The following is a 54170-nucleotide window of genomic DNA, read 5'->3' as shown; positions in this document are numbered from 1 at the left end:
CTATTCTTCTCTTCTCTGTCGTCACGCTGTGACGTCACTGTTACGTCTCGTGACGTCGTTGCGTCACCCGTCACATCAAGTTCGAGTTGGCGCTTTCGATCGCGCCATGCTCGCGTGCGCTCAGCCGGAGTCTTCGCGCTGCTGGAACCCTTTACCTGACGGGCTTTTCCAACAGTATTGTGTTCGCTGAAATTCGGGAAAAGTATTCCATCATCTGAAATTTGGAGCCATCCGACGGTTTGCATTGCCTCACCAAAACCGTGAACGCCCGCCATTTCATCAACGTCGAGAAGCGAAATTCCAGCAACGAAACCATCGGTCTGTGACGCGTCGTTGACGGCAGACCATACGGAAAGTAACGACGCCACCGTCACGCGCGTCACAACCGTGACGTCACATATTTCGTAGACAGTGACGTCACACGTCACCTTGTTTGTGCCACGCAGCCACCAATTAATAAATGTGCGGCTCTCAGCAAGCAGGCGCGACATGCGAATCACTTTCGGATTCGTCAGGAGCCCGCTGCGCATCTTGATCCAGTCGGCCATGGCCTCTTACCTCAGTGCTTGCTGCTGTTCCATACGAGCGATTTGCTGCGGCGAGCGTTTGTGGATCTCGTCGCACATGCGCACGTAAGCGCGCCGGCGCTCTTCACCCGTCAGTGCCGTAACGATCGCTTGGGCGTACTCGGCAATCCTTGCCTCGCGAGCGGCGTCGATCTCTTCCTGTGTCCCGTTCATACTTTCAGGCCCCGAATGTGTTGCAAGGCACAAACTCTGCTGACGAGTCGGAGTTACCGACGGGTGAGCAAAAAAAATTCAAGTCGTCGCTGCGTTCGTGCTCGCGCAGATGCAGCGGCGATGCATGCGCCTTCGCCTGGCGCGCGATGAAATACGCGCGGAGGTAATTGGCGGCGTCGCGCAGGTCGGGTGTCATGACACCGCCCGCAACAACGTCGGGTTCAATTCCGCAAGCGCCTGCAGTTGCTTGAGTGCGGCCTGCTGCGTCTGTGTGCACTGCTGAATCACATCGACGAGACGCTTGGCCTGCTTCTCGGAATCGACAGGCCGCGGCGCTTCATATCCAGCATCGACAGCGAGGAATGACATCGCGCCGTGGAAGCCTTTCTCTCGTCCGAGCTTGAGAATGAACATGACCTGGTCGGGCCCGAGCTTCTCGTCTCGGCCCTCGTTGAGGCAGGCAAGCAGAAGCCGATGAGCACCATCAGGTGTCTTATCCGGCCAGATCTTCGAGGCCACTACCTTCGCGCCCCCGCAGGCCTTCACGCACGCGTCAAGCGCGTCGTTGATCGATTCGTAGAACAGGGCCGGCTGGTCCATGTATGTAGCGTCCAAATAATTTGTAGCCGTTTGGAATGACGCGCCGCAGCGAAAAAAAGACCATGCGTCTCACGGCATGGTCGCGGTGTCACGCGGAGGTCTGCCCGGCAGGCTGCGTCGATCGCACGTATGCCCAGTCGACGCGGTCGTTCAGTTCTTCGCACCGGACGGCGCCGTCCAACATGCGTTCGATCTTTGGACAGTGCTCGGGCGGAACACGTCCGGCCAGCTTCCATTGCTGGATGACCGTATAGCTCGACAACTCGAGACGCCGCGCCATCTCGGCCATCGATCCAAAGTGCTCAACTGCTCGCGAAATGGCGGTGTTCATCGAACTTCCTTGACGGGGAAACAGTGATTGGACTTTATACAAGAAAGTCTGGTGTTACAAGAAATTCCGGCGATGACACCAGTTTCTCTGGCACCTATATTCCCGGTATGGATATTCATGACCGGATCAAACAGAAGCGTCTCGAGAAAGGGATGTCGATGCAGGAACTGGCAACCGCCTGCGGCTTGAAGGGCTATCAGGCGGTCCAGCAATGGGAGAAATCAGACGGAACGGCTCCGACGAGAACTCGGATGCCACGAGTAGCTGAAGCTCTGGGCGTTTCCCAAGAATGGCTTCAGTTTGGCGTTGAAACGACAGACGATCCGATCTGGCCGTTATCCAAGTGGGTTTCGCGCGCAAGGTTTGACGCGTTACCCCCTGACGAAAAGGCTCGTGCCGGTCGTCTCGTATTGGACACCGTCGAGACATGGGAAAAACAGAATCGCTCAGAGCTCAAGAAGGTTGGCTAAGGGGACCGCGATCCGCAACGATTCTTCAATTTCCTAAAAAACGGGGATCCGATTTTCCAAGCGGGTCATGAGACCAAAAAATTCGGGCGCCCTCTAGGGCGTCCAAGCAGGATCGATCCAAAATGCGTCGAGCCTTGTCTATAGCTGCGACACAAGTCGCACTCTGCTTTGCCCATCCTTGTTACGCCGACGATTCATACGACGTCTTTGTGCATGCCGCCTACTGTTTGGGTTTTGAATACACGGCTGCTGCATACTACCGAAATTTTGCGTCTGGAATCCCAGCGGATTCTGATATCGCCAACACGCTTAAGACCACCGTCGACGACGCTACCGAAAAGGCATCGCGCCTTCGCGCATATGTGATTCCACGCGCGCTTGCTTCGGAGGAAGGAACGCTTGCCGCATCCGCAGCCCAGCAACGAGGAATCAGAGATGCTCGGCGCGCCGGGATCGGCAGCGAAGGCGACGCTGATCCAGCCCTGCAAGAGTGCCAAGCGAAATGCCTCTCCGCTATGCAGAGGCCATTGACGCCACAGGATAGTCAGTGTGCTATCGATTGCGCGCCGGACCTGTATTCGCACCTACGCTCTTGCGCCGACTTATCGTGGTTACCGTTCTAGCGGATATCGCGCCTAGTAATTGACCTCCCGCAGCTGCGGGATTTTTTTTGCTCGTCCTCACAAGTTTTTCTTGCATACACAAGAAAAGATTGTATCCTTCTCTCAACGGTCACCGACCCGCGAGAGACACGGTCTCTCACAACCTGGAGAGACACGATGTCCGAAGAACAACAGTCGATCACGTCATACAAGGCCTTCAATGCCGATCTGACGTGCCGCGACTTCCAATACAAGGAAGGCGAGACGTTCGAGCACAAGGGCCGCGTCGAGGCCTGTGAAGGCGGCTTCCACGCCTGCGAATATCCGCTCGATGTCCTGCGCTATTACTCGCCGAACACAAGCCGCTTCTTCACGGTCGAGCAGTCCGGCACGCTCAGCCGTCATAGCGACGATACGAAGGTCGCGTGCTCGCGCATCAAGCTCGGCGTCGAATTGAATCTCGCGGGCCTGATCAAGGCGTCGGTCGAATACACGCTGGCTCGCTGCAAGCCGGTTGATCTGAACTCGCCGGCATTCTCGAAAGACGCGAATGGTTTGGCAGTAGAGAGCGGCAACAGCGGTGCTGCCACGGCTTCGGGCAACAGCGGTGCTGCCACGGCTTCGGGCGACAGCGGTGCTGCCACGGCTTCGGGCGACAGCGGTGCTGCCACGGCTTCGGGCTACAGAGGTGCTGCCACGGCTTCGGGCGACAGAGGTGCTGCCACGGCTTCGGGCGACAGCGGTGCTGCCACGGCTTCGGGCGACAGCGGTGCTGCCACGGCTTCGGGCTACAGCGGTGCTGCCACGGCTTCGGGCTACAGCGGTGCTGCCACGGCTTCGGGCTACAGAGGTGCTGCCACGGCTTCGGGCGACAGAGGTGCTGCCACGGCTTCGGGCGACAGCGGTGCTGCCACGGCTTCGGGCTACAGCGGTGCTGCCACGGCTTCGGGCGACAGAGGTGCTGCCACGGCTTCGGGCGACAGCGGTGCTGCCACGGCTTCGGGCTACAGCGGTGCTGCCACGGCTTCGGGCGACAGAGGTGCTGCCACGGCTTCGGGCGACAGCGGTGCTGCCACGGCTTCGGGCGACAGCGGTGCTGCCACGGCTTCGGGCTACAGCGGTGCTGCCACGGCTTCGGGCGACAGCGGTGCTGCCACGGCTTCGGGCTACAGCGGTGCTGCCACGGCGAACGGCAAGCACTCCGTCGCGATGGCCTCCGGTTTCTACGGCAGCGCCAAGGGTATCGACGGCGCAGCCCTCTTCCTGGTCTATCGCGACTCGAATGGTTCGAGCGACAAGTACGGACAGATCCTGCATGCCAAGGCCGTGATCGTCGGCCGCGATGGCGTGAAGGCCGATACGTTTTACACGCTCAACGCATCGGGCGAACTCGTCGAGGCCTGACATGTCCCGCACCTACCTCAACCCGAACCGCCTGCGCGCGTCGATGCCATCGGTCGATAGCGCCGGTAAGACGTGCGGCCAATGCGAGTACTTCGACCGTCATTACGGCGATTGCTTGAACAGCAATTCGGACCGTTTCCAGACGACGGGCGAGCGTGCGGCATGTAGCGCGTTCTATCCCGACACGACCGCCAATGATCACTGCGTGCATCGCCAAGCGCGCGAGATCGCTTACTTCAGCCGAGGCGAGAAATGATGCTCGAGCGCACAGGCGATGTCGCAGTCGTTCATCCGCTGCACGGCGTCGACGACTTTGGCGACGAATTCTTCGTTGGCGCGTTTGAGCCGCATAGCGTGCTTGCCGTCAACGTGTACGCGATCGGGGTCGCACGCTGGCGCTATCTCGATTGCATTCAAGACGAGGTGACCGCATGAATGCGCCCCGCTACATCATCGAAGGAACATGGAGCGGATACACATCGACTCAGCGCCGTGTGTGCCATCGCACCGTGCACAAGGGCGCGGAAAAGAGCCTTCGCGCTTGGGCCGAGAAAACCTACGCAATCGCCTACTCGGACGGCACGTCGCTGATTATCAAGGTGCGCGATTGCGAGCCTCGTGAACACGTCGAAGAAATTCGTGGGTATGGCGAACTGATCCGCGACTGCGCGCATCACGACGTTTCCAGTGTCGACGCTCTGTGCGCCATCGAAGACGAAATCAAGCAGCGGAGGGTCGCATGAAGCCCATCAAATTCCGCGACGCGCACGTTGACGTGCATATCAGCGCCGAGGCTCAGGAACTGGCCGCTAGCGTGATCGACGTGAATCTGACGTGCGTCGATACGCATGTCGAGTTGACCGACGAAGACCGCGCCGAATCCGAGCGCTTGATGCTCGACGCGAAGCTCAACGAGCGCATCCGTGAGGCACGTGCACTCAACGCGCAGCGCGGCATTACGGGGCCGCGGGTGCAGATCGGCGCAGCTTATTTGCCCGATGCCGTGCGTCGGACCTACGCGTACGTGCGGGGGTATTGATCATGGCCTACGGATGTGAAGAGGGCGAACGCTGCGGGCGCGATGGTTGTGAGGGCGTCATCGAATTCACGAAGCCTGAGAACTGCAGTTGCCATATATCGCCACCCTGTCACGCATGCACGTCAACGTACTTGCATTGTCCTGAATGCGATTGGGAAGCCGAGCGGCACGTGCTCAACGACTACTTGGTCACCACGAACAAGGCGACCGGCGTCTATGAGCACTGGAAACCCCGTCCGCTGGACCCGACGCGCATTGACTATCGGAATCACCCGCACTCCAGTTGCTCGATGATCAAGGAAGGCGTCTATCCAGAGGGAACGACGATCGATGAAGTACGCAAAGTCGTAGACGGAACGTTCGGCGGTCGCTTCGAATACTTCCGCGACGGCAAGTTCAAATTCATCGCCTACACGGATTGACCATGACCCCCTCCGCCATCGCTCTCGCCGTCGAGTCCCGCGACGACCGCATGCTTGCTCTGCGCGACCGAGAGGATGCAGCGCGCGAAGCGTGGATCGAGACGCGCGCCGACGCGATCTACGAGTCGATCTACGACGAATGGATCGCGGACGGCTCGACGCCCGAGCAGATCGAAGTGTTCGCGGTGGCGAAGGCGAAGCGCGAGGCAGCGAGCGGTGCGTGGCTGATTTGCGAAGAAGACGTTCCCTATTGAGACAACCATGAATGCTGAACTTCATTCCCCTGCATGGCTCGATCACTCGTTGACGATCGAGCAATACCACGCGATTAAGGATGCAGTGTCGAAGTCCGGGCTCGACGATATCGCTCGCTCGCCGGCTCTTTATCACGCGCTGCACCTCGACCCGAATCGCCCAGCACCGCGCGACAAAGCCGGTCAACTCGAAGGCAATCTTGCGCACTGCGCGATCCTCGAGCCGAACGAATTTGACGATCGTTACATCGTGGGTCCGGCGCTGAATCGCAATACGAAGGCATGGAAAGAGTTTGTCGAGGCCAATGCCGACAAGACCGCGATCCAGCCTGACCAGTACGAAGCAGCGATGCGCCAAGCTGAATCTGTGCGCCGCATTGCCGATGTCGCCGAAGCGCTCGCGAGCGGCAAGCCCGAGGTTTCAGCGTTCTGGACCGATCCGGAAACAGGCGTCGCATGCCGTTGCCGTCCCGACTTCGTGCACACGATTGATGCGGGCTCAATCCTGCTCGACGTGAAGACCTATGGCGACGCCAGCAGCGGCGAGTTCTCCCGCCAAGCCGCGCGCAAGCGTTACCACGTACAGGACGCGTTCTATTCCGATGGTTACGAGATTGCATCCGGCGCGCCCGTGCTTGGCTTCATCTTCGTGGCCGTCGAAACCGAATGGCCCTACGCCGCCAATGCCGTGATGCTCGACGAACCGTCGCGAGCCGCAGGGCGCCGTTTGTATCAGCGCGACCTGCGCACCTATGCCGAATGCCATCGCAGCGGCGTGTGGCCCGGTTTCAGCAACGCCATCGATCTCATTTCGCTCCCGCAGTGGGCCATTCAGGAATCACAACAATGAACGAACTCGTCGCATCCCCTTTTGCTGGCACCCGTAACGCAGTCGCCGACACGGCTGGCGCTCGTCAGGATCAGAGCCGCGAGCTTGCCGAGACGCAGGTCAAGTACCTGATGGCTCAGCAGTTTCCGCGCGATGAGATCGCGAATACGGACAAGATCCTGAATGCCTTCACGCGGCCGACGCTTGCTGAGCAGTCGCAGTATCAGTTCTCGCGCGGCGGCAGCGACATCAGCGGCCCTAGCATCCGTGCAGCCGAGGCGATGGCTCAGCACTGGGGAAATATCGAACAGGGCTTTCGCGAGCGCTCCCGCGGCGTCGACGGTAAGGGCGTTCCGTTCTCCGAAGTCGAAGCCTTCTGCGTGGACCTCGAAAGCCGCACGAGTAAGCGCCTGCAGTTCATCGTCAAGCACTGGCGCGATACGCGGCAAGGCGGTTACCAGATCAAGGAAGAGCGCGACATCTATGAGTTGATCGCGAATCAGGCTCAGCGCCGCGTGCGCGCCTGCATCCTCGCATTGATTCCGGGCGATGTGATTGACGCGGCCATGCAGCAAGCGGAAGTTACGCTTAAGGCTAAGGCCGATACCAGCCCCGAAGCAATCCAGAAGATCGTCGCCGCATTTGAACCTTTCGGTGTCACGAAAGAGCACATCGAAAAACGCATCCAACGCCGCCTGGACGCGATTCAGCCGGCACAGGTCGTCAGTCTCAAGCGCATCTACGCGAGTCTGCGTGATGGCATGAGCTCCCCTTCCGAATGGTTCGATATGGATGAGGCTGCGCAAGCCGGAGCGACCACGACACTCAAGGACATCACTGAGAAAGCCGCGGCGAAGAAGGCATCGAACAAGAAGGCGCAGACCCAAACTGAGTTCGATCAGACGCCGCAGCAGAATCCCAACGTCGAAGCGATGATCGGTCGCATTAATTCGTGCACCGATACCGACGTGCTCGACATCGTGGCCGACGAAATTCGCGACTACGAAGGCGATGACCTCAAGCGCCTCGAGGATGCCTATCGCGCGCGCCGGGCCGAGTTGGAGGCGCAATGAACGAACTCTTTCGCCTCGTGCATCTGATCCGTCACATGGACCTCGAACCGATCGACCGCGAGATGCTGCGTCCGGTATTCGCGGCCCATGACGGCGGCGAGATTTGCCACGTGCCGGCGATGGTCGAAAAGGTCATCCGCAAATACGCCGGCCGCACGAACGGAGCCTGATATGCGCCACGTCTCTACGAAAGTCATGGTCGAGCGCCTGAGCGGCCTTATAAACACGAACGATCTGAGCGCATGGGAACAGGGATTCGTGATGAAGCTCAAGCGTATCGCCGACGCTGGACACATTACGTCGCTGAGCGACAAGCAGGTCGAAGCGCTCGACGAACTCCACGCCAAGCATTTTTCCTCGTAAGGAGCCGCACATGAAGCAGTTCGAAATGGATCGTCAGTTGATCAAGATCGTCGCAGTCACGCCTGTTTCCGAGTTCAAGGGTGACAAGCGTGACCACGGCGTGAGCGTCACATTCGAGCGCAACTTCGATAACACCATCCTCGCCGAATTCGACAAGGATCTGCCGGGCGCCCTCTACAAACCCGAAGACGGTAAGCCAAAGGTCGGCGAAGAAGGCCAAGGCGAATTCACGATGCCGCTCGATGGCGTGAAGCTCACCGCGCGTAAGTGCCTGGCAATCCAGATGCCGATGAAGCTGCGCAAAGAGCTTGCTGGCTGGACGGTCGTTTATCACCGCGGCGCGACTCCGCAATCGGATATCAAAGCGGCCGACGTGAAGTTCACCGATTTCGTGCTCGTCGACGCGTGCGAAGGTGGCACGACGCCGCTGCGTTTCAAGGGCTATCAGAAGCTGCCGCCCGAACTGCAGGGATTCGTGGACCACATGGCGCAGACCGAAGTCGAATGCACGTTCGTTGGGCCCGTCGAGACGCAGGAAAACCTCGACCTCAAGGGCAAGAAAGAGCCGAAGAAGACGCGCGCCGATAAGCAATCGGACGATCCCTTTGCCGGCTCCGATCTCGCGCAAGACGACACGAAGATCGATGCATAACGTCCGCACAGACGGGCCGCAGGAGACCACATGAACACGACCCACGCGATGGCCTATATGGCGATCGGAGCCCTACTCGCGATCCTCTCGATTATCTGGGCGATTCGCGGTGTAGGCCACGTACCGAAGCGCGAAGACGAGCACGCGAGTTCGTACGACCACATGTGATGCCACCCAATAACACCTGAGAGGTTGAGATGAGCATGCCAGTGGCCGTGCTGTTTGCGCGTATGGACAGCGTCTACAAAACGTTCTCGAATTGCGACGTGTGGGACATCGATCGCGATGCGCGCAATTGGCCTGGCGGAACCCCGTTGGTAGCCCATCCTCCCTGCCGTGCTTGGGGTCGCTTGTCGCATATGGCAAAGCCGCGTGAAGACGAACCCGCGCTTGGTTTGTTCGCTGTCGATCAGATCAGAACCTTTGGCGGCGTGCTCGAACATCCGGCGCATTCCAGGCTTTGGAACGCGAAGCATATGCCCATGCCCGGCGCACGCGATGAGTTTGGGGGGTGGACGCTTCCGATCCATCAATACTGGTTTGGCCATCGTGCTCAAAAGGCTACATGGCTTTACATCGTTGGATGCGAGCCGGCCGATACCCCCCTCATGCCGATCGTGCTCGGGAAAGCTGAATACGTCGTGGGAACTAGTGGCCGCCGCAAAGATGGGACACGCAGTGGCCGCCAAAAAGAAATCACGAAATCGGAACGCGAACACACGCCTATCGAGCTCGCTAAATGGCTCGTCGATCTCGCATCTCGTTGCCACGTTCAAATCATCGCCTAAGGACCCACCATGACCGACCAAATCACTACCGCCGACCTGCGCGAAAGATTCTCCGCATATTGGCATCGCAGGGTCGTTGATATCCTCGACGAAGACCGTCGATATGCTGAAGGTGCCAAATGGAACGCTGATATGGCTGCCTTCGACGCCCTCGCCGAAAAGGCCGAAGCCCATGACGCCCTCGTACGCGAGCGGGATGAAGCGATGCGCGATGCTGCCCGCTATCGGCAGGTGCGGCAACATGCATATCTGTTCGCCGTTTCGAACCCGTCGCCGGAGAAAATGGATGCACTCGCTGATGAGGCGATTGCAGGAATGGCCGCTATTGCCGCTCCCGCGCAGCATCCGATTGAAGCCGAATTGATGCCAGAGACGGCCGCGCTCGTTGATCGATTCGCGGATGCGATGCGTGCGAAGCTTGTGAAAGCACAGCGCAAGCATGGATTTAATATCGAATGGATGGACCCCGCGAACGAAGCGTTTATCGTTGCGGATTTCCATCGCCACATTGCGAAAGGCGATCCGCTAGATGTTGCGAACTATTGCGCGTTCATGTGGCACCACGAATGGTCTACGGCTCCCGCGCAGCAGGCGAGCGAGCGCGTTAGTGATGAAGACCTCCGCGCAGCAAATCGCTGTACCAAGATTTTCGACAAGCGCTATCGCGAATTGACTGGCCGCGACTTTGGCGAAGCCCCCGCGCAATCGGGAGCGCCTGTTCCGATGACCCAAGCTGAACTCGACGCACAGCCTGACTGGATCAAAAACGCGCGGCCACCGGAGGCGTCATGAGACTCGGTGACCTGCTCAAACAGCGGCGCGAAGCGCTGGGCCTGACGCTCGACGAAGTGGCTGATGCGTCGGGTTGCTCGAAGTCCTACGTGTGGGAAGTCGAAAACCATCGTGGCTACAAGATGAGCCTCATCATGGCTTCGCGCCTCTCGATCGCACTCGGCTTGCAAGTCAATCTGATGGCATCGGCCGCTCTTGAATCAGAGAAAGCCGCCAGCGAGGTAACCCAATGAGCACGCAATACAAGCTAGTGCCGATCGAGCCGACCGAAGACATGATCGATGCAGGTTGCGACTGTGAGCCCGCCACGCGCTGGAATACGAACGGCGAGAAGATGCGAGATCAATATCAAGCCATGCTCAACGCCGCCCCCGATGCTCCCGCAAGCGGGCTGAGCGACGAGCAGATTCTTGAACTGAGTGCGCGATTCATTCCACCGGTCACGCGGCCGCGCGTTCGAGACTTGGCGATCATCGATTTTGCGCGCGCCCTGCTCGCCGCTCCGCAAGCGCAGGCAGAGGCGCGGGATGCTGCGCGGTATCGGTGGCTGCGGGATATCAGCGAACCGGGCATCTGCGCGTTCTATCTGTCCGTAGGCCAAGCGTTCCACGGTGTCCGCTTCAAGCGCGAAACAGTCGATGAGGCGATCGATGCCCAGATCGCCCGCAATAGCACCGGAGAGGGATCGTGAAGGTCACTATTGACGATAACGTGACCGTTCTGCCGGTGACGCCTCGGCCGAACCTCGTCGACGAGCGCGTTTTCACAATGGTTCCGGGCATGACATGCTGGCACCGTCGATACCTAGTTGATGACAAGAAAGCCGAGGTCGAGTGCGCCGACTGTCACGAGAAGCTGAACCCCATGTGGGTGCTTCAGCAGTTGGCTTTCGCCGAGAACCGATATCACGAACTGCATGCACGTTACCACGACGAGCTCAAGCGGCTAGGCGAACGCTCGCGAACCAAGTGCGAGCATTGCGGGCAGATGACGAGGATCAGCAAATCATGACCAGCCAGCGCGAGAAGTTGAAGCCGTGTCCTTTCTGCGAGGGTGCACCAAACGATCCTCAGATCGAGCAGACGCAGGCCGACAAATGGAATGCATACATCGAGTGCACTCGGTGCGAAGTGTCGGTCAGCGGTCAGTTTGGCGAGAGTTCGCCTGCATTGGCGCTTGCGAATATCGAGGCGCTTTGGAACAGACGCCCCTGATGACCTCACGCCCGCGTGACTTCGACATGCATCACTTGCTTGACCACGGCATACGCGGTGATCTCGGGTCGAAGCGTGACACGCATGACCCAGCACTCGACGGCGTGGTCGGCGAGATTGTTGGTCAACTGCAGCACGATCTTGGCACCGCGCACGAGATGCGCGATTGGCTCGTCGCATTCGAAAGAGCATGCGCCTTCGGCTTTGCGGCCGTCCGCGTCGACCACGTTGAAAATATATTCGTAGCGCATTGCAGCACAAGTCCGGAAGCGTTGTAAGAATCGGAGAGTACCCTATGCAGCTCAATTTTCGCCCTGTCGTGTGGGTCACTGTCGAGAAGGCATCCGAGCTTACCGGCCGCTCTGTCGATTCCTTTAACCACCTTGTGCACGACGGACGTCTGATCGAGGGAACACATTGGAAGTGGTCCCCGGATAACCGTCGTCACATCAACCTTGAGGCCTACGACGAATGGGTCGCAACAAGCCAATCGAAGGGGTCTACGCGCGGGAGGCGTCCATCCTCATCAGCTTCCAGTGGAACGGCGGCAAAGAAGGACAACGCAACCGACAGTTTCGCGAGCGCATCGCACTTGCCCCGACCGCTCCCAATCTGAGAGCTGCTGAGAGAACGCGCGAGGATATCGTGTCTGCAATCCGCTTCGGCAAATTCACGGTCAAGGACTTTGCGCGCATCTTTCCTGATTCGCCCTGGCTCAAGCGTCACGGCAAGCCTGCAGGAGACACATTCAAGGCGGTCAGGGAAGCATGGTCGAAGGTAGCGGAATCTCAGCTCGAGCCCACGACGTTCAAGGAATATTCGCGTGCGCTAGAGCGCTATTTCTCGATCTGGGATGACCGCGAGATCGCGGGCATCAGTTTCGAGGAGATGAGCGCCTATATCGCTGGACTCGGCATCAAGAGCCCCAAGACGTTCAACAACATCATGACGCCTCTGCGCCGGGTCTATGCATATGCCAGGCAGGCCAAGAAGGTAACGGACGATATCACCGAGGGAATCGACAGCCGAAGGATCCAGGTGGCCGCCCCGGACCCCTTGAGCCACGAGGAGATCGAAGCTGTCCTTGCCTTCATCGCGCGGGAGTACGACGAGCGCTGGCTGAACTACTTCGAGTTTGCATTTTTCACCGGCTTGCGACCGTCTGAACAAATCGCCTTGCGCTGGCCGTCAGTCGATTTCCGAAGCCAGAAGGTGCGCATTGAAGCGGCGCGCGTTCGTGCAATCGACAAGGGTACAAAGACGCACCGCGTGCGGGACATCGACGTTCAGACACGCGCGTCTGATGCGCTCACTCGCCAGAAGAAACACACATTCATGGATACCGAGTCGGGGTTCGTGTTTCACAACCCGAACAGCGGCGACAGGTTATTCAACACCGACGCACCACTCATCGTATGGCACTCGGTACTGCGTCGACTCGGCATTCGTGATCGCGATGCGCGGCAGACTCGACATTCGTTCGCGACGCTTTGCCTGCACGCCGGCATGAATCCGGCTTATGTCGCAAAGCAAATGGGCAATAGCCCGAAGATGTTTTTCGAGGTCTATTCGACCTGGATCGAAGGGGAAGCAAGCCAACGCGAAAAGGCCAAGATGGATGCCCTTCTATCGCGTGAAAGTCGGAAGCACGGATCGTGATGAACTTTGTGATAAATCACGCGAAATAGCACATCAGAACAGCATTCTTGGGGCCGTTTTAAAGGAGCAAACTAGCATGAACTGGCTTCAAAGCAGGTTCGATTCCTGTCGGCGGGACCAGCAAACCGAGGGTCCTTGAGAAGTCTTTCGTAGCGGGCGCCCTGTCGCTGTGCCATTTACGCTTCGCATTCAAGCGCCGCCCTTCGCTCCCTCATTTCCGCCTTCTGACCCGCACGGCCTGATACGGCTTCCCGGGCAGGTGCACGCCGAACGCGGCTTCGGGCTCGCCTCCTCGTAACTCTCCGCCGCGCTGACGCAGCGCAGGTGATACCGGCAACGGCGCTTTTTCCAGCGGCGTGATCGTCATCTCCCACGTATCGATCAAATCGATCTCGTAGTCGCCGTCTTCCATCGGTAAGCCGATCGCCCATTCTTTCGGCTGATGCTCGCCGAAATAAATCAGCCGGTAATCGCCATCGCGAGCGCCCGATACGCGTGACCACTCCCAGCGCCCTTCTTCCGCAAGTGGGGTCAGTCCGTTGACGACGTCTTCTTCGATAAGCTCGCGCAGAAAGCCGATCCGCTTCCAGCTCTCGCCACGCAGCACGCCACCCTTCCCCCACCAGAGTTCGTCGTCCGGGTGCATATACGTCTCACCATGTCCTGCGTAGCCGCCGCGTGTGACCGTAATCCAGAAGCGATGCACGACCTCTTGCGCGGAGATATTGCCCCACGGACGCGGGATATCGCCTTCATATTCGAGTTCGTCATTGACGAGCGGCTTGCCCCACTCGCGTCGCCATTGATCGGTGCGTTTGACGTCCCAGTCCTGCACGCAGACGTGTGACACCCACGGCTTGCGATGGTCGAACTTCATGCTGACCTCGCCGTTATGGATCGACATCAAATGCCGGTTCGGATCGTGCTCTTCAATAATGTGGAAATACCGATCCCATTGCGCGACCGGTTTTACGTCGAGCAGAAAATCGTATTCATTGGCCAGTGACCACCATACGTTGCGATAGGCATTCAGCCGCGCAACCAGATACTTGAGATACCGCGCGTCGTCTTCATACGACCGATCGCAATAGCCCCAGCGATCGTACGGATGAAACACAATGACATCCGCTTCGATCCCCATCGACATCAGCGCAGCGACCTGCTTCTCGAACTGTCGAAATGCCTCGACGTTCGGGCGCGCGAAGTCGGGATTACCATCGGCGTCCGTCTCATACACCAGGTACAGGGGCTCGTTTTCGTTGTAGATGTAGTGCTTCGGAAACACGCCCATGCGCATCTTGTTGAATCGCGCGTGCTTGAGGGTCTCGAGCGTTTGTGCCTGCAGCGCTTCGGGCTGGTGGGTCCACGCATAACACGTTGTCCCGAACGGAAAATACGGCGTGCCATCGGCATAGGCGAAATGATGGTGATTGCGCACGCGCACGGGCCCATGGCTCTCAGGCGCAGCGGCATCGCAAAACAGCGAGCCGGTTTTTCCGTCGAGTTCCCGTACATTCGAATGGGTCGTGTAATGCCACTCACCCTCGGTATCCGGCATGAATCGCACACGATAAACGCCATCACCGTCGTAAAAGCCAGTCGCGCGGACCTGACGATTGCCGTATTCGAACGTCGCATTCACATCGACGTCCACAAATGGATTGCCCGTGCGCGGACCATTCAGCGACAACTCGAACATGTCCCATTTGCGGACAACCAGGGTTTCGTTTTTCATGGAGAGTTCCATCTGAGGACGTCGCCCGAAACGGGCGACGTTGAATCGAAGAGGTCTGATCTGCGCGACGAGGAACGACGAACCACGACGAAGGACCTATTCCTTTACCGCACCCATCGTCAATCCGCTCACGAAATAGCGCTGGAAAATCAAATACACGAGCGTGGCGGGCAACACCGTCATCACGATTGCGGCGTTGAGCGGACCATATGCACTCGCGAATTGCCCTTGAAAGGCCATCAGGCCAAGCGGCAATGTCCATTTGCCACTGTCTTGCAGCAGCACGAGGGCCATGGCGAATTCATTCCACGTTGCAACGAAATCCAGAATGAACAAGGCAGCCAGCGCCGGAAGCGAGACGGGCAAGAAAATCCGCCAGAAAATGGTCACATGCGATGCGCCGTCAATCAGCGCCGCCTCGCTGAGTTCAGACGGTACTTCGCGAAAATAGCCACGCAAAATAAAGATCTGATACGGCACGCCAAAGGCGATATACGGCAGGATCACGCCGACATAAGTATTCGTGAGTCCAAGCTGATTGACGAGACCGAACAACGGCGCGAGCAACACTTGAAACGGCACCATCGTCCCGAGCAGGAACAGCAGGAAAATGAATTTGCGGCCGCCGACCTTGACCTGCGCAATCGCATAGGCCGCCATCGCGGAAAACAAGATGCCGAGCGGCACCTTGATCACGCTGATGATCAGACTGTTGAACAAGGTCGTACCGAAGTTGCCGGTCTTCCATGCTGCCGCGTAGTTATGCCAGGCCCATGAAGTCGGTGGCATGAACGCGCCGCTGCCATAAATCTCCGCATCCGATTTCAGCGACGTAAAGACGATAAAAATAAACGGCATCACCCAGATGGCGGCGACCAGAATCAGCGCGATCCACAATCCCGTCAGCACCCAGTCGCGCGGCGGTTTCGGAGCGCGTTGCTTGCGCTTGTGAGCGGCCGGATCGGCTTGCAATACAGCACTCATCGCGATACTCCTTCATGACGTTGAGTCCAGCGCAGATACGGAATAACGACAAGCGCCGTCATAAAGAGCAACACCACCGCGATCGCACTGCCCCGTCCAAAATCGTGCAGCTGAAGCGATTGCCAGAAGGCCCAGAACGCCAGCAATTGCGTCGCCTGAGCAGGGCCGCCGTGCGTCATGCCATAGACGATATCGAAGGTCTTGAATGAATTGATGATGGTCAGAATCAGCACCACCGTAATGGACGTGCGCATCGCAGGCAGCGTCACATTCAAAAAAATCTGAAACCGGTTTGCGCCATCGATACGGGCGGCTTCGATCAATGTTTGCGAAACGCCCTGCAATCCCGCAAGGAACAGCACCATGCTGACGCCGGCGTTTTGCCAGACATAGGCGACGAACACCGAATACAAGGCGACATTGCGATCACCCAGCCAATCGTGAACCAGCCCGTCGAGATGGAGTGACGTCAACGTCGAAGTAACAATGCCGAAATACGGGTCGTACATCCAGCGCCACATCGTCGCGACAGCAATCGAAGCGATCACGGCGGGCAGATACAACACTGCGCGTAAAGTATTTCGGCCGCGAATCTTTTGATTGAGCGCCAGCGCAAAACCAAATCCGAACACCGGCGGTATCAGCACCGACAGAATGGTCCAGATAATCGTATTTCTGAACGCGCCCCAGAACACGGGGTCTTCACTGAAGATGGCCCGGTAGTTGTCGAGCCCGACAAACTGCTTGTCGGGTGACAACCCGTCCCATCGCATGACGCTCAAATGAAAGACATCGAGCGTCGGCACCACGGCAAACATCACGTAGATCAACAGCGCAGGCGCCAGCAATATCAAGGCTTGCGATCGCGGTTCGCGAATGCGTTCTCGCCAGTTTGCGCGCGGCTGCGATGAACTCGCATGTGTCGGAGCAGCGCCGTCCTGGGCGATCGCATGTGAATCGTCATGCGATGCGACTGCCTTATCGACGCGATGGGTGTGGGATGACATCGAACACTTCCCCAAAGGTGGTGCTTGCGTGAATCGCACGATCGAACCTGTGCGATTCACGCGTGCTACATGCAGACGCGTGTCAGGACATCAATACGCTGCCACTCACGTGCTGCGCCAAACCTTCACGTTGCTTAATGCTTGCGATTGGCAATAAACGTCTGCATGCCCTTTGCCGCATCGGCAGGCTGCATCGCGTCCGATGCGACCTGATTGATGATGCGCCAGTATTCCGTCGTCACATCGAGCGGAAACGCCTGATCGCCATTCGCGTAGGTGTCTTTCGAATCCGCAAAGATCTGTCGCCACTGCTTATCGAGGTCAACCGAATCCGACTTGTAGTCGACCGTCTTGACGACGGAAATCGAACTGAACTTGCCCAGATACTTCTGCTGCTCTTCGGGCGACGTAATGAAGTTCAGGAAATCTTCGGCGGCTTCCTTGTTCGGGCTCTTCGACGAAACGTAAAAGTATTCGCTGAAGAAATACAGGCGCTGCGTGCCTGTAGGGAACAGGAACAGTCCGAAGTTCGAGATATCGGTGTGCGACTTGATCATGCCCACGAACCAGTCGCCTTCAAGCGCCATCGCGGTACGTCCCGCGTAAAACAGCCCTTGCGCCTGATCGTCGGCCAGCCCCATAAAGGGCTTGAGCATATAGTTGTCGGCCCACTTCTTGAGCTCGACAAAGCTCGCAGTCGCGCACGGTTCGGTGGCCCAACTCGCCTTCATGCTCGTGAGTTCATCGTGCTTGGCAGCACCACACTTGGCCTCGAGGATTTCATCCATCAGGCGCATCAGGTGCCAGTTCACACTGCCGCCGAATACGATGGCCGGGATGTGCGCGGCCTTGAGCTTCTCCGCATCGGCAACCAGCTCGTCGTAGCTCTTCGGCGGCTGGGCGATACCCGCTTTCGCGAACAGGGCCTTGTTGTAGTACAGGCCTTCACCGTGAATCACGAAAGGCACGCCATGCCGGCCGCCCGGATAGCGCTTCGAATCGGACAGCGCGGGTGTCGAAAAACGGTCGTCCCATTTGTACTTCGCATAGGCCTGATCGAGCGGTGCGCTCGCGCCCGCAATCGCGAACTCGCCACCGAGTCCGAGCCCGCCCCACATGTAGTAGAGATCAGGACCCTGTCCCGACTGCATCGCCACGCGCAGCGCCGTCTTGTGTTCGTCAATGCCGCGCGTTTCCCATTTGACGTCGACATCCGGATGCTTGGCCGTGTAGTCGGAAATCATCCCCTGAAAGGCTGCGCGGCCGTCATCGCTCCAGGGAATCGTCCACACCTTGAGAGTCGTCTTCGCCTGCGCGACAGAACCTGCACACAGCAGTGCCACTGCGGCCAGCGTACTCGCCCAACGCGCGGCCTTACCCAGATGCTTCATGTCGTCCTCCAAATCATTGTTGTTGGCCGCGGTTCACACGCGGGCATGGACGGGCGGTCAGCACTGAAGGGCTTCCGCGCTCTCATAATGTGGACTCATTACATCATCACCTCATGATACCAGTCAAGGCGCACGAAGATCAGTGAAATCCCGGAAATGACAGAGGTACGGATAAAGCCGGAACCAGGTTGCCCGATCCCAATCAGGAAGCGGACAAGGCGTACGCAACGAGCACGACTTGTCCGATCGCGTTCAGGTCTGCCCTGCGCGGCGATACAACTCGTTGGCGCGACTTAAATGCTGATGCATGGCCTCGGCTGCGCCGTTGCCATCACGCTTGGCAATGGCGTCGACAATGCGTTGATGTTCGCTGAGTGTGAGCTCCTCGACACCCGGCGCACGGACCAGCGGGCGGTAATACTCGCTCGCCCAGCGAAACAGCGATTCGACAATGGCAGGGAAAATCGGGTTACCGCTAATCAACGCGATCTCGCGATGAAATGCCATATCGCGTTCAATGAATTTCTCGAGGTCGACCATCGACGCGCGTTGCTGGGCCACGCGCAACTGAAGGTTCGCTACATCTTCGTCGGTCGCCCGCTCGGCGGCCAATCGCGCCAGGCCCGTTTCGAGAAAGACGCGCGCCTCTTTCAGATGGCCCAGCATATCGGGCTGGGTCCGCAGCAAATGCATGGCGCCGCCAGCGACCTGGGCGATCAGCCGTTCGGCAGTCGGCACCACCACGCGCGCACGTTCGCCGTGGGCAATCTCGACGATGCCGGAACGCTCGAGCGCCTGCAGCGCTTCGCGGATCGCGGGCCGCCCCACGCCGTATTGCTCCATCAACTCCCGTTCGGACGGCAATTGAGCACCCGGCGCAATCTCCCCGCTGCGGATGCGGTCCATGAGCCGGTCGAGTACCTCCTGGTACAACTTCCGGCGCGGAATGGTCTCAGCCATGAATCAACCTGATTGGTGTCGTTTGGTCTGATGACAGTACCACGGACTTTCAGCCTGATGGAAGTGTTCAGCCTGAGGAAAGCGTGACACGGGCGTGGACCTTTGGGCCCATCATCGTGCGCCAAACCTCAGGGAACCCTGCAGTGCCTGTCGCCCTCGCTGCCCCCGATTCCGTCGATCCCCACCGCTCGCTCGCCTTGTTACGCGCTTTGAGTCGCTTGTCCTTGCCGCCCTGGCTGCCCTTGCTGCCCCTTTGGCCCGTCGCGCACCTCACGAAAGAACTCCGCCCCGCCGATTTGCCCGCCCTTGAGCACGATCTGAAGGCCGTCGCGGCGCGCGTCCTCTGACCACGCCCGGCATACAGGCGCACCGGGCGCCATCGCTGCAGCCACGCTGAGCGCAGTCACACCCAGCGCACTCGCGACTTCGCCCGAGCTGTCGCCCCCCGCCACGACGACGCGATCGAGCGAGACACGATCGAGTATGCGCTGCATGACAGCCGCGAGTGCCTGCCCGATGGCCCGCGCCGCATCGCCCCGACTGATACCCGCTGCGCGCGCACTGTCGTCGAACCGCATCACGCTCGGATCATCCGGCCCTTCGGCGCTGAACACCACGGCACTTTGCCCGCGGCTCAGCGCATTGACCGCTGCACTCGCTGTGCGCTCGATTTCGCGTTCGCGCGTGGCTGTCGCAAGGACGCATTCGATAGCGAGCCGCTCGGTATGAAACCCCGCCTCGCGCGCGTGGCGAATCTGTCCGGCCGTCACCGGTGAACAACTGCCGCTGACCACCGCGATCTGTCCGACAGGTTCGGCCTCGGGAAGCGTCACCGTGTCAGGTACCCATCCACGCGCTCGCCAATACGCGCCGAGCGCATATTGAAGGCCCGACGACGATGCGGTGAACAGCCTGTCCCCACGGCGTTCCCAAATGGCCTCGCCGGCGGCCTCAAGTGTTTCTGCATCGAGCACGTCGAGCAGTACGATCGGCGTGTCGTTTCCGGCCAGCGAATCGATGTGCTCGATGCCGCGTGCGCTGCGAAGGCTCAGCATGTCGACAAGCTCGATGCGTCGCGCGGTTTGCTCGCGCAGATGCAGTCGAAGATCGGCCTCATGCATCGGCGTCACAGGATGCCGGGACATCGTCGGATGCCGATCGAGCCGGTAACCCACGCCATCGACGGCAGCAAACAGATTCCCGAACATCTGATACCGGCGCAGACGCGGCGCACCGACCACCATCGGCGACCAGCGGCCGCCGACCGTTTCGATGCCAATGTCGATGGCACGTCCGATCGAACCCACTTGCGGTGACGAATCGAAGGTCGAACAGATCTTGTACTGCACGATCGGTGCTCCGAGCGCCACCAGACTCGCGAACGCCTCGGGCAAGGCCTGTGACATCCACTCCGGGCTGCGTCCTCGCGACGAACCTGCGATCCCGACGCAGCGCACATCAGGGAAACGCGCGAGCAGCTCGGGCGTCGGTGGCTCCAGACACAACAGCGTCGGGATGCCGGCCGCGGTCATTGACTCCATCGCGTCCGTCGAACCGGTGAAGTCGTCGCCGTAGTACGCAAGCAGCACGCCCGGTGGCAACGCCGTCGACGTCATTGCCAGAACTCCAGCGCCGTGCGCAACGATGGCACGCGCTCGGCGTGATCGGCGATCGGCTTCGCGTCCAGTGCGGCCACCCACGCCTCGCGCAGGGCTTCGACACCCGCGCTCACACCGCCGGGATGCGCGAAGATGCCGCCGCCCGCCGTATGGATCAGATCGGCCGTGCCGATCGCGCGATACGTATCCGCCGCCTGGAGCCCCGTTTGCCCGGAGCTGAACACAGGCATGGCGCGCATCGGATGATCATTCGAAATCGGCTGGAGCACGGCACGAGCGGCTTCGATCACACTGTCGTCGCTCTCGCTGAACTTGTTGCGCAGGCCATTCACGTGAAGATGATCGGCACCGAGCAGACGCCAGATCATCTGCCACGGCGCATAGTCCCACCCGAGCTCGGGGCAGCGCGACAAATAGCCCCAACCTGCGCGATGCCCGTGAATCGGCAAGCTCGCATGACGGCGCAGCTCCTGCAAACCCACGATACCGATTGAATTCAGCACCGCCATCACGCACGTGCCACCCTCCCGCAGAACGAGGTCATGACGACGCTTCATCTCGTCAAGGCTGCCCGTCAGATTGAACGCGACCATCGCCTTCTTGCCGGTCCGTTCCGCCGCTTCGTTGACCACACGCATGACGGCGCGCACGCGTTCGTCGAACGGGCAATGAGGACCGTCTGCCTGAAGCTCGTCGTCCTTGATGAAGTCGATACCGCCGGCGACCAGCTCTTCGACCTGCTCGGCCGTCTGCTCCGGCGAGAGTCCGACGCTGGGTTTGATGATCGTGCCGATCAATGGGCCACGATGCACGTCGCTCAGGCGACGCGTGCCTTCGATACCGAACGCGGGCCCCGGATACGCGGCCAGAAATGACGGCGGCAAACGCAGGCCCGTGATACGCAACCCCGACACCTGTCTCAACTCGAAGAGATTGCCGGCGATCGTCGACATGAGGTTCGGCACCGACGGCCCCATATTCTCGATCGGCCACGACAGCTCGAGTTCGCACCGCGTGTAGCGGTGCGCGCGCATGCCACCGGGGAGGCTCGGTGCATCGACTTGCCCGAGCACGTTCAATCGCTCCACGCGCGCGCCCGACCGCGCCTTGAGTTCAGGCGTCTCGTTGGGCAACGCGACAAACGTGCCGCTCGATTGCTCCCCCGCGATCACTTCAGCGGCGCGGGCCGGGTCATCGCCTGTCTCGAGCCAGTACGTCGCATGAATCCGTTCGCTCACAACCGTATTCCTCTTGGTAACAGATAAGGGATGTGGGCGACTCGGGCCCCGCCTCCATTCAGGTGATCCGGCGAATGCTTTCCGAGATCTCGCCGCGATCGAACACATGAATCCAGTCGTCGCGCATGAGACGAGGCTTGCCGAATTGAATGGCCTTGTTGCACGCATCCGAGAACGCACCCGGGATTTCGTTGAAAATCACGGCGCTCAGGATGTTCATGTGTCCGAGCAGGAAGTCGCGCGCGGCGTCCTTGGGCACACCACGCTTGACGGTCTCGTCCATCGCCTCGCGCATGACCTGCAACAACGTCGCGCAGACCGTTTCCGAGAGCCCCGGTTCGAGCAGCGCCATTTGTTCGACCGTCAGCCGATGCGAACGCAGGATCGGGGCATAGATGACCTTCGCAATGTCTTCGCCGAGATCGAACGCCGACTCCGGACCTTGCATCAATGCGCTGGTAATCGACTGCTTGGCGAACGCGCCGCCGAAGAAGTCGCGACGTGCGCGCGGATCATCATCATTGTTGAAAATGATCGGATGGCAGGGGTGCGCCACGAAGTACACGAGGTCCGGCCGCTCGGGCAGATGCCCGGCAAACGGCGCTGCCGCGTCGAGCGTCATCACCATCGTGCCGGCCTTCATCTTCGGCGAGATGTCGTGGCTGAGCTTGCCGATCAGCGTGTCCGGCACCGCAAGAATCACGACATCCGCGCCTTCGAGCGCATCATCGATCGACACGCACTCGATCTGGAGTTCGTCCTTGAGACGCTTGCGTCCCCCCTCGCTGACTTCGACGTGAGCCACGCGATAGTCGGACTTCAGCAAGTTGCTCGTCAGTCGGAACCCCATCTTTCCGCCCGCCCCGAACAAAGCGATCTTCTCTTTCATGCTCTCGTCTCCAAAGTGCGTCCGCTCGAATCAAACTGGTATGATGAGTAGACCATAACGCGTTATCGGCATACCATTCGGGTTATTACTAACCCGAAGCCATCGATCGCTTAGAAGGACATCGCCAGGCACGCATACGGCCTGAGCAAGCGCTCACGCTCGTCGAGCCGATCGTCGGACGGGGTGACCGTGTCATTGCGAAAGTCCGCCAGCGTGGTTTCGTCGAGCACCCACATGCGGGCGGCGCTTTGCAACGCCGAGAACCGGAATGCCTGCGTCTCGGGCGTGAGATTCGCCACCATCACGACGCGCTGTCCCGTGGGCGCTTGCCCTGCGAATGCCGCGATCTCGCCGGGACGGCTCGACCTCGCATCGATACGCGCGCCGCCGCCGAGCGAGGCGAGCGTCCTGATCACCGCGGCAATCGGGTATGGGCGCCCGTGTGCGTCGATAAAGCCACGCGCGCCGGTCAACCCGCCAACGGTCAACGCCGCCAATTCGGCTTCGGCAACCGCAGCGAGGTAGCCAACAAGCCAGGCCGCGCCGAACAAGCCCCGTTGCCGAGGATCGTCGTCCGCCATCGCGATGCGCTGTCGATGCGGATTGGGCATCGTGCGCGATCCATAGGGGTTCTGGCGCATGCCGATCGACAGCGGACCGATCGAATAAGGCCGATCGCCGATCAGCGCACGGCACGAGCGTGTGATGTGAGTGATCGCTTCGAGCGTTTGCATGACGCTCGTGTCGTCAGCGGCATGCACGATCGGACAGGTCGCGTGCACCACCTCATCGACCTGCCCGACGGGAGGACGCTTCCGATTGAACTCGGTGAAATAGCTCAGCATGCCGCCACTCAGGCGAAGCGCCGGAAAAGCACGGCGCGCACTGAGATAGACCTCGACGAGATCCGGACATGGCGGGCTTACGCTGCCCGGCGGATTGGACTGACGGTGGACCGACGGGCTGATCATCAGGCCTGCGATCGCAAGGCCGCTTTGGTCGAGCTCACGCTTGAGCACCGCAATCTCGTCAGCCGGGCTGTCGACACCGGGCAACGCATATTCGAGCGTGGCGCTGGCATCGATGTGCCGCATCAACTCAGCGTAGCGCGTGAGCACGCTGACGCCATGCCCGGCGAGCGGGTCGTAGTGCAGCGAAATCCGCTTCGGCGCAGTCGCGCGCAACGCCGCAAGGTGCTGGAACGTCGCGTCGAGTTCGTCGGGCGCGATGAGGATGCCGAGTTCGGGCAACGCGCCAGAACGATCACCCAGCGTGATATCCGCCGCCTGACGCTGGCCCTCCACTTCTTTGGCTGCCCCTACGGTCTCGTCGTGCGGCATTTCGTCGCGCACCGATATCCGTACAGCCTGCGAGAACGACTGCCCGGCTTCGAGCACAAACGGCCAGGGCAATTCGAGCGGCCGCGAATAGGTCTTGAACGAGGCATCGGACCAGTTGCGCTGATCCTCCATTTCGAACGTGTCGCCTTCGAGCGCGCAGCGCAACCACTGATGCCCGAGCAAGCGATGCTCGATGACACGAATGTCCTTGAACGGTTGCCACGGATCGATGGCATCCGGAAAGCGCCCCGGCGCGATCCGCCCGTCGCCGTGCTCGACAATGGCCTCGACGCCGGCGACCCCGTCGATGGGGTGCAGCACGCAGAATCCGCTGCGTGCCGTCAGGAAATCCGTCCGCGTGATGCAATCCGCCGTACACGAGATGCCTGTGTGTGCGTCGCCATCGAAGCGAATCCGGTATTCGAGTTGCTGGCCGTCGGGATTTGCGCACGTCGCCGTGTAGTGCACACGAAACGCATCACCTGTTTCAACGACGTCGAACGCGTCGATGCGCGGCGAACAGGTGCCCCAGTCACGGTCGCGAACCAGAAACGCGATCGAACGAATCACTTCGCGACCCTCACAGCGAATATCGCGCAAGGCGCCGTCGATCAGCAAAGCGGACCAGCGCCCCGCCTCGAGTCTGCGTGCTTCAGGGACAGGTTCTGCTGTCCCGTAATAAAGCTCGGCCAGGGCAAGGTCACGATTCATGCTGAAGCCCGATCCGCCATCTGAGGCGCGTGTGGCGCCGATCCGCTATCGAGGTGCGACCACAAGCTGTCCGGAACGATCGTCTTGCGTTCCTTCGCCGATAGATACACGGCCTCGACAAGCGCCAGGGTCTTCAGATTGTCGCGACCGGACGTTGCGGGCTCGCGCCCCGCGCGAAGACAATCGAGCCAGTGCGATTCGATGCGCAACACGCTGTCCTGAATCGCTTCCCACGGCGATTGCGCCCAATGCAGCGCGGGCGGTGCACACACGCGTTCGTGCGTGCCAAGCGCGTTATGGATCTGCACGCGATAGTCCGCGAACAAACGCAGCGTGCCCTCGGAGCCATCCACCTCGACCAGCGTTTGCGGAAACAATTCGTGCGGCAGCCGCGACGCATAGCTGCAATCGACGACACTCGAGACACCGGCCGTATGAGACATCAGCACGGTCGCGACATCCTCGCCGTTGATCGACGGGTTGACGCGTGCAATCGTCGCACTCAGTGTGTCGACATCGCCGAAAAGATATCGCGCGATATCGAGCACATGGATCCCGAGATCTTCGACGATAAAACGCCGCCCTTGAGCGAGGTACGGTTGCCCGCTGAACACATCGAACGCAGACCGAAACGAAACACGCCCCCAGAACGGACGTCCGATCTCGCCGGCGCTCAGCGCATCACCAACGGCTCTAATCGCCGACTGCCAGCGGAAATTCTCATGGACCATCAACGCGACATTTGCACGCTCGCACGCCGCGACCATCGCATGCGCATCCTCGAGTGTCGACGCAAAAGGCTTCTGGCAAATCACCGAAACGCCATGCGACGCCGCCAGTTCAACAAGCGGCCGATGGCTGGCCACGGTGGTCGCGATATCGACGAAATCGAGCGCTTCGTCTTTGAGCATCTGCGCAGCGTCGGTGTAGCGCTTTGCGACGCCGAAGGCCTGCGCGGCGTCATTGAGGCGCGTGACGTCTGCATCGCAAAGCGCAACGATCTCGACGCCATCAAGGTCGCGCCACGCGTTCAAATGATTGCGCGCAAAAAAACCGCAGCCAATCAGCGCACCTCTCACCACGCCCGTCTTTCCACCCTTCGCCTGCGCCGTCATTGCACCAGCCTCCACGCCTGTCTCCTTGCGTTTCGTGAATCGAGCCTGCTCGTTACTGCTGAATGTTGCTGAATGTTGCTGAGTGTTGCTGAATGTGCGACGCGATTGCGTATGGGGAGCGGTGCTTGCGCCCGGTCCGATGTGCGTCGCCTGCACACGCCTGTTATCGACGCCTGTTACTCACGCCGGTTTCTCACGCCGGTTTCTCGGCCTGCTTCTCAAGCGCAAATCGTTGCTGCATCCGTCGCTGAACCTGATCGACCACCACCGCTGCAATGATGACGACGCCTTTGATCACCGTCTGCCAGAAGGAACTGACCCCCATCATGACGAGCCCGTCCGACAGAATGCCAATCACGAACGCACCGATGATCGTGCCGCCGATCTTGCCCCGGCCTCCGGACATCGACGTTCCGCCCAGCACGGCCGCCGCAATCGCGTTGAGTTCGAACGTTTCACCCGTCATCGGATGCGAAGCGACAAGCTCGGACGAAATAATGAGCCCGACAATCGCCGCACAGAAGCCCGAGAACATATACACAAACATCTTGATGCGGTTCACGCGCACACCCGACAGCTGGGCCGCACGCTCGTTGCACCCCACTGCGTAGATCTGCCGCCCTAGCGGCGTTCGCGCCGCGAGATAGGCGGCCCCGACTCCGACGAGCACGAGAAGCCACACGGTCAACGGCACACCGAGCCACATGGCCGAGCCGAGAACCGGAAATCCGGTCGTGCCGTACGAGGCATTGCCGATCAGGTTCGGGAACGTCGAACCACTCGACGACAGCAACGCAGCGCCACGAGCGATATAGAGCGTGCCAAGCGTGGCAATAAAAGGCGCGACGTTCAGCCGGGTGATCAGCAGCCCGTTGATCGCGCCAATCACGATGCCCGAGATCAACGCGACGACGATCACGAGCGGCACACTCAGATACAACGTATAGCCGCCCAGCGGGATCCCGTTCAGAATCAATCCACCCGCGACCATCCCCGACAGGCCCACGATCGAGCCCACGGACAGATCGATCCCGCCCGACACGATGACGAAGGTCATGCCGATGGCGAGAAACGCGTTGAGCGCCACGTGCCTCGACATGATCAGCAGATTCTCGAGACTCAGGAAGTTATGCGCGGCGAACGAGAAGTAGATCGCGACGGCGAACAACGCGATAAACGTGCGCAGCTTGAGCAAGAGCAGCAGCGGCGCTTCACCGACGGCCGCAACCGACGCCGGACGCTTGATAGCCAGACTCATGGACAACGCCTCCCGTGGCGTGCAAACGTAAAGTCAGTGAAGTCATACGCATTCATGCATGAACCTCCGGCGTGGAGATCGTGTCCGACTGCGTGGTATGCCCGGACCGCGTGACAGCGTGTCCGATGACGGAGGCCGCGACGATTGCACTGTCCGTCGCCGCGGCGCCTTCGAATTCAGCCGTCACCCGGCCGTTGGACATCACAAGGATCCGGTCCGAAAGCGCCTTGACCTCGGCGAGATCCGACGTGACAAACAGGATGCCGATGCCCTGACTCGCGAGGTCGCGCATGACCTTGAACACGTCGGCTTTCGCGCCGACATCGATGCCGCGGCTCGGCTCGTCGAGCAGCAGGACCTTGGGTGATGTCATCAGGCCACGCGCGATAACGACCTTTTGCTGATTCCCGCCGCTGAGCGAACTCACGGGCAGACGCCAGTCCGCGACCTTGATCGCGAGCTCACGGATATAGCGCGTGATCGACGACTGTTCGTCGCGCATCCGGATATCGAATCCGTGCGCAAGCGCCTGCAGGCTCGACAAGGTGATATTGCTGCCGATCGACAGCGATTCGAGTAGTCCGTCGGCCTTGCGGTCTTCCGGAATCAAGGCCAGGCCAAGCGCGACCCGCTGCGCGATCGACTTGCCGGCAAGCGGCGTGCCGCCGAGCGTGACGGTGCCGCTTGCGTGCCGATGGCATCCGAGCAGGCACTCGAACAACTCCGAACGGCCCGCGCCCATCAGACCGTAGATGCCGACGATTTCTCCGGCCCGCAAGGTCATCGACACGTGATCGACGAGATAGCCGGCGCCCTTGCGTGGCAAAGACACCGAATCGACGACCAGCACCGGGTCGCCGAGCGTGTGATCGACTGGCCGCGAAAAGTCCTTGGTCTCGCGCCCGACCATTTGACGCACGATCCACGGCACGTCGATGTCTTTCATACGCTGCTGACCCGTGATGTGTCCGTCGCGCAGCACGGTGATGTAGTCACCGATCCGCACGAGCTCTTCGAGCCGGTGCGAGATATAGACGATCCCTACGCCATGCGCCTTGAGCTCGGCGATCACGCGGAACAGCACTTCGACCTCGGCGGCGCTGAGCGCCGAAGTCGGTTCATCGAGGATCAGGATCTTCGCGTCCTGCGCGAGTGCCTTCGCAATTTCAACGATCTGTTGCTGACCGATGCGCAGATCTTCGACGAGCGTGTCGGGCGACACGTTGAGCTCGAGTCGCTCGAGCAGCGCGCGCACGCGTTCACGCTGCGTCGGGGCGTCGATATCGATGCCGCCGCGCGTGATTTCGTGCGCCATGAACACGTTTTCCGCGATCGACAGATTCGGAAACAGGTTGAGTTCCTGAAACACGATGCCGATGCCATGTCGGCGCGCCTCGACGCTGTCGGCGAGCACGACCGCTTCGCCGTCGATCACGATGCGCCCCGTGGTTGGCTGCTCGGCGCCCGCGATGATTTTCATCAGCGTCGATTTGCCCGCGCCGTTCTCGCCGACGAGCACATTGACGGCGGCTCCGCGAACCTGAAAATTGGCGTCCTTGAGCGCGATCGTGCCCGGGTAGACCTTGGTCACGTTTTCGACCGTGAGCAGCACCGGATGATCGAGTGCCGGGGAATCGGCATCGCTCATCGGGTTCGCCGGGTTCGCTGCGTCCGCGCTCATGACTTGTCTCCGAGCGTGACCTCGAGCGGCACCACTTCAGGCGTGTCGCTCATTCCGTCGTTCGTGAACGATCCGACGACCGAGACGCTTTTGCCCTTGAGATCGTTGCGCGGGAGTTTGGCGAGCACATGCGTCGCGGTGTACGCGTTAAGCGCCGTGCCGAACTTCGCGTAGTCGATCTGATTCTTGAAGTCGGTGAATGACACGAAATCCAGCGAGTCGCGCAGCGTCGTGCCCAGCAGGGTCGGTCCGATATCGACGGTCACATCGGCCTTGCCATTGCCCGTCGTATCGACGCCGACCGTGCCCTGGCTCGACGAGACATCGACCGAAACGATCGTGCCCTTCACGCGCGTCGGGAAATTCCACGGCGCGCTTTCGTCCTTGCCGCGATAGCCGTACTTCTTGCCCGCCGCATCGGCGTCGGCACTGATCGCGGTGCGCAATGTCGCATAGTCGGTTGCGCGATGTTCAATGGCTGGCACGACCTTGCTCTGCCAGATCGAGGCGACCATCTTGTTCGCGTTGAAGCCGTCGTCCGTATAGCTGTCGCCGGACTTCGCTGCGTCGGGATCGTTCTTGACCAGCTTGGTCCCATGAACGACCCCGACAATGCAGCAGACCACAACAATACCGGTGGCGAACCAGGTGTAGCGCACACGCCGCTGCGGCGGCGTAGGTGCCGCAAATGAGGAAGTCGACGGCGCTGCGGAATGTGCGTGCTTCATCGTAGCTCTACCGCAACGCAAACATATCGAGCTTGTCGGCGTTGGCCTTCGTGATCAGCGAGCAATTGATGAGCTGCTTCTCAGGCTTGCCGGTCGCACCGCTCTTCAGATAAGCGTCTGCCTGCTCGACTGCCTGCGTCGCCGCGAGCGCGGCTGGCTGAAGCACCGTCGCCTTGATCTCGTCGCGCTTGATCGCATCGCGCACGTCGTTGCTGCCGTCGAAGCCGACGACGATCACGTCGCTACGCTTGGCCGCCTTGAGTGCAGCCGATGCCCCCATGGCCATCGTATCGTTGCCGGCGATCACGCCTTTGAGATCCGGATGGCTCTGGATGATGCTCTCCATGACCTGATACGCCTCCGGCTGGCTCCAGTTGGCCGATTGCCGCGCAACGATCTTCATGTTCGAGAACTGGTCGATCACGTCGTGATACCCCTTCGAGCGGATACCGGCGTTCAGATCGGCTTCGCGGCCGACGAGTTCGACATAGTTGCCCTTCTCGCCCATCGCCTTCACGAACGCACGCGCGCCGAGCTGCGCGCCCTGGTAGTTGTTCGAGACGATCTGCGACACGGCGATACCGGTCGCGTTGATTTCACGATCAATCAGGAACGACGGGATTTTTGCGTCCTTGGCCTTCTGAACAGCGGAGATCGACGCTTCCGAGCCGGCGTTGTCAAGAATGATCGCCTTGGCGCCGCGCGAGATCGCGGTTTCGACCAGGCTCATCTGCTTGTTCGCGTCGTCGTCGTGGACGAGCACGATCGTGTCGTAACCCAGTGCCTTTGCACGCGCGTCGGCGGCGTCGGCTTCGGCCTTGAAGAACGGGTTGTCGTGGGAGGGAGTGATGATCGCGATAAGACCGGCGGCCTGGGCTGCACCGACGGATGAGAACAGGGCGAGTGCGGCCACCGCCGCGACAGCCCAACGGGTCGAGCGCTTCATGTTGTCTCCTGAGTGAGTGCTATGACTGCACTTCCATCACCGCGCGAGCCGCCCGGCAACCCCGCGTGAAATCAGACTGCTCCATGGCCATCGCTTCCGGGCTGGTACTGATGCTGTCATAAGGTCATCACACCAGTCAACGCGATTGAGACAAAGTTAGGGTTTCCGATATCCAGCGTCAGAGCGCGGATCGGATGGCCGAACAAGGCGGGATAGGGGGTGAATTGCGCGAGCCTTTGCAGCGTCGTAAGCGTGCGCGGCTGGCCGGGGTAACGAAACGCCCGGAATCAGAAGGCGTCGAGACGTGAGCGGAAGAACGAGAAGTCGATCAGGCGAGCTTGGATAAACCCGCCCCTGTCGGGCCTGCTCAGGCCCAGAACGAAGCGCGCGGCTTGTCGTTGACCGATTTGACCGGCTTGACCTCGGTATTGCAGCCGTGTCCGGCGACCCGGCGGCACTGGTGCCCCGCCGACGTGGACGGCAGCGCAACCACGGTGATAAACACCGAAGCGCAAAGCGTGGCCGCTGCCACGTGCTGCATATCCCAGCGGGAAAGGGGCTTTAACATGAGGAAAACCAGTCAATCTGTCCGTATGTTTGTGTTTACGTCCGCCGGGCGCCGGACTTTAACTAAACAGTCTTCGAATTACCGGATTTGTAAACTGCAGTGATGGTCAAACGATTTGTCTGAGAAAAAACAGGCGTTCCAATGTGGCCTGCGCAGAAGCGCATTTCCAGACGAAACGGGTCCGGGCAGAAGTCACTACCGGTCCGTCCTGGCGGGCGTTGAAGCAGCATGATTCAGCCGCACGAGTCCGCGCCATGAGTCGCGTGCGGGCGCACGTTCGTGATGACGCGCTTTCCGATCTGCCGCTCGGTTCCAACATCGCGCTCGCTTTATATGTACGCACTGCAGATACATTTTCAACTCAAACCGCTTAGTCTTACCCGATCGCTTTTCGTGTCTGCGCGCTGCCTGCAAAAAAGTCGGACGTCATCGACCCGGATCTCGCGACTCGATCGGTCTCGCCCCCGCACGCTCCCAAGTGCACAGAACGCTCAGCCCCCCCATCGATCAGCGCGTGTCTGTGCGCCACCGAGCACGCCGCGTGATCGCAGCGGGCCGTTCGAACAAAATATCGGTATGCCAGTGCCCGAGGCCGCCGCGTCCCGGCGGGGCCGAACAGATTGTGATCACATGTAAGGTACAAATGCGCGCGGCATGCGCTACCATTGCGACTGACCCGACTGTCCTGGCTCGATTCAATGTCGACTGAAACCGAAAATACGCATCCGCAAAGCGACTTCCTCAATGCCATGCGCAAGGAGCGCAAGACCGTCCAGGTCTATCTCGTGAATGGCATCCGGCTCGTCGGACGCATCGAGTCATTCGATCAGTTCGTCGTCATGCTGCAGACGCCGACCGGCGTCCAGGCGATTTACAAGCGCGCGATTTCGACGGTCCAGCTGGATACGGGGTCGCGCCCCGCACCGCGTCCGCGAGACGACTCGACGAGCGGCAACCCTGTCGTCTCGACACGCAAGCGCCGCCTGACGACCACCCCGCATTCCGAGTAACGACGGGCGCTCGCTAGCGGGCGCGCGAACCCACGCGTCACCCGCGCTCGCTGAAGGCGAGCGCATCATCCGGCCCTTCGGCCACTCCCTAAAGCCTTACTGCGTCAGGAAAATTTCGACGCGACGGTTGCGCGCACGACCGGCCGGGGAACTGTTGTCATCCACCGGATCGGCGTCGCCGCGGCCATCGACCGTCAGCCGTGCAGGATCGACGCCGTGTGCGGTCAGATACTCGGACACGCTGCGCGCCCGATTCTTCGACAGTGCCACGTTGAAGTCCGCGTCACCGCTGTTATCGGAATATCCGACGAGACGCAGGCGAATGTCCTGGTGACGGTTCAGACACTGCGAAAGCTGGTACAGCGAAGGCTGCGTCGCCACCTTGATCGCAGAGCTGCCCTTGTCGAACGAGGCGTCGGCAGGCAGATTGACCTTGAGCGAGCCGTCGTCTTGCGGCGACACGCTGAGGCTGCTACCCGAAGCGCCGGAGGCCAGCTCGGTCTTGATCGCTTGCCACGGATCTTTGGGCGCCGCGGGCTTGGCAACCGCGACCGGCTCCTTTTGTGTGCCGAACATCGAGCAGGCGCCAAGCAGCGCAGTGACGACCGCCACCACTCCCATGCGCGAAAGCGTGTTCCCCAAGACCGTTTCTCCGTTGTTCTACGTTGACCGGCCGTATGACGCAGTGCGCGCCGTGGCCCCCTGCTGCCGGGGCAGCAAAAAAACGCGGCCTATTTTGACACCGGGAAACGAATTAGGAAACGTGCGCAGCGAAATGGGCGGGCGCAAATAAAAAGCCGTCCCCGGCCTGAAGACCGGGGACGGCGGCGAAACAAGGGGTGTCGGGGTCGTCGGCGCGAGTCGGGTCGGTCACCCGGCATCGCTGCCTGCGACGGGACACCCCTGTGAACCCGACTCGGTGGAAAACGGTGTGCTGCGGACTATCCCTCGCGAAACGCCATGCGACGGATCAGCCGACAAGTCGTACCGCCTCGGCCTCTATCAGGTTCGACACAGAGTGGCGACGCGCTCAGTGATGTTTGTCTTCGCGCTTGATGTCCTTTTTCACCTCTTCCTTGGCATCGCCATAATTTGCCTGGGTTTTGCCGACAGCCTGTTGAAGGTCACCCTTCAGTTCGCGGGCCGGATTGTTGGTTACCTTGCCCACTGCCTCGTTGACCTTGCCCTTGACTTGTTCAACACGGCCATGCGTTTGATCCTTGTTCATGATTCGCTATCTCCTGTTTGACAAGCCCGCAACATTGCGCGGCATGGTTCAAAGTGTGCAGCTTTCGTACCGCCGTTCGTAGTCTCGTCAGTCGGAATCGTGTGTAGGACGTTGCCTGCATTCCCTTACAAACCAGGCAATTTGTACGTATAGACTTCATCGTGCGAGTGCGATGGCGATTATTTTCCGGTTTATTGCTTCATCACTGGGCGTTTTGACGTGCTGGCTCCAAAGGTTTGTCAAACCTGACCTAGAATCCATTCAAGCCCTATTGAACGTTGCGCTTCGCGAATTAGCGCGGAATCAGGCATAGCGAGCCACTATCCTGGCCCGTGGATCCGCGCTGCGGGGATTCCGGGCAGCTGCGTCCCGGGCACAGACCGCGAGGCATCAGCGCGGGCACATGACTTGCAATTGCACGCTCGATTCGCGACTTCCCGTCGAGGCACTCTTGACAGACCGCCGCAACGCAACGTCGCTTCAGGCGAGCCTGTCCGGCGCCCTGTTAGCGATTCGAACCCGACCGTTCCTGCCACGCTGGACCGCTTTTGCGTCCACCCTCGTGCTCGCGCTGTGCCTCGGCGCTTGCGCGACCCGGCCACCCGTCACCGCCTTTCACCGCGACGCATCGTTCGCGATTCCGCAGAGCATGCCGACGCATATTGGCGACGCGCTTGCCGCGCGCGAGGTCGCGCACCCTGGCGTCAGCGGCTATCGGCTGCTTCGCACCGGCTCGGCAGCGCTTCAGGCCCGTCTTGCACTCGCGAACGCCGCGCAGCGCACGCTGGACTTGCAGTACTACATCGCCGACGAAGACGACACCGGCAAGCTCGTGCTCGAAGCCGCGCTGCGCGCCGCCGATCGCGGAGTGCGCGTACGCATGCTGATCGACGATCTGAACTTCAAGGATCTCGACAACATCATGCTCACGCTGAACAACCACAAGAACATCGAGATCCGCGTGTTCAACCCGTTCGCGACCGCCGACGAAGGGATGTTTGCGCGAGTCGGCAACGCGATGACCGACCTCGACACGCTGGATCGGCGCATGCACAACAAGGCCATGATCGTCGACAACCAGATTGCGGTCGTCGGCGGGCGCAATATCGGCGACGAATATTTCGACGCGAGCCCCAATCTCGTTTTCCGCGATCTCGACGTGATCGTCGCCGGTCCACTGGTCTCGGGTGTTTCGGCGAGCTTCGACGAGTTCTGGAACAGCGACGAGGCCTATCCGCTCCATGCGCTGAACAACACGTCGATCGATCAGGCGGACATCGACAAGGTCCGCAAAGACCTCGGCGAGCACTGGCAGAAGGAGTTTGCCGACACCCACGACAAACCCCTGTATCAATCGTCGATATCGGACCAGCTGACACGGGAAGCGATCGGGCTTGTGTGGGCCCCTGGCGAGTTGCGCGTCGACCACCCCGAGAAGATCGAAGGCGATCCCGACTATGAGAGCCCGCCGGCGCGCAGACTCGGAGAACTGGTGCGCGGTGCGCACACGTCGGTCGATCTCATTTCCCCGTATTTCGTGCCGCACGACCACGGTGTCGAAACAATCCGTACGTTAAGCGCACAGGGTGTGCACTTCAGGATTCTGACGAACTCGCTGGCATCCACCGACGCGGTCGCCGTCCACGCCGGCTACAGCCCCTATCGCAGGCCGCTGCTCGAGGCGGGTGTCGAGCTCTACGAGTTGAAGCCGGTTCAGACCGACGTCCATGTCGGTGGGCTGATGGGATCGGAATCGCGTGCTAGCCTTCACGCGAAGGCCTATGTCATCGACCGGCAAATCGCCGTGATCGGATCGATGAACCTCGACCGGCGCTCCATCGGCCTGAACACGGAGCTCACGGTCGTGATTCACTCGCCGGTCATCGCGGGGGAGGTCGAGGAAGTCTTCGAGCGGGCGATTTCGCCGCGCACGAGCTATCGCGTCATGCTCGCGTCGCAGGCCGAAGCCGCACAGTTGATTCCGCCCGGCTTATCGCCGTCGTCACTGGTCTGGATCACGGAAGACAACGGCACGCGCCGGACCTATAACACCGACCCGGATGCGGGATTGTGGCGCAATATCGAGACCGGGATATTCTTCGTGCTGCCGGTCAAGAACCAGCTCTGAGCCGCTCAAAGCGGCGCGAGCCGCGCGGCCTCGATGTGCGAACCCGCGCGCCCCTGGACCCGTCGGCGACCGACCATCCAGGTGACCTGCCCCCCTGCGTCCAGTGCCTTTTTTGTGGAGTGCCAGTCCGATGTCTGAAGCCAACCGTTTCGAACGCGATACGTTCGGTGAAATCGCTGTGCCCAGCGCCCGCTTGTGGGGCGCGCAAACGCAACGCTCCCTGCAGAATTTCAAGATCTCGACCGAAAAGCAGTCGCCCGAACTGATCCACGCGCTCGCGGTGATCAAGCGCGCAGCCGCCGAGGTCAACCGCTCGCTCGGCGTGCTGGCCGACGACAAGGCGCATGTGATCATCGACGCGGCCCAGGAAGTGATCGACGGCAAGCACCCCGATGAGTTTCCGCTGGCGGTCTGGCAGACGGGCTCGGGCACGCAGACAAACATGAACCTCAACGAGGTCATCGCGAATCGCGCAAGCGAGTTGCTGGGCGGCGAGCGCGGCGAATCGCGGCTTGTGCACCCGAACGACGACGTCAATCGCGGTCAGTCGTCGAACGACGTGTTTCCGACGGCCATGCACGTCGCCGCCGCGCAAGCGATGGCCAAGCGCCTGGTCCCTGCCCTCAAGAATTTGCACGATACGCTCGCGGCCAAATCGCGGGCCTTCACCGACATTGTCAAGATCGGCCGCACGCACCTTCAGGACGCCACGCCGCTGACGCTGGGCCAGGAGTTCTCGGGCTATGTCGCCCAGCTTGAACAAGGCATTCGCCATGTCGAGTCCGCCCTGCCCCACCTGTACGAACTCGCGCTCGGCGGCACGGCTGTGGGTACGGGTCTGAACGCGCACCCCGAATTTGCGGGAAAGGTTGCGACGGAAATCGGCAAGCTTACCGGGCTGCCGTTCGTCACGGCTCCCAATAAGTTCGAGGTCATGGCGGCCGCCGATGCGCTCGTATTCGCGCATGGCGCGCTCAAGACGGTCGCTGCGAGTCTGATGAAGATCGCGAACGATGTGCGCTGGCTGGCGAGCGGTCCGCGTTGCGGGCTCGGCGAGCTGTCGATTCCGGAAAACGAGCCGGGCAGCTCGATCATGCCGGGCAAGGTCAACCCGACGCAATCGGAAGCCGTCACGATGTTGTGCTGCCAGGTGTTCGGCAACGATGCGGCGGTCAACTTCGGCGGCGCGAGCGGCAATTTCGAGCTCAACGTGTTCCGGCCGATGATTGCGCACAACGTGCTGCAATCGATCCGCCTGCTCACGGACGGCGCGCAAAGCTTCAACGATCATTGCGCGATCGGCATCGAGCCGAATCGTGCGCGCATCGACTCGCTGCTCAATGAATCGCTGATGCTGGTGACGGCCCTCAATCCGCACATCGGCTACGACAAGGCCGCGAAGATTGCGAAGAAGGCCCACAAGGAAGGCACGACGCTCAAGGCTTCAGCACTTGAGCTGGGCTTTGTTACGGAAGCCCAGTTCGATGAGTGGGTGAAGCCCGAGCAGATGGTGGGCAAGCGCGGGTAAGCAACAGTGCGATGGCGCGGGAAAAACGCCCGCGCTTACACCTTGCCCGTCGTCACCTCGTCGGGTTTCATTTCGACGATGGCGTCGAGGGCCGCGCGCACATCGTGTGCGTAGCGTGCGAGGCGCTTTTGTTCGTCGGTCTTCGGTTCAAACGCGGGCACGGGCATCGGACGGCCGTTGCTGTCGACGGCCACGAACACGACCAGACAGTCCGTCGTCATTTCGAGTTCGCCTTCCTTCGGGTCGCCTGCGTGCACTGACACGTGGATATGCATGCTCGTGCGTCCCGTCGCGACGATCTTCGCGCGCAGCTCGACGAGGTTGCCGACATGCACGGGCCGGCGAAAGCGGATATTGCCAACGCTGACCGTCACGGCGTAACGGCCCGACCACATCGCCGCGCACGCATAGCCCGTTTCGTCGATCCACTTCATCAGCGCACCGCCGTGCACCTTGCCGCCGAAATTCACGGACGAGGGTTCGGCGAGAAAGCGGAAAGTCGTTTCCGAGCGGTCGAGGATCGTCTGGCGCGGCAGCGCGCTTTTTGCGGCGTCGGGCGAACTTTGTTGTTGCTGCTCGTCGGCTTGGGTCATGCGGGGCTCCGGTGAGGATGTGGCTTGTTATTTACGTGTGACGGCAACGCCCTCGTCGATGACGCCGTACGCTGTGACGTTGCCGGTCGGCACGGCGGCGCTGTCGCCACCCGCCCCGCCCTGCGCACACGCAGCAAAAAACGTGGCGACGGTGCCTGCAGCCAGCGCTGCAAGCGCGATTCGGATCAGTCTTGCCTTCATGATGGTGTCCTGCTGGTGTCCTGCCGGTGTCCTGCCTGAAGACGGTCGGCGATGAGCGGCCATTCTAGCGCGCACCCATGCGCTGCCTCAGTTCGGTCGATTCGATGTGAATGCGCCGGCAGATTCGCTGGCGTCACGTCGTCGCGGTCATTCAGCCCGGCGACGTCATGAAGGACGCGCGCCGCGCCATCGCTTCAAGCTATCACCGCGTTCAGGCCGAGGCTTCCTGGCGAATGAAATGCTCGCGGTAGTACTTGAGCTCGTCGATCGACTCCTGAATATCGGCGAGTGCGGTATGTGCGCCGCGCTTCGTAAAGCCCTTGAGCAACGCGGGCTGCCAGCGACGGCACAATTCCTTGAGCGTGCTGACGTCGAGATTGCGATAGTGAAAGAAGCTTTCGAGCGCCGGCATATGACGCGCCATAAAGCGGCGGTCCTGGCAGATCGAATTGCCGCACATCGGCGATTTGTTCGGCGGGACGTATTGATTGAGGAACGTCTTCAGAATCTCGATCGCCTGCGTCTCGTCGATCGTGGACGCCTTCACGCGGTCAATCAGACCCGAACGGCCGTGCGTATTCTTGTTCCAGTCATCCATCGCGTCGAGCACGGCGTCGGATTGATGAATGGCGATCACCGGGCCTTCGACAGCGTTCGCGAGCTGCGAATCGGTCACGACGACCGCGATTTCGATGACCCGGTCGTTGTCGGGATCGAGCCCCGTCATTTCCATGTCGACCCAGATCAGGTTCAGTTCATTGCGCACGAGCGTCTGCGGCGTACCGGCAGCGTTCGAATCGGGAGTGGCAATCGGGTCGGTCTGAGGCGTGATGTCCATGGGGTGCGCAAGGGTGGAATTCAATCGTCTGCGCGGCCGCGAGAATGCGGCGCGCCGCAACAACTTATAATTGTCGCATAGCTCTTTCGAGCCCTTTCGAACGGAATCCCGGGCAATGTTGACTTATCTCTTCGTGATCGCGCTGCTGGCGATGGTCGCGACCAAACTGTGGCTCGCCTCGCGTCAGGTTCGCTTCGTCTCAGCGCATCGCGGCGCGGTTCCAGGTCGTTTTACGCAGACCATCTCCCTCGAATCCCATCAACGCGCGGCGGATTACACGGTCGCGAGGACGCGCCTGACGATGGTCGAAATCGTCGTGGGTGCGGTGCTGCTGATCGTGCTGACGCTCCTCGGCCTGCTGCAGTGGCTCAATACGGCCATCACGGGTTGGCTCGGGCACGGTCTGGTCGCACAGCTGGTGCTCATCGCGGCGGTCGGGATCATCACGAGTCTCGTCGACCTGCCGTTCGAGTACTACCGCCAGTTCGTCGTCGAAGCGCACTTCGGCTTCAATCGCATGACACGCAAGTTGTTTGTCATCGACCTGCTCAAGACGGTCGCGCTCGGCGTGGCGCTCGGCTTGCCGCTCGTCGCTGCCGTGCTCTGGCTCATGGGGCGTGCGGGCGCGCTCTGGTGGCTCTGGGCGTGGGCGTTGTGGGTCGGCTTCAATTCGCTGGTGCTCGTGCTGTATCCGACCGTCATCGCGCCGCTGTTCAATAAATTCGAGCCGCTCGACGACGCGTCGCTGCGCCAGCGCATCGAATCGCTGATGGCGCGCTGCGGTTTCGCGGCCAAGGGTCTGTTCGTGATGGACGGCAGCCGTCGCTCGGCGCACGGCAATGCCTATTTCACAGGCTTCGGCGCCGCCAAGCGCATCGTGTTCTTCGACACGCTGTTGTCGAGGCTCAGCGGTGACGAGATCGAAGCCGTGCTCGCGCATGAACTGGGTCATTTCAAGCGCAAGCACGTGCTCAAGCGCCTCGTCGTGACCTTCCTGATCAGCCTCGCCCTGCTTGCCCTGCTCGGCTGGCTCGTGCAGCACGTGTGGTTCTATACGCAACTCGGCGTCGAGCCGTCTCTCGCAGGCGGCAATGATGCGCTGGCACTGGTGCTGTTTTTCCTCGTGCTGCCGGTCTTCGTCTTCTTTGTCAGCCCGCTGGGCAGCCTGACGTCGCGTAAGCACGAGTTCGAAGCCGATGCCTTCGCGGCAGGTCACACACGCGCCGAGGATCTCGTCAGCGCCCTCGTCAAGCTCTATCAGGACAATGCGTCGACCCTGACGCCCGACCCGATCTATACGGCGTTCTATTACTCGCATCCCCCGGCCTCGCAGCGCATCGACCGCCTGCTGTCGCACGCATGACGCGCCCGGGCAAGGCTTCGCGCGCAGCGGGCGCGCGCGCATCGGCGGGCATCGGCTCGGCCGGCGGCAGTGGCAAAACGGGCATCGAGCAAGGCTGCGTGATCGCTTCGCACGGACGCCATTATCTTGTGGCCCCGACCGACGGGAGCGTGCCGATCCAGTGCTTTCCGCGCGGCAAGCGCAGCGAAATGGCGGTGGGCGACCAGGTGACGTTCGAGCGTCAATCGGCTGACCAGGGCGTGATCGTCGAGATCCTGACCCGGCGCAATCTGCTGTTTCGCTCGGATCAGTTCAAGTCGAAGCTGTTCGCCGCGAACCTCGACCAGATGGTGATCATGCTCGCGACCGAACCCTGGTTCAGCGAAGATTTGCTCGGGCGTTCACTCGTCGCGGCAGAGGCCAGCGGTATCGCACCGGTGATCGTGCTCAACAAGGCCGATCTGCCCGATGCACTCGCCGCGGCGCGCGAGCGGCTCGAGCCTTACGCCGCACTCGGCTATCCGGTCATCGAGGTCTCGGTCAAGACGCGCCCCGATGAAGCGATCGCGCTGATCGGCGAGCAGCTCAAGGAGCGATCGAGCGTGCTGCTCGGTCAATCGGGCATGGGGAAGTCGACGCTCGTCAATCTGCTCGTGCCAGGCGCGGATGTCGCGACACGAGAGATTTCCGCGGCACTCAACAGCGGGCGCCATACGACGACGTTTACACGGCTCTATACCCTTCCCGATGGCGGCTCGTTAATCGATTCGCCGGGCTTCCAGGAGTTCGGGCTTCACCACCTGAGCGAAGGCATGCTCGAGCGCGCGTTTCCGGAGTTTCGGCCGCGGCTTGCGGATTGCAAGTTCTATAACTGCCATCATCTGCACGAACCGGGCTGCGCAATTCTCGAAGCCGTCGACAAGGGTGAAATCGCTGCGTCACGGCATGCGCTGTATGCGCAGCTCGTGCACGAGTCGAGTCAGATCGTGCGCTGATTACACCCAGAGTGCGATCGACAGCATCAGGAGCAGCAGCATCCAGAGGATGACCGCGCGCCAGACCAGCCCGATCGCGGACTGCAGCGTGCGCGGCGTGCAGTCCTCGCCCACAGGCAGCAGTCCCGCATCGCCGGAATCGAGCGCCTCGACGCTCGTGACTTCCGCGAGCGGACCGGTCAGGCGTGCACCCAGTGCGCCACTGCCGGCAGCCAGCAAGACGCCGTCATTCGGGTCCGGCCACTGGCGCGCGTAATTGCGCCACGAGTAGATGGCGTCTTCGAAGTTGCCCACGATCGCGAATCCCATGGCCGTCAGACGCACGGGCACCCAGTCGATCACAAAGAACGCCTGACGCGCGAAGTTCGAAAACGGTCCGCTTCGACCCGCGTCGGGATCCGCCCAGGCGCGCGCGAGAAACTCGGCGACGCGGTACAGCACCGCACCCGCCGGACCGATCGGCACCAGAAACCAGAAAAACACGCCAAATACGTGACGATGCGACGCAACGACGGCGTGAATCAACGTGTGCCGTACGATTTCACTGACCGGCATATCAAGCGTTTCAAGACCCGTCCACTCCTGGAGAATCTCTCTCGCACGCGGAACGTCATCATTATTTAATGCGACGTGAATATCCGTGAAATAGTGGCTGAATTGCCGGAATCCCAGCGTGAAATAAACGACAGCGACGTTCCAGATAAACGCGAGTGCGAAATTGATCCGGTACAGCACAAAATAAATAATGCCGGTCGCAAGCGTCCACGGCAGCACGACGCCGAGCCATGCGAGCACGCCATGCTTGGTCTTGCCTGCATCCACGCCCTGTGCCGCGCTCTCGGCGTGCAGCCGCAGCAGACGGGCAACGGGGTTTTCCAGCGATACGGCGCGGAGTTGTTCGAGAACGAGCGCAAGCAATACGGAAAAGAAGGTCATGCGGCCAGCCGTTTATGTCGTTGTGCGGGTAAACATAGCACAGGGCCAGAGCACACCATCAGGCGGACAGAAAGCGATACAAATTGCGCAGCATGGTTGCCGTCGCGCCCCAGATGAAGTAGACCCCACCGTCCTCGCCTGCGCGTGGATACGGCATCGAGAAAAAACGCCGATTGCCGGTTTCATAACGAAACTCGCGCGTTTCGTGTTTGGCCGGATTCATCAGGAACGAAAGCGGGACTTCGAAAATCTCCGCCACTTCGGCGTCGTCGGCCGACACGGTAAAAGGCGGGTGCACGAGTGCGACAACCGGGGTGACGCGATAACCGGTGACCGTGATCATTTCCGGCAAATGACCGAGTACTTCAACGTGAGAAGCATCCAGGCTCACTTCTTCCTGTGCCTCGCGGAGCGCCGTCGCGACGATGTCCCGGTCGCCCGGCTCGACGCGACCGCCCGGAAAGCTGATCTGACCCGCGTGGTCGGTCAGGTGTGCGGCGCGCAGCGTCAGCAGCACCGTCAGCGCGTCGTGGCGCGTCACGAGCGGCACGAGCACCGCGGCGGCGCGCGGCTCGCCCTTGGTGACGAAAGGCGCCGGCTCGCGCGGCTCGGGTTCCCACGCGCGCTGCTCCCGAAAGCGGCTGCGCAATGCGGCGGCGGTCAGCCGCTCATCGGACACGGCGGGCAGCGCGTGATCGATGCCGATGACAGGGAGGAGTTCGGGGTCAAACAGTGGGCGAGCCATGCTGAATACGCGTCAATGCCAGTATTGTGATGCACGGCGTCGCTGGCTTCAGCGAGTGGCCGTCCAGTCAGGGCGCGCGCGGTGTTTCGCCGCAGCCATAAAAAAAGCACCCCGAAGGGTGCTTTCTTCCGACTGGATTACGCTTCCGCGCGATCCTTCGTCGTGAGCTTTTCCTTGATCCGTGCCGACTTGCCCGAGCGATCGCGCAGGTAGTACAGCTTTGCACGACGCACATCGCCACGACGCTTGACGACGATGCTCGCGAGCAACGGGGAATAGGTCTGGAAGGTCCGTTCGACGCCTTCGCCCGACGAAATCTTACGGACGATAAACGACGAGTTCAGGCCGCGGTTACGCTTTGCGATGACCACGCCTTCATAGGCCTGGACGCGCTTGCGGTTACCTTCGACCACGTTCACGCTGACGATCACCGTATCGCCGGGGGCGAACGACGGGATCACCTTATCGCCGAGCGAACGTGCGATCTCTTCCTGCTCAAGCTTTTCAATCAGATTCATCACTGACTCCTGGATCCATCATGCCGGCGTTGATGCCTTGTTGAGCCGCCAGGCGGCTACTTGCTTCAGTGGCCCCGGTAGAGGATGGGTTTGCATCGGGTGCCACTTTTGTGACACCCCCTTGTTGCGCCCCGGTCGATGCAGCCTGACCGAGACTGGCGAGCCATGCCTCATCGGCACGGCTCAACGTTCTGTTCCTGCGCGCTGCCTTGATCAGATCAGGCCGCTTCGCGAGCGTATTGGCGAGCGCCTGTTGGCGACGCCATTTTTCGATCTCGGCGTGATTGCCGCCGAGCAAGACGTCCGGTACCCGCACGCCTTCATATTCCTCGGGCCGTGTGTAGTGCGGATGATCAAGCAGTCCGTCGACAAAACTATCCTGTACAGCAGACTGCGCATCATTGAGCACACCCGGCAACAGCCGGATCACGGCGTCCATCAGGGCCATCGCGGGCAATTCACCGCCCGACAAGACGAAATCCCCAAGGCTCACTTCTTCGTCGACGCATCGCTCGACCAAGCGCTGATCGATCGCTTCATAGCGACCGCACAGCAAGACGAGCCCAGGCTCTGCCGCAAAGCGCATTACGCGTTGATGCGTCAGCGGCGCGCCTTGCGGCGACATCAGCAGCACGCGCGGCTTCGACACACCTGCCGCAGCTTGCGCAGCCTTCGCCGCGCCGATCGCGTCTTCGAGCGGACGGGCCAGCATGACCATGCCGGGACCTCCGCCGTACGGCCGATCGTCAACGGTCCGGTAGTTGTTCGTCGTGAAATCGCGCGGATTCCATGTGCGCAGCGCAAACCGCTGCTGCTTGACCGCGCGGCTCGTGATGCCGTAGTCGGTCAATGCGCCGAACATTTCCGGAAAGAGCGTGACGACATCGAACTGCATCGCGCTCCCCGTCTGTGGATCGTGACTAATAATCGAGGCCCCAGTCGACGACGATTTGCCGTGCTTCGAGGTCCACGTTGCGTACGTACGCGTCGACAAACGGGATCAGACGTTCCTCGGATGCCGGCGCATCATCGCTCGTGGCAACGCGCATGACTGCGTGTGCGCTGTTGTCGATCATGCCTACGACTTTGCCGAGTGACTGGTTATCGGCATTCACCACCGACAGACCGATCAGATCGACCCAGTAAAACTCGTCCTTCGACAGCTTCGGGAAGTCCGTGCGGCGCACGTGCACCGTCGAACCTTTTGCAGCGAGCGCCTGGTCGCGATCAGCGAAACCGCCGAGATGCGCGACGACACTGCCGCTATGCGACTTGGCCTGACCGACCGCGTAAGCGCGGAGCGGTCCGTTCGACGTGCCGGTGGCATTCACCGGCTTGCCGGGGGACGCCAGACGCGGCGCGAGCCACCAGTGCTTCGCGCGGACCATGGCGTCGCCGCCTTGCCCTTCGGTCGCGTGAGGCTGGATCTTGACCCAGCCTTTAACGCCGTACGCATCGACGATCACGCCGACTTCAATCAGATCGTCAGGCAGCGCGGCCGCTTCGAGCGAGCCCGCCTCTGCCTCACCGGCCTGATCGCGATCGACCGGAGTCTGATCCGCGACCTTGCGCCGGGCGAAATTGCCGAACGTGGCCAAACGCAAGCCCCGTTTTAAAACTTAAGCAGCTGCAGCCGGCGTAGCCGCTTGCGATTGCTTGACCAGACGTGCGACCGTTTCCGACAGTTGTGCGCCCGTGCCCGTCCAGTACGTCAGACGGTCTTGAGCGATACGCAGGGCTTCACCCTTTTGAGCAACCGGGTTGTAGAAGCCGAGCTTCTCGATGAAACGGCCGTCGCGGCGGTTGCGCGAGTCGGTCACAACGATGTTGTAGAACGGGCGCTTCTTGGCGCCGCCGCGTGCGAGACGGATGATGACCATACAGAATCCTTGGGGAGATCAGAAGTGATCGAATACGGAAACCGCGGAGTATAACTTGAAACCTCCGACCGAACAAACACTTACCCCGGGCAAACACGGTTTTTTTGTGTGAAACCGGCAACTTGCGGCCGAAAACCGGGGCGCGACGCACAGCCCCCTGCGGCGCGCTCTTCACGATCGCCGCTCCGCTGCAGCGTACAATGCGTGCCGCCGCGACGCGCTTGCGCCGTGTTGTTCCAGTCGAGTTGCGTATTCCGTTCCCGCACCTCGCCCGCTCCTTTTCGTTCGCCCGCTCGCTTGCCGTCCATGTCCAGCACGCTTTCCCAGCCGTTCAAGAACAAGACCCTGACCGCCGCCCTGGCCTTTTTGCTCGGCTGGATCGGCGCGCATCGCTTCTATTTGCGTGGCAAGTCCGACCGCTACGGCTGGCTGCATATCGTCGGGTCGACGCTCGGGCTTGCAGGCGCCTGGCTCATGTGGACCAGCCACCAGAGCTCGATCGCCGGATGGGTGCTCAGCACGATCGGTTGCGTATCGGTGCTGGCCGGCTTTCTCGCCGCGATCGTCTACGGCCTGCGCCCTGACGAGCGCTGGGACGCGCAGTTCAATGCCGGGTCGACGCGCCGCAGCCGCTCTGGGTGGACGGTCGTGCTTATCGTGATCTTTGCGCTGTTTATCGGCGCGGGTTACCTGATGAGCGGCCTCGCCTATACCTTCCAGACGTACTTCGAGCACACCACCGCGAACGAAGCGGATTGACCCATCGCGGAAGGTCCGTTGCGCCAGGGCGACTAGAACAGACGCAGCTGCGGCGAAAGCTGCGAGTCGCTCGGCACCTCGCCGTCGCCCGGCTGCGCGCCGGGACCTGCCGTGTGCTGGAACTGCTTCCCTCGCACGTTCGGGGTGGGTCGCGCAATCGCCGGCCGCTCGAATAGCGACATGTCCATCGCGCCACGCCGCCGCTCGTTCATCCCGTATCGCTTGACCGCCTGACCAAACCGCTGGCGGATCAACTCGGCCCAGAGGCCGGTGCCCTTCATTCGCGTCGCGAACGAGGCGTCGTAATTCTTCCCGCCACGCATTTCGCGTACACGCCCCATCACACGCTCGGCGCGGTCGGGAAAGTGCGTCTGCAGCCACTGCTCGAACAGCGGTGACACCTCCCACGGCAGCCGAAGCACGATATAGCTCGCCGCTGTCGCGCCCGCGTCGCGACACGCCTCCACAACACGCTCCAGATCGGGCTCGGTCACGAACGGGATCACCGGCGCGATCGACACCGCAACCGGAATGCCGGCGTCAGCAAGCGCTCGAATCGTTTTCAGACGGCGCGCCGGCGCTGCGGCGCGCGGCTCGAGCGTGCGTGCGATCACGGGATCGAGCGTCGTAATCGTGATCGCCGCCGAAAACAGATTCCGCTCCGCCATCGGTGCGAGCAAATCGATATCGCGCTCGATCAACGACGATTTGGTGATCGATGCAAACGGATGGGCCGCCCGGCTCAGCACCTCGATCACGTCTCGCGTGATGCGCCGTTCGCGCTCGATCGGCTGATAAGCATCCGTCGCCACGCCCAACGCGATCGCCTCAGGCTGGTAAGTCGGCTTCGCGAGTTCGCGCTCCAACAGTTCGGCCGCGTTGACCTTTGCGTAGATCTGGCTTTCGAAATCGAGTCCGGGAGACAGCCCGAGATAGCTGTGCGTGGGTCGGGCAAAGCAGTAGATGCATCCGTGCTCACAGCCGCGATACGGGTTTAACGAGACATTGAACGGGATATCGGGCGACTGGTTCCGCGTGAGGATGCTCTTCGCCCGCTCGTCGAACACCTGCGTTTTCAACGCCGGAGCTTCGTCACCCTCTTCGTCCTGACTCCAACCGTCATCGAAGGCCCGGCGCTCATCGACTTCATAGCGTCCCTGGACGTTGACGACCGCGCCGCGGCCCTTGCGCGCCATCAGCGGACGCTCGACGATCGGCGCCTCACCGGGGAGATTGGGGTCCGCCCGATCCACATCGGGTCGCGGCGGCATATCGGAAGCGGGTTTGCGCGGAATCATGGCAGCGGGCATCGTGAGGCGATCGAGATGCGACGCGCCGTCGGACTTGACGCGCATCACATTCGAATACTGTATAAACATACAGTACACCACCGTGTTGCATCTCGCCAGCCTCGCGTGAGTCCGATTTCCGGCAGGGCCGAATTGTGAAAGGGAAGCCTTGCGCGCAGGCCTCTGCTGCTTGCGCCTACGCCCTACTCGCCGATCGAGATCTCCAGCGTTTCCTTGATTTCTTCCATCACGACATAGCTTTTGGACTGCACCGCGCCGGGCAATTGCAGAAGCATATCGCCAAGCAATTTTCGATAGTCGCCCATCTCCCGAATCCGCGCCTTGATCAGGTAGTCGAAGTCACCCGAGACGAGATGGCACTCGAGCACCTCGGGAATCTTCGCGACCTCGCGCCGGAACATCTCGAACATGCTGCCGTTCTTGTGATCGAGCGTGATCTCGACAAACACCAGCAGCGTCGCCCCAAGCTGCGCCGGGTTCACCCGCGCGTAGTAGCCCGTGATCACGCCATCGCGCTCCATGCGCTTGACGCGCTCGATGCATGGTGTGAGCGACAGCCCGATCTGCTCGGCCAGCTCCTTCATCGCCATGCGCCCATCGCGTTGAAGCAGACGCAGGATCTTGTGGTCGATCTTGTCGAGGGTCCGGACAGGCTGGCGCTGTGTTCTCATGATTTTTCACCAAATATCGTTTTTGTACAGAAACCTTTACTGCCTGAACCTCAATACCATAGCAGCATCTGCTGGCAATCAGTGCCTTTTCGCGACTTGATCCGGTCGAGCGACGCGAAGCCCGCTTCAACCGCCCTGTCCCGCCAGCTCCGCGCTCATTGAGCGACCGATTCCTTATTTTTAGTTTGGGTAGACGGCGTATGAAGATCCTGATCCTTGGCAGCGGTGTGGTGGGCACAACAAGCGCGTACTATCTCGCGCGTGCGGGCCATGACGTCACGGTCATCGACCGTCAGGATGGTCCGGCGCTCGAAACGAGCTTCGCCAACGCCGGACAAATCTCGCCGGGCTACGCAGCGCCGTGGGCCGCACCGGGCGTGCCGCTCAAGGCCATCAAGTGGATGTTCGAAAAGCATGCGCCGCTCGCCGTCCGCCCCGACGGTTCGCGCTTCCAGCTGCAATGGCTGTGGCAGATGCTCAGCAACTGCACGACCGACCGCTATGCCGTCAACAAGGCACGCATGGTTCGTCTTGCTGAATATAGCCGCGATTGCCTGCAGCAACTGCGCGCCGACACCGGCATCTCGTATGAAGGTCGTCAGGGCGGCACGCTGCAACTGTTCCGCAGCGACGCACAACTCGAAGGCGCGGCCAAGGATATCGCCGTGCTCGAAGACGCCGGTGTGCCGTACGAACTGCTGATGCCGGACGAACTGGCCAAGGCGGAGCCCGCGCTGGCGAACGTGAAGCACAAGCTCACCGGCGGACTGCGTCTGCCCAACGACGAAACCGGCGATTGCCAGCTGTTCACGCGTCGCCTCGCGGCGATGGCGGAAGCGCTCGGCGTGAAGTTCCGTTATGGCGTGTCGATCGATGCACTCGAAGTCGCGAGCGGCCGCATCTCGGGCGTGCGCTGCGGCGAAGAGACGCTGCGTGCGGACTCGTACGTGGTTGCCCTTGGCTCGTTCTCGACGCAGCTGTTGAGCAAGATCGTGAAGATCCCCGTGTATCCGCTCAAGGGCTATTCGATTACGGTGCCGATCGTCGACGCATCGAATGCGCCGATTTCGACCGTGCTCGACGAAACGTACAAGATCGCCGTGACGCGCTTTGATGACCGGATCCGCGTCGGCGGCATGGCCGAAGTCGTCGGCTATAACCGCGACCTCAACCCGGCGCGTCGCGGGACGCTCGAAATGGTCGTCAACGACCTGTTCCCGGGTGCGGGTAATACGGCGGAGGCTTCATTCTGGACGGGCCTGCGTCCGATGACGCCGGACGGCACGCCGATCGTCGGCAAGACCAGCCTGCCGAACCTGTTCCTGAACACCGGCCACGGCACACTCGGCTGGACGATGTCGTGCGGTTCGGGTCAGTTGCTCGCCGACCTGATGTCGGGTCGCCGTCCCGCGATTCAGTCGGATGATCTGTCGGTATCGCGCTACCTCAAGGGCGGCGATCGCGCATGGCGCCCGGCTTACGCAGGCGCTTAAGCCGCTCGGGTGTGCCGTCGATCGACGGCACCTCGGATCCGCAAGCAACGCGTACAAAAAGCAATCCCCGCAGGCTTTCCAGCGTGCGGGGATTTTTTTTGCTGGCGCTTCAGCGAATCGTCAGCGTCGGCTGAAGGTGACCTCTTGTTGCGAGGTTCGACTGCGACGCATGGCTCAAGCGGGACGCATCGTACGAAGTCCAGGCATCGCACGGGTACCGGACGACGGCCCGGCACCCGCGCGAATCAAGTCGCGACGGGGCGAACCCGGTCAAAACGCTTCGACGCTTTGCGCGAGCCACTGGTCCTGCCCCGCGGTCTCCACGACCGACGCAGCGATGCCAGGCGCCTGCGACAGGATATGGCTTGCATAGAACGCTGCCGTGGCGATCTTCGTTGCGCTGAACGACGGATCGTTGGCGCGCTTCGCGTCGGCGGCGATCATGGCGCGCGCCATCTGCCACCCACCGAGCACAATGCCCGCGAGCTTCAGGTACGGCACGCTGCCCGCAAACACCGCGTTCGGATCCGACTTCACGTGGGCAACGACATAGTCAACTACAGTCGATAACGCTTCGCGTCCTGCGGCAAGATGCTTGCGCATCGCTTCGTAGGCTGCCCCATCGTCAGCTGCCTTCGCGCGAGTGGCCAACGCGGCCTCGGTCTCGCCGATGGCGGCGATCACGTGCTTGGCCACCGCCCCTGCATCACGTACCGTCTTGCGACCGACAAGGTCGTTCGCCTGAATAGCCGTTGTGCCTTCGTAGATCGTCAGGATGCGCGCGTCGCGATAGAACTGCGCCGCACCCGTCTCTTCGATAAAGCCCATGCCGCCGTGAATCTGCACGCCGAGGCTTGCGACGTCGATCGACATCTCGGTACTCCAGCCCTTGACGATCGGCACGAGGAATTCGTAAAGCGCGTTATGTTTCGCGCGCGCTGCCGCGTCGCCCGACGCGTGCGCGTAGTCAGACTGCGCCGCCGCGTAGTACGCCAGCGCGCGTGCCGCCTCGATATAGGCGCGCATCGTCGCGAGCATGCGCTTGACGTCGGGATGATGAATGATGGCCACGGCCTGCTTTGCCGACCCGTCGACCGGCCGGCTCTGCACCCGGTCTTTCGCATAGGCGACCGCATGCTGATAGGCACGATCGGCGACGCCGATGCCCTGCATGCCGACGGCAAAGCGCGCGGCGTTCATCATGATGAACATGTACTCGAGGCCGCGATTCTCTTCGCCGATCAGATAGCCGATCGCGCCGCCGTGATCACCGTACTGCAGCACCGCCGTCGGGCTCGCCTTGATGCCGAGCTTGTGCTCGATCGACACGCAATGCACGTCGTTCCTCGCACCGAGCGAACCGTCCGCGTTGACGAGAAACTTCGGCACGACGAACAGAGAAATCCCCTTCACGCCTTCCGGCGCGCCCGGCGTACGCGCCAGCACGAGATGCACGATGTTCTCGGACATATCGTGCTCGCCGTACGTAATGAAGATCTTCGTACCGAACACCTTGAATGAGCCATCGCCCTGCGGTTCGGCGCGCGTGCGCACCAGTGCGAGATCCGAGCCTGCTTGCGGCTCGGTCAGGTTCATCGTGCCGGTCCATTCGCCCGAGATCAGCTTCGGCACGTAGAGCGCCTTCTGCTCGTCGGTGCCCGCGGTCATCAGCGCCTCGATTGCACCATCCGTCAACAAGGGACACAGCGCGAACGAGAGATTCGCCGCATTGAGCATCTCAATGCACGGCGTCGCCACGAGCTTGGGCAGACCTTGTCCGCCGAAGTCCTGCGCATGCGGCACACCCTGCCACCCGCCCTCGGCGAATTGCCGGAACGCCGCCTTGAAGCCGGGCGTCGTCGTGACGTGGCCGTCGCGCCAGCTGCTCGGGTCGCGATCGCCGGTCACGTTCAGCGGCGCGACGACCTCCTGATTAAAGCGAGCCGACTCTTCGAGCACGGCCTGAACGGTCTCGGGCTGTGCATCTTCGTAGCCGGGCAGCGTGGCGACGTCGGCAAGACCAGCCAGTTCGTTGAGCGCGAACAGCATGTCCTTAACGGGGGCTTGATATGTCACTGCGTCTCTCCCTGATCAATTCAACAACACGTAATCGTTATCGTGGCGCGTACAAATGTGGCCGTAAAAAAAGGGGTGCCTCAAGGCACCCCGATTTCTTCTTGTCTCCTCCAGCCTGGCGATCAGCCGAGTGCCTTGACCAACTCAGGCACGACCGAGAACAGATCGCCAACGAGACCGTAGTCGGCCACGCTGAAAATCGGCGCTTCGGGATCCTTGTTGATCGCAACGATCACCTTCGAGTCCTTCATACCGGCCAGATGCTGGATCGCACCCGAGATGCCGACCGCGATATACAGTTGCGGCGCGACGATCTTGCCCGTCTGCCCGACTTGATAATCGTTCGGCACGTAGCCGGCATCGACGGCCGCACGCGACGCGCCGAGCGCCGCGCTGAGCTTGTCGGCGAGCGGCTCCAGCACCTGCGTGTAGTTTTCGCCGCTGCCCAGGCCACGACCGCCCGACACGATGATCTGCGCCGACGTCAGTTCCGGACGGTCGAGCTTCGTCACTTCGCGGCTGACGAACTTCGAGATGCCGCTGTCGGCCGCCGCTTCGATCTTCTCGACCGATGCGCTGCCGCCTTCCGATGCAACTGCGTCGAACGCCGTGCCGCGCACCGTGATGACCTTGATCGGGTCGCTCGTCTGCACGGTGGCAATCGCATTGCCGGCGTAGATCGGACGCTCGAACGTATCGGCGCTGACCACACCCGTGATGTCGCTGAACTGGCCGACGTCGAGCTTCGCGGCGATTCGCGGCGCCACGTTCTTGCCGAACGCGGTGGCCGGCGCGAGGATGTGCGAATAGTTCTTCGCGATCGTCAGCACGGTAGCTTCGACGTTTTCGGCAAGACCGTCAGCGAGCTGGGGGGCATCCGCAAGCAGCACCTTCGTGACGCCCGGCAGCTTTGCGGCTGCGTCGGCAGCGGCTTGTGCATTGTGGCCGGCGATGAGCACGTGGATATCGCCACCGATCTTCTGGCCAGCAGCGACCACATGCAGCGTCGCGCTCTTGATCGACTGGTTGTCGTGTTCGGCGAGAATCAGAATCGTCATGTCGGTATCCCTTTACAGCACTTTGGCTTCAGTCTTGAGCTTGGTCACGAGCGTCGCGACGTCGGGCACCTTGACGCCCGCCGCACGCTGCGCCGGCTCGGCGACCTTCAACGTCTTGTGGCGCGGTGCAGTGTCCACACCGAGATCCGCCGGCTTGATCGTCTCGAGCGGCTTCTTCTTCGCCTTCATGATGTTGGGCAGCGTCACATAGCGCGGCTCGTTGAGACGCAGATCGGTGGTGACCACCGCGGGCAGCGTCAGCGACAGCGTTTCGAGGCCGCCGTCGACTTCACGCGTGACCTGCACCTTACCGTCGGCGACGGTGACCTTCGATGCGAAGGTCGCTTGCGGCAGATTGGCGAGTGCGGCAAGCATCTGGCCGGTCTGGTTCGCGTCGTCGTCGATCGCCTGCTTGCCGAGGATCACGAGCTGCGGCTGTTCCTTGTCGACAAGCGCCTTGAGGATCTTTGCGACGGCCAGCGGCTGGAGTTCATCAGCCGTCTCGACCAGAATCGCACGGTCTGCGCCGATCGCGAGCGCCGTGCGCAGCGTTTCCTGGCACTGGGTCACACCGGCCGACACCACGACGACTTCCGTCGCAACGCCCGCTTCCCGGAGGCGCACCGCCTCTTCCACAGCGATCTCGTCGAACGGGTTCATCGACATCTTCACGTTGGCAATATCGACGCCCGAACCATCGGACTTCACGCGGACTTTGACGTTGTAGTCGACCACGCGCTTGACTGGCACCAATACTTTCATCCACATGCTCCAGAGTAACGAATACGTCAATCGCACCATTATAGCGACAGGGGCCTGTTCAACCGCCCACGGCCTGTGTGCATGATCAGGCCACGATGCTGGCACGGGGCCGCCTCTCAGCCAGTCAAGCTGGCCCGACGCTCCTGGCCCTGCCTGCCACGCGCGTACCGCTGTGCCGACGTCCCGGTCAGAGCCGGGTCCTGCCGACTCGCCGCGCCCGATGCAAAGCGCAGCCTTGCGCATTAGACCCGTCTCATTTGCCGAACGGTCGTGCTATTTTAGGGGCGAGTTCGGGATTTGGCCAGCGGCCATAGTGGATAAAAAGTTCTAACCCTTGAAATCGGCCGCCACGTGGCGCTTTGCCTCGTTTCAGACAGTCATTCGAGAACGCGTCCGACGCGAATCCGCCGGACGCGGGCGCTCATGCTTCGGTCAGCACCTTGATATGCGTCGCGACGCTTCGGCCCAGCGCCGACAGGTTGTAGCCGCCCTCGAGACAACTCACGATGCGGCCTTTGGCATACCGCTTCGCGATCGCGCAGATCTGCATCGTCAGCCACTCGTAGTCGGCCTCGACAAAGCCCAGGCCGCCGAGATCGTCTTCGCGATGCGCATCGAAACCCGCCGATACGAAAATCATCTCGGGCTTGAAGGTTTCCAGCGCGGGAATCCACATCATGTCAACGGCCTCGCGCAT

Annotated in this window: 63 protein-coding genes and 2 pseudogenes (2 of these 65 running past the window's edge); 28 read left to right on the top strand and 37 right to left on the bottom strand. The window is 61.2% G+C overall.

Annotation, left to right across the window (positions count from 1 at the left end; all coding sequences use genetic code 11):
* From ACMFWR_RS06710 to ACMFWR_RS06695, 4 genes are all read right to left on the bottom strand, one after another.
* Nucleotides 1-548 carry the 5' portion of a hypothetical protein gene (locus ACMFWR_RS06710; RefSeq protein WP_413194226.1) on the bottom strand. 340 nt of this gene lie to the left of the window's left edge, so 548 of the gene's 888 nt are visible here — the first part of the coding sequence; the start codon lies at nucleotides 546-548; its stop codon lies off the left edge, out of view.
* Between the two features lie 6 nt (nucleotides 549-554).
* A complete protein-coding gene (locus ACMFWR_RS06705) occupies nucleotides 555-740 on the bottom strand; it encodes a hypothetical protein (protein WP_413194225.1) in 186 nt (61 codons plus the stop codon).
* 192 nt (nucleotides 741-932) lie between these two features.
* On the bottom strand, nucleotides 933-1340 hold the full coding sequence (locus tag ACMFWR_RS06700; protein ID WP_413194224.1) for a hypothetical protein: 408 nt from the start codon (nucleotides 1338-1340) through the stop codon (nucleotides 933-935).
* 88 nt (nucleotides 1341-1428) lie between these two features.
* Entirely contained in the window at nucleotides 1429-1671 is a 243-nt protein-coding gene (locus ACMFWR_RS06695) for a transcriptional regulator (protein ID WP_413194223.1), read from the bottom strand.
* A gap of 23 nt (nucleotides 1672-1694) precedes the next feature.
* Here ACMFWR_RS06695 and ACMFWR_RS06690 point away from each other — a divergent pair, with 23 nt between their 5' ends.
* The 20 genes from ACMFWR_RS06690 to ACMFWR_RS06595 all read left to right on the top strand — a co-directional run bounded on the left by ACMFWR_RS06690 (nucleotide 1695) and on the right by ACMFWR_RS06595 (nucleotide 11573).
* Nucleotides 1695-2141, top strand: coding sequence for a helix-turn-helix domain-containing protein (locus tag ACMFWR_RS06690; RefSeq protein ID WP_413194222.1), 447 nt, complete (start codon nucleotides 1695-1697; stop codon nucleotides 2139-2141).
* 779 nt (nucleotides 2142-2920) lie between these two features.
* Complete coding sequence (locus tag ACMFWR_RS06685) at nucleotides 2921-4147, top strand: hypothetical protein (protein ID WP_413194221.1); 1227 nt, start codon at nucleotides 2921-2923, stop codon at nucleotides 4145-4147.
* A 1-nt stretch (nucleotide 4148) separates the two neighbouring features.
* A complete protein-coding gene (locus ACMFWR_RS06680; RefSeq protein ID WP_413194220.1) occupies nucleotides 4149-4403 on the top strand; it encodes a hypothetical protein in 255 nt (84 codons plus the stop codon).
* On the top strand, nucleotides 4400-4582 hold the full coding sequence (locus ACMFWR_RS06675; RefSeq protein ID WP_413194219.1) for a hypothetical protein: 183 nt from the start codon (nucleotides 4400-4402) through the stop codon (nucleotides 4580-4582). Before ACMFWR_RS06680 ends, ACMFWR_RS06675 begins: the two co-directional genes overlap by 4 nt.
* The gene (locus ACMFWR_RS06670) at nucleotides 4579-4890 is read left to right on the top strand and encodes a hypothetical protein (RefSeq protein ID WP_413194218.1); all 312 of its coding nucleotides are present in this window, start codon (nucleotides 4579-4581) and stop codon (nucleotides 4888-4890) included. The genes ACMFWR_RS06675 and ACMFWR_RS06670 overlap by 4 nt, the downstream gene beginning before the upstream one ends.
* Entirely contained in the window at nucleotides 4887-5186 is a 300-nt protein-coding gene (locus tag ACMFWR_RS06665) for a hypothetical protein (protein ID WP_413194217.1), read from the top strand. Before ACMFWR_RS06670 ends, ACMFWR_RS06665 begins: the two co-directional genes overlap by 4 nt.
* Nucleotides 5187-5356: 170 nt before the next feature.
* On the top strand, nucleotides 5357-5608 hold the full coding sequence (locus tag ACMFWR_RS06660) for a hypothetical protein (protein ID WP_413194216.1): 252 nt from the start codon (nucleotides 5357-5359) through the stop codon (nucleotides 5606-5608).
* A 2-nt stretch (nucleotides 5609-5610) separates the two neighbouring features.
* Nucleotides 5611-5862, top strand: a complete 252-nt coding sequence (locus ACMFWR_RS06655) for a hypothetical protein (RefSeq protein ID WP_413194215.1) — start codon at nucleotides 5611-5613, stop codon at nucleotides 5860-5862.
* 7 nt (nucleotides 5863-5869) lie between these two features.
* Nucleotides 5870-6712, top strand: coding sequence for a PD-(D/E)XK nuclease-like domain-containing protein (locus ACMFWR_RS06650; RefSeq protein WP_413194214.1), 843 nt, complete (start codon nucleotides 5870-5872; stop codon nucleotides 6710-6712).
* Nucleotides 6709-7764, top strand: a complete 1056-nt coding sequence (locus ACMFWR_RS06645; RefSeq protein ID WP_413194213.1) for a hypothetical protein — start codon at nucleotides 6709-6711, stop codon at nucleotides 7762-7764. Before ACMFWR_RS06650 ends, ACMFWR_RS06645 begins: the two co-directional genes overlap by 4 nt.
* A complete protein-coding gene (locus tag ACMFWR_RS06640; protein WP_413194212.1) occupies nucleotides 7761-7934 on the top strand; it encodes a hypothetical protein in 174 nt (57 codons plus the stop codon). Before ACMFWR_RS06645 ends, ACMFWR_RS06640 begins: the two co-directional genes overlap by 4 nt.
* A 1-nt stretch (nucleotide 7935) precedes the next feature.
* Nucleotides 7936-8127, top strand: coding sequence for a hypothetical protein (locus ACMFWR_RS06635; RefSeq protein ID WP_413194211.1), 192 nt, complete (start codon nucleotides 7936-7938; stop codon nucleotides 8125-8127).
* A gap of 10 nt (nucleotides 8128-8137) precedes the next feature.
* Complete coding sequence (locus ACMFWR_RS06630) at nucleotides 8138-8779, top strand: hypothetical protein (RefSeq protein ID WP_413194210.1); 642 nt, start codon at nucleotides 8138-8140, stop codon at nucleotides 8777-8779.
* Between the two features lie 30 nt (nucleotides 8780-8809).
* Nucleotides 8810-8947, top strand: a complete 138-nt coding sequence (locus ACMFWR_RS06625) for a hypothetical protein (protein ID WP_413194209.1) — start codon at nucleotides 8810-8812, stop codon at nucleotides 8945-8947.
* Nucleotides 8948-8976: 29 nt separating this feature from the next.
* Nucleotides 8977-9567, top strand: a complete 591-nt coding sequence (locus ACMFWR_RS06620) for a hypothetical protein (RefSeq protein WP_413194208.1) — start codon at nucleotides 8977-8979, stop codon at nucleotides 9565-9567.
* A gap of 9 nt (nucleotides 9568-9576) precedes the next feature.
* On the top strand, nucleotides 9577-10359 hold the full coding sequence (locus tag ACMFWR_RS06615; RefSeq protein ID WP_413194207.1) for a hypothetical protein: 783 nt from the start codon (nucleotides 9577-9579) through the stop codon (nucleotides 10357-10359).
* Nucleotides 10356-10592, top strand: coding sequence for a helix-turn-helix domain-containing protein (locus ACMFWR_RS06610; protein ID WP_413194206.1), 237 nt, complete (start codon nucleotides 10356-10358; stop codon nucleotides 10590-10592). Before ACMFWR_RS06615 ends, ACMFWR_RS06610 begins: the two co-directional genes overlap by 4 nt.
* Complete coding sequence (locus ACMFWR_RS06605; RefSeq protein ID WP_413194205.1) at nucleotides 10589-11050, top strand: hypothetical protein; 462 nt, start codon at nucleotides 10589-10591, stop codon at nucleotides 11048-11050. Before ACMFWR_RS06610 ends, ACMFWR_RS06605 begins: the two co-directional genes overlap by 4 nt.
* A complete protein-coding gene (locus ACMFWR_RS06600; RefSeq protein ID WP_413194204.1) occupies nucleotides 11047-11370 on the top strand; it encodes a hypothetical protein in 324 nt (107 codons plus the stop codon). Before ACMFWR_RS06605 ends, ACMFWR_RS06600 begins: the two co-directional genes overlap by 4 nt.
* Nucleotides 11367-11573, top strand: coding sequence for a Lar family restriction alleviation protein (locus ACMFWR_RS06595; RefSeq protein ID WP_413194203.1), 207 nt, complete (start codon nucleotides 11367-11369; stop codon nucleotides 11571-11573). Before ACMFWR_RS06600 ends, ACMFWR_RS06595 begins: the two co-directional genes overlap by 4 nt.
* Before the next feature lie 5 nt (nucleotides 11574-11578).
* On the opposite strand, the gene ACMFWR_RS06590 is transcribed toward ACMFWR_RS06595, so the two are convergent.
* Nucleotides 11579-11824 (bottom strand): hypothetical protein, encoded by a 246-nt coding sequence (locus tag ACMFWR_RS06590; RefSeq protein WP_413194202.1) that lies wholly within the window; start codon nucleotides 11822-11824, stop codon nucleotides 11579-11581.
* Nucleotides 11825-12044: 220 nt separating this feature from the next.
* On the opposite strand from ACMFWR_RS06590, the gene ACMFWR_RS06585 reads away from it, so the two are divergent.
* On the top strand, nucleotides 12045-13232 hold the full coding sequence (locus ACMFWR_RS06585; RefSeq protein ID WP_413194201.1) for a tyrosine-type recombinase/integrase: 1188 nt from the start codon (nucleotides 12045-12047) through the stop codon (nucleotides 13230-13232).
* 211 nt (nucleotides 13233-13443) lie between these two features.
* Here ACMFWR_RS06585 and ACMFWR_RS06580 read toward each other — a convergent pair whose 3' ends face one another.
* From ACMFWR_RS06580 to ACMFWR_RS06510, 15 genes are all read right to left on the bottom strand, one after another.
* Entirely contained in the window at nucleotides 13444-14967 is a 1524-nt protein-coding gene (locus tag ACMFWR_RS06580; protein ID WP_413194200.1) for a DUF5060 domain-containing protein, read from the bottom strand.
* Nucleotides 14968-15063: 96 nt separating this feature from the next.
* Nucleotides 15064-15951, bottom strand: coding sequence for a carbohydrate ABC transporter permease (locus ACMFWR_RS06575; RefSeq protein WP_413194199.1), 888 nt, complete (start codon nucleotides 15949-15951; stop codon nucleotides 15064-15066).
* Nucleotides 15948-16958, bottom strand: coding sequence for a carbohydrate ABC transporter permease (locus tag ACMFWR_RS06570; RefSeq protein ID WP_413194198.1), 1011 nt, complete (start codon nucleotides 16956-16958; stop codon nucleotides 15948-15950). The genes ACMFWR_RS06575 and ACMFWR_RS06570 overlap by 4 nt, the downstream gene beginning before the upstream one ends.
* Before the next feature lie 134 nt (nucleotides 16959-17092).
* On the bottom strand, nucleotides 17093-18349 hold the full coding sequence (locus tag ACMFWR_RS06565) for an ABC transporter substrate-binding protein (protein ID WP_413194197.1): 1257 nt from the start codon (nucleotides 18347-18349) through the stop codon (nucleotides 17093-17095).
* A 252-nt stretch (nucleotides 18350-18601) separates the two neighbouring features.
* A complete protein-coding gene (locus ACMFWR_RS06560) occupies nucleotides 18602-19309 on the bottom strand; it encodes a transcriptional regulator NanR (RefSeq protein WP_413194196.1) in 708 nt (235 codons plus the stop codon).
* A gap of 200 nt (nucleotides 19310-19509) precedes the next feature.
* Nucleotides 19510-20925 carry a 3-oxo-isoapionate kinase OiaK gene (gene oiaK / locus ACMFWR_RS06555; protein WP_413194195.1) on the bottom strand — a complete coding sequence of 472 codons (1416 nt, stop codon included), beginning with the start codon at nucleotides 20923-20925 and terminating at the stop codon, nucleotides 19510-19512.
* Entirely contained in the window at nucleotides 20922-22166 is a 1245-nt protein-coding gene (locus ACMFWR_RS06550) for a ribulose-bisphosphate carboxylase large subunit family protein (protein ID WP_413194194.1), read from the bottom strand. The genes oiaK and ACMFWR_RS06550 overlap by 4 nt, the downstream gene beginning before the upstream one ends.
* Nucleotides 22167-22224: 58 nt before the next feature.
* Nucleotides 22225-23055 carry a phosphogluconate dehydrogenase C-terminal domain-containing protein gene (locus tag ACMFWR_RS06545; RefSeq protein ID WP_413194193.1) on the bottom strand — a complete coding sequence of 277 codons (831 nt, stop codon included), beginning with the start codon at nucleotides 23053-23055 and terminating at the stop codon, nucleotides 22225-22227.
* Between the two features lie 110 nt (nucleotides 23056-23165).
* A complete protein-coding gene (locus ACMFWR_RS06540) occupies nucleotides 23166-25106 on the bottom strand; it encodes a hypothetical protein (protein ID WP_413194192.1) in 1941 nt (646 codons plus the stop codon).
* Complete coding sequence (locus ACMFWR_RS06535) at nucleotides 25103-26236, bottom strand: Gfo/Idh/MocA family protein (RefSeq protein ID WP_413194191.1); 1134 nt, start codon at nucleotides 26234-26236, stop codon at nucleotides 25103-25105. Before ACMFWR_RS06535 ends, ACMFWR_RS06540 begins: the two co-directional genes overlap by 4 nt.
* 178 nt (nucleotides 26237-26414) lie before the next feature.
* Nucleotides 26415-27479 carry an ABC transporter permease gene (locus tag ACMFWR_RS06530; RefSeq protein WP_413194190.1) on the bottom strand — a complete coding sequence of 355 codons (1065 nt, stop codon included), beginning with the start codon at nucleotides 27477-27479 and terminating at the stop codon, nucleotides 26415-26417.
* 52 nt (nucleotides 27480-27531) lie between these two features.
* Nucleotides 27532-29160: a sugar ABC transporter ATP-binding protein gene (locus ACMFWR_RS06525; RefSeq protein ID WP_413194189.1), complete on the bottom strand. Its 1629-nt coding sequence runs from the start codon at nucleotides 29158-29160 to the stop codon at nucleotides 27532-27534.
* Nucleotides 29157-29888, bottom strand: a complete 732-nt coding sequence (locus ACMFWR_RS06520; RefSeq protein ID WP_413194188.1) for a DUF2291 family protein — start codon at nucleotides 29886-29888, stop codon at nucleotides 29157-29159. Before ACMFWR_RS06520 ends, ACMFWR_RS06525 begins: the two co-directional genes overlap by 4 nt.
* 7 nt (nucleotides 29889-29895) lie before the next feature.
* Complete coding sequence (locus ACMFWR_RS06515) at nucleotides 29896-30834, bottom strand: D-ribose ABC transporter substrate-binding protein (protein ID WP_413194187.1); 939 nt, start codon at nucleotides 30832-30834, stop codon at nucleotides 29896-29898.
* 367 nt (nucleotides 30835-31201) lie between these two features.
* Entirely contained in the window at nucleotides 31202-31402 is a 201-nt protein-coding gene (locus ACMFWR_RS06510; protein ID WP_413194186.1) for a hypothetical protein, read from the bottom strand.
* Between the two features lie 698 nt (nucleotides 31403-32100).
* On the opposite strand from ACMFWR_RS06510, the pseudogene hfq reads away from it, so the two are divergent.
* Nucleotides 32101-32331 (top strand): annotated as a pseudogene (gene hfq / locus ACMFWR_RS06505) (RNA chaperone Hfq); the annotation flags it as partial.
* Between the two features lie 177 nt (nucleotides 32332-32508).
* On the opposite strand, the gene ACMFWR_RS06500 reads toward hfq, so the two are convergent.
* Nucleotides 32509-33054, bottom strand: a complete 546-nt coding sequence (locus ACMFWR_RS06500; protein ID WP_413194185.1) for an OmpA family protein — start codon at nucleotides 33052-33054, stop codon at nucleotides 32509-32511.
* A 388-nt stretch (nucleotides 33055-33442) separates the two neighbouring features.
* Entirely contained in the window at nucleotides 33443-33640 is a 198-nt protein-coding gene (locus ACMFWR_RS06495) for a CsbD family protein (RefSeq protein WP_413194184.1), read from the bottom strand.
* Nucleotides 33641-34091: 451 nt separating this feature from the next.
* On the opposite strand from ACMFWR_RS06495, the gene ACMFWR_RS06490 reads away from it, so the two are divergent.
* Nucleotides 34092-35768, top strand: a complete 1677-nt coding sequence (locus ACMFWR_RS06490; protein WP_413194183.1) for a phospholipase D family protein — start codon at nucleotides 34092-34094, stop codon at nucleotides 35766-35768.
* Between the two features lie 130 nt (nucleotides 35769-35898).
* Entirely contained in the window at nucleotides 35899-37296 is a 1398-nt protein-coding gene (gene fumC, locus ACMFWR_RS06485; RefSeq protein ID WP_413194182.1) for a class II fumarate hydratase, read from the top strand.
* 35 nt (nucleotides 37297-37331) lie between these two features.
* Here fumC and ACMFWR_RS06480 read toward each other — a convergent pair whose 3' ends face one another.
* The 3 genes from ACMFWR_RS06480 to orn form a co-directional block, all read right to left on the bottom strand.
* Nucleotides 37332-37889, bottom strand: a complete 558-nt coding sequence (locus ACMFWR_RS06480; RefSeq protein ID WP_413194181.1) for an acyl-CoA thioesterase — start codon at nucleotides 37887-37889, stop codon at nucleotides 37332-37334.
* A gap of 27 nt (nucleotides 37890-37916) precedes the next feature.
* The gene (locus ACMFWR_RS06475) at nucleotides 37917-38090 is read right to left on the bottom strand and encodes a hypothetical protein (protein ID WP_413194180.1); all 174 of its coding nucleotides are present in this window, start codon (nucleotides 38088-38090) and stop codon (nucleotides 37917-37919) included.
* 211 nt (nucleotides 38091-38301) lie between these two features.
* Nucleotides 38302-38928 carry an oligoribonuclease gene (gene orn, locus ACMFWR_RS06470; protein WP_413194179.1) on the bottom strand — a complete coding sequence of 209 codons (627 nt, stop codon included), beginning with the start codon at nucleotides 38926-38928 and terminating at the stop codon, nucleotides 38302-38304.
* Nucleotides 38929-39043: 115 nt separating this feature from the next.
* On the opposite strand from orn, the gene ACMFWR_RS06465 reads away from it, so the two are divergent.
* Both ACMFWR_RS06465 and rsgA read left to right on the top strand, forming a co-directional pair.
* Entirely contained in the window at nucleotides 39044-40291 is a 1248-nt protein-coding gene (locus ACMFWR_RS06465) for a M48 family metallopeptidase (RefSeq protein ID WP_413194178.1), read from the top strand.
* Nucleotides 40288-41265, top strand: coding sequence for a ribosome small subunit-dependent GTPase A (gene rsgA, locus ACMFWR_RS06460; protein WP_413194177.1), 978 nt, complete (start codon nucleotides 40288-40290; stop codon nucleotides 41263-41265). The genes ACMFWR_RS06465 and rsgA overlap by 4 nt, the downstream gene beginning before the upstream one ends.
* On the opposite strand, the gene ACMFWR_RS06455 is transcribed toward rsgA, so the two are convergent.
* The 6 genes and pseudogenes from ACMFWR_RS06455 to rpsP all read right to left on the bottom strand — a co-directional run bounded on the left by ACMFWR_RS06455 (nucleotide 41266) and on the right by rpsP (nucleotide 45344).
* Nucleotides 41266-42201 (bottom strand): CobD/CbiB family protein, encoded by a 936-nt coding sequence (locus ACMFWR_RS06455; RefSeq protein WP_413194176.1) that lies wholly within the window; start codon nucleotides 42199-42201, stop codon nucleotides 41266-41268.
* A gap of 58 nt (nucleotides 42202-42259) precedes the next feature.
* Nucleotides 42260-42946 carry a CoA pyrophosphatase gene (locus ACMFWR_RS06450; protein ID WP_413194175.1) on the bottom strand — a complete coding sequence of 229 codons (687 nt, stop codon included), beginning with the start codon at nucleotides 42944-42946 and terminating at the stop codon, nucleotides 42260-42262.
* A 137-nt stretch (nucleotides 42947-43083) separates the two neighbouring features.
* On the bottom strand, nucleotides 43084-43464 hold the full coding sequence (rplS, locus tag ACMFWR_RS06445; protein ID WP_413194174.1) for a 50S ribosomal protein L19: 381 nt from the start codon (nucleotides 43462-43464) through the stop codon (nucleotides 43084-43086).
* A gap of 139 nt (nucleotides 43465-43603) precedes the next feature.
* Nucleotides 43604-44359, bottom strand: a pseudogene (gene trmD, locus ACMFWR_RS06440) (tRNA (guanosine(37)-N1)-methyltransferase TrmD); the annotation flags it as partial.
* Between the two features lie 25 nt (nucleotides 44360-44384).
* Nucleotides 44385-45062 (bottom strand): ribosome maturation factor RimM, encoded by a 678-nt coding sequence (rimM, locus tag ACMFWR_RS06435; RefSeq protein WP_413194173.1) that lies wholly within the window; start codon nucleotides 45060-45062, stop codon nucleotides 44385-44387.
* Nucleotides 45063-45083: 21 nt separating this feature from the next.
* Complete coding sequence (gene rpsP, locus ACMFWR_RS06430) at nucleotides 45084-45344, bottom strand: 30S ribosomal protein S16 (protein WP_413194172.1); 261 nt, start codon at nucleotides 45342-45344, stop codon at nucleotides 45084-45086.
* A gap of 306 nt (nucleotides 45345-45650) precedes the next feature.
* On the opposite strand from rpsP, the gene ACMFWR_RS06425 reads away from it, so the two are divergent.
* A complete protein-coding gene (locus ACMFWR_RS06425; RefSeq protein WP_413194171.1) occupies nucleotides 45651-46103 on the top strand; it encodes an NINE protein in 453 nt (150 codons plus the stop codon).
* Between the two features lie 32 nt (nucleotides 46104-46135).
* On the opposite strand, the gene ACMFWR_RS06420 is transcribed toward ACMFWR_RS06425, so the two are convergent.
* Together ACMFWR_RS06420 and ACMFWR_RS06415 are read right to left on the bottom strand one after the other, a co-directional pair.
* Nucleotides 46136-47374, bottom strand: coding sequence for a PA0069 family radical SAM protein (locus tag ACMFWR_RS06420; protein WP_413194802.1), 1239 nt, complete (start codon nucleotides 47372-47374; stop codon nucleotides 46136-46138).
* A 221-nt stretch (nucleotides 47375-47595) separates the two neighbouring features.
* On the bottom strand, nucleotides 47596-48084 hold the full coding sequence (locus ACMFWR_RS06415) for an Lrp/AsnC ligand binding domain-containing protein (protein ID WP_413194170.1): 489 nt from the start codon (nucleotides 48082-48084) through the stop codon (nucleotides 47596-47598).
* 200 nt (nucleotides 48085-48284) lie between these two features.
* Between ACMFWR_RS06415 and ACMFWR_RS06410 the strand changes: the two genes are divergently transcribed.
* Entirely contained in the window at nucleotides 48285-49577 is a 1293-nt protein-coding gene (locus tag ACMFWR_RS06410) for a D-amino acid dehydrogenase (protein ID WP_413194169.1), read from the top strand.
* Nucleotides 49578-49847: 270 nt separating this feature from the next.
* Here ACMFWR_RS06410 and ACMFWR_RS06405 read toward each other — a convergent pair whose 3' ends face one another.
* From ACMFWR_RS06405 to ACMFWR_RS06390, 4 genes are all read right to left on the bottom strand, one after another.
* Nucleotides 49848-51653 carry an acyl-CoA dehydrogenase gene (locus tag ACMFWR_RS06405; RefSeq protein WP_413194168.1) on the bottom strand — a complete coding sequence of 602 codons (1806 nt, stop codon included), beginning with the start codon at nucleotides 51651-51653 and terminating at the stop codon, nucleotides 49848-49850.
* Nucleotides 51654-51775: 122 nt separating this feature from the next.
* Nucleotides 51776-52711, bottom strand: coding sequence for an electron transfer flavoprotein subunit alpha/FixB family protein (locus ACMFWR_RS06400; protein WP_413194167.1), 936 nt, complete (start codon nucleotides 52709-52711; stop codon nucleotides 51776-51778).
* Between the two features lie 12 nt (nucleotides 52712-52723).
* A complete protein-coding gene (locus tag ACMFWR_RS06395; RefSeq protein ID WP_413194166.1) occupies nucleotides 52724-53473 on the bottom strand; it encodes an electron transfer flavoprotein subunit beta/FixA family protein in 750 nt (249 codons plus the stop codon).
* Nucleotides 53474-53894: 421 nt separating this feature from the next.
* A protein-coding gene (locus ACMFWR_RS06390; protein ID WP_413194165.1) for a histone deacetylase family protein crosses the window boundary here: on the bottom strand, nucleotides 53895-54170 show its 3' portion. Its footprint extends 648 nt past the window's final position; 276 of the gene's 924 nt are visible here — the last part of the coding sequence; the start codon falls outside the window, past its right edge; its stop codon occupies nucleotides 53895-53897.

Source organism: Pararobbsia alpina (assembly GCF_965118125.1).
Classification (GTDB): Bacteria; Pseudomonadota; Gammaproteobacteria; order Burkholderiales; family Burkholderiaceae; genus Pararobbsia; species Pararobbsia alpina_A.
The sequence above is the reverse complement of the archived record's forward strand: the minus strand, read 5'-3'. Positions and strand labels throughout refer to the sequence as shown.

Excerpts from the sequence above, each read along its gene's own strand:
- ACMFWR_RS06685 (WP_413194221.1), top strand. The coding sequence starts at position 2,921 with ATGTCCGAAGAACAACAGTCGATCACGTCATACAAGGCCTTCAATGCC.
- ACMFWR_RS06580 (WP_413194200.1), bottom strand. The coding sequence starts at position 14,967 with ATGAAAAACGAAACCCTGGTTGTCCGCAAATGGGACATGTTCGAGTTG.
- ACMFWR_RS06605 (WP_413194205.1), top strand. The coding sequence starts at position 10,589 with ATGAGCACGCAATACAAGCTAGTGCCGATCGAGCCGACCGAAGACATG.
- ACMFWR_RS06675 (WP_413194219.1), top strand. The coding sequence starts at position 4,400 with ATGATGCTCGAGCGCACAGGCGATGTCGCAGTCGTTCATCCGCTGCAC.
- rsgA (WP_413194177.1), top strand. The coding sequence starts at position 40,288 with ATGACGCGCCCGGGCAAGGCTTCGCGCGCAGCGGGCGCGCGCGCATCG.
- ACMFWR_RS06635 (WP_413194211.1), top strand. The coding sequence starts at position 7,936 with ATGCGCCACGTCTCTACGAAAGTCATGGTCGAGCGCCTGAGCGGCCTT.
- ACMFWR_RS06415 (WP_413194170.1), bottom strand. The coding sequence starts at position 48,084 with ATGAGAACACAGCGCCAGCCTGTCCGGACCCTCGACAAGATCGACCAC.
- ACMFWR_RS06570 (WP_413194198.1), bottom strand. The coding sequence starts at position 16,958 with ATGTCATCCCACACCCATCGCGTCGATAAGGCAGTCGCATCGCATGAC.
- ACMFWR_RS06695 (WP_413194223.1), bottom strand. The coding sequence starts at position 1,671 with ATGAACACCGCCATTTCGCGAGCAGTTGAGCACTTTGGATCGATGGCC.
- ACMFWR_RS06420 (WP_413194802.1), bottom strand. The coding sequence starts at position 47,374 with ATGCCGCCGCGACCCGATGTGGATCGGGCGGACCCCAATCTCCCCGGT.
- ACMFWR_RS06680 (WP_413194220.1), top strand. The coding sequence starts at position 4,149 with ATGTCCCGCACCTACCTCAACCCGAACCGCCTGCGCGCGTCGATGCCA.
- ACMFWR_RS06425 (WP_413194171.1), top strand. The coding sequence starts at position 45,651 with ATGTCCAGCACGCTTTCCCAGCCGTTCAAGAACAAGACCCTGACCGCC.
- rpsP (WP_413194172.1), bottom strand. The coding sequence starts at position 45,344 with ATGGTCATCATCCGTCTCGCACGCGGCGGCGCCAAGAAGCGCCCGTTC.
- ACMFWR_RS06495 (WP_413194184.1), bottom strand. The coding sequence starts at position 33,640 with ATGAACAAGGATCAAACGCATGGCCGTGTTGAACAAGTCAAGGGCAAG.
- ACMFWR_RS06525 (WP_413194189.1), bottom strand. The coding sequence starts at position 29,160 with ATGAGCGCGGACGCAGCGAACCCGGCGAACCCGATGAGCGATGCCGAT.
- ACMFWR_RS06530 (WP_413194190.1), bottom strand. The coding sequence starts at position 27,479 with ATGAGTCTGGCTATCAAGCGTCCGGCGTCGGTTGCGGCCGTCGGTGAA.
- ACMFWR_RS06465 (WP_413194178.1), top strand. The coding sequence starts at position 39,044 with ATGTTGACTTATCTCTTCGTGATCGCGCTGCTGGCGATGGTCGCGACC.
- ACMFWR_RS06705 (WP_413194225.1), bottom strand. The coding sequence starts at position 740 with ATGAACGGGACACAGGAAGAGATCGACGCCGCTCGCGAGGCAAGGATT.
- ACMFWR_RS06655 (WP_413194215.1), top strand. The coding sequence starts at position 5,611 with ATGACCCCCTCCGCCATCGCTCTCGCCGTCGAGTCCCGCGACGACCGC.
- oiaK (WP_413194195.1), bottom strand. The coding sequence starts at position 20,925 with ATGACGTCGACGGCGTTGCCACCGGGCGTGCTGCTTGCGTACTACGGC.
- ACMFWR_RS06575 (WP_413194199.1), bottom strand. The coding sequence starts at position 15,951 with ATGAGTGCTGTATTGCAAGCCGATCCGGCCGCTCACAAGCGCAAGCAA.
- ACMFWR_RS06585 (WP_413194201.1), top strand. The coding sequence starts at position 12,045 with ATGGGTCGCAACAAGCCAATCGAAGGGGTCTACGCGCGGGAGGCGTCC.
- fumC (WP_413194182.1), top strand. The coding sequence starts at position 35,899 with ATGTCTGAAGCCAACCGTTTCGAACGCGATACGTTCGGTGAAATCGCT.
- ACMFWR_RS06595 (WP_413194203.1), top strand. The coding sequence starts at position 11,367 with ATGACCAGCCAGCGCGAGAAGTTGAAGCCGTGTCCTTTCTGCGAGGGT.
- ACMFWR_RS06510 (WP_413194186.1), bottom strand. The coding sequence starts at position 31,402 with ATGTTAAAGCCCCTTTCCCGCTGGGATATGCAGCACGTGGCAGCGGCC.
- ACMFWR_RS06645 (WP_413194213.1), top strand. The coding sequence starts at position 6,709 with ATGAACGAACTCGTCGCATCCCCTTTTGCTGGCACCCGTAACGCAGTC.
- ACMFWR_RS06560 (WP_413194196.1), bottom strand. The coding sequence starts at position 19,309 with ATGGCTGAGACCATTCCGCGCCGGAAGTTGTACCAGGAGGTACTCGAC.
- ACMFWR_RS06640 (WP_413194212.1), top strand. The coding sequence starts at position 7,761 with ATGAACGAACTCTTTCGCCTCGTGCATCTGATCCGTCACATGGACCTC.
- ACMFWR_RS06520 (WP_413194188.1), bottom strand. The coding sequence starts at position 29,888 with ATGAAGCACGCACATTCCGCAGCGCCGTCGACTTCCTCATTTGCGGCA.
- ACMFWR_RS06455 (WP_413194176.1), bottom strand. The coding sequence starts at position 42,201 with ATGACCTTCTTTTCCGTATTGCTTGCGCTCGTTCTCGAACAACTCCGC.
- ACMFWR_RS06625 (WP_413194209.1), top strand. The coding sequence starts at position 8,810 with ATGAACACGACCCACGCGATGGCCTATATGGCGATCGGAGCCCTACTC.
- ACMFWR_RS06515 (WP_413194187.1), bottom strand. The coding sequence starts at position 30,834 with ATGAAGCGCTCGACCCGTTGGGCTGTCGCGGCGGTGGCCGCACTCGCC.
- ACMFWR_RS06395 (WP_413194166.1), bottom strand. The coding sequence starts at position 53,473 with ATGAAAGTATTGGTGCCAGTCAAGCGCGTGGTCGACTACAACGTCAAA.
- ACMFWR_RS06620 (WP_413194208.1), top strand. The coding sequence starts at position 8,977 with ATGAGCATGCCAGTGGCCGTGCTGTTTGCGCGTATGGACAGCGTCTAC.
- ACMFWR_RS06700 (WP_413194224.1), bottom strand. The coding sequence starts at position 1,340 with ATGGACCAGCCGGCCCTGTTCTACGAATCGATCAACGACGCGCTTGAC.
- ACMFWR_RS06630 (WP_413194210.1), top strand. The coding sequence starts at position 8,138 with ATGAAGCAGTTCGAAATGGATCGTCAGTTGATCAAGATCGTCGCAGTC.
- orn (WP_413194179.1), bottom strand. The coding sequence starts at position 38,928 with ATGGACATCACGCCTCAGACCGACCCGATTGCCACTCCCGATTCGAAC.
- ACMFWR_RS06590 (WP_413194202.1), bottom strand. The coding sequence starts at position 11,824 with ATGCGCTACGAATATATTTTCAACGTGGTCGACGCGGACGGCCGCAAA.
- ACMFWR_RS06410 (WP_413194169.1), top strand. The coding sequence starts at position 48,285 with ATGAAGATCCTGATCCTTGGCAGCGGTGTGGTGGGCACAACAAGCGCG.
- ACMFWR_RS06540 (WP_413194192.1), bottom strand. The coding sequence starts at position 25,106 with ATGAATCGTGACCTTGCCCTGGCCGAGCTTTATTACGGGACAGCAGAA.
- ACMFWR_RS06545 (WP_413194193.1), bottom strand. The coding sequence starts at position 23,055 with ATGAAAGAGAAGATCGCTTTGTTCGGGGCGGGCGGAAAGATGGGGTTC.
- ACMFWR_RS06610 (WP_413194206.1), top strand. The coding sequence starts at position 10,356 with ATGAGACTCGGTGACCTGCTCAAACAGCGGCGCGAAGCGCTGGGCCTG.
- ACMFWR_RS06650 (WP_413194214.1), top strand. The coding sequence starts at position 5,870 with ATGAATGCTGAACTTCATTCCCCTGCATGGCTCGATCACTCGTTGACG.
- ACMFWR_RS06450 (WP_413194175.1), bottom strand. The coding sequence starts at position 42,946 with ATGGCTCGCCCACTGTTTGACCCCGAACTCCTCCCTGTCATCGGCATC.
- ACMFWR_RS06615 (WP_413194207.1), top strand. The coding sequence starts at position 9,577 with ATGACCGACCAAATCACTACCGCCGACCTGCGCGAAAGATTCTCCGCA.
- ACMFWR_RS06475 (WP_413194180.1), bottom strand. The coding sequence starts at position 38,090 with ATGAAGGCAAGACTGATCCGAATCGCGCTTGCAGCGCTGGCTGCAGGC.
- ACMFWR_RS06565 (WP_413194197.1), bottom strand. The coding sequence starts at position 18,349 with ATGAAGCATCTGGGTAAGGCCGCGCGTTGGGCGAGTACGCTGGCCGCA.
- ACMFWR_RS06480 (WP_413194181.1), bottom strand. The coding sequence starts at position 37,889 with ATGACCCAAGCCGACGAGCAGCAACAACAAAGTTCGCCCGACGCCGCA.
- ACMFWR_RS06670 (WP_413194218.1), top strand. The coding sequence starts at position 4,579 with ATGAATGCGCCCCGCTACATCATCGAAGGAACATGGAGCGGATACACA.
- ACMFWR_RS06400 (WP_413194167.1), bottom strand. The coding sequence starts at position 52,711 with ATGACGATTCTGATTCTCGCCGAACACGACAACCAGTCGATCAAGAGC.
- ACMFWR_RS06665 (WP_413194217.1), top strand. The coding sequence starts at position 4,887 with ATGAAGCCCATCAAATTCCGCGACGCGCACGTTGACGTGCATATCAGC.
- rplS (WP_413194174.1), bottom strand. The coding sequence starts at position 43,464 with ATGAATCTGATTGAAAAGCTTGAGCAGGAAGAGATCGCACGTTCGCTC.